The sequence below is a fragment of the Acinetobacter sp. X9 genome, assembly GCF_054889255.1.
Genome location: NZ_CM142679.1, coordinates 1,614,801 through 1,672,471, shown reverse-complemented (window position 1 = coordinate 1,672,471; position 57,671 = coordinate 1,614,801). Strand labels below are relative to the sequence as shown.

Below are 57,671 nucleotides of genomic sequence, written 5' to 3'. Positions count from 1 at the left end.
GTAGTCACCACGACGTTCTTTATTTAAAACGTCCTGATATACACGACCACTGGTAAAGTTATTAAGTTTGGTCATTTTCGCACGACGTAAGAAACGTTCGTAATAACCCAAGTCTAGATCAGTTTCGGCACCATCCTCTGTGACAAAAACTTCACCATGTTGGAAAGGGCTCATTGTCCCTGGATCGACATTAATGTAGGGATCCATTTTAACCATTGTGACTTTTAAGCCACGGGCTTCCAAAAGTGCAGCAACTGAAGCAGCAGAAATACCTTTACCTAGCGATGAAACTACACCACCAGTGACAAAAATAAAATGGGTCATTAAGTTTCTCGTACAATCAAGCCGAAATCGGCCTACAATGTTTGGCAATTTTACTGTACTCTGCCCCTATAAAGCAAAGTCAAACCGCATCAATTCAAAGATCATTAAACAACTGGCTATTCTATCAGCATTTTTAATAAAAATTTAGGTCAATCTCACATGATTTTTTCATTCTCTTTTGCTGTTATAATGCCAACTCCTCAATTAAATGTTGTTTAGGACAATGGCAAATAAAAAACTTTTAATCTGTGCTGCAATTGCAGCTGGACTATTGTTAACCGCATGTGTCAAAAAAGAAACACCTAAAGAAGAAGAGCAAGAAAAGGTTGAAACTGCTGTTTCAGAACCTACACCTGCTGAACCTGCAAAATTTGAGTCTTTAGAAAGTGTTCAAACTGAAGAAGCTCAAACTCAGGAACCAACGCAAGTTGAAGTTCATCGTGAAGAAACAGCGAATACGACAACTGAAATTCGCCGTGAAACTCGCCCTACTCAACCTGATCAAAATTCACAAACAACAGTTTCTGAGCAACCTAAAGCAGAGCCGAAACCAAAACCTGAACCTAAGCCTGAGCCAAAAGCAGAGCCAAAACCTGAAAAGGTTCAGTCAAAACCAGCCGAACCATCTCAAACTGAAGATGATGCTGTTGCTGCTGCAATTGCTGCTGCTACTCCAGCGCTTAAAAACTAAGTTCGTAAACACATATGCCCAAATTGAACCATCAATTTGGGCTTTTAAGTATTATTAAATTTAATAATCAGTTTTACTTTTTCTTCGCATTTTATCTTTAAAGTTTCCCTAGATATCAATTAGGGACAATCTACTTTTTTCACCTCAAAAAACATTGACGATAAATTTAGAGCGATGTAGTTTTTTAACAAGTTCCTTTTTGGAACTTTAATTAAAAGAAGATTGGAGCTTAGAATGAATACTGTATCAAATCGTGTCCCCGCCTCATTTCCAGTCCGTCGTATGGACTATAATTTTGAAAATGTACCTCGCTACTGGTGTAATAACGAGCCTACTTTTACACATTATTTTACGGGTTTATCTACATTGTTCCCTGAAGGTGAATCATATTTTGTTCGCTCTGTTCGAGCTTTACGCGCCAAAGCAAAGTCGAATGAAATTTTAGATCGGGAAATCAGTGCGTTTATTGGCCAAGAAGCAATGCACTCAAAAGAACATCATGCTTTTCATGTAAGTGCACAGCAATATGGTTTAGATCCTCAATCTTTAGAAAAAGTAACTGGTATCGTTTTAAAAACTATTGAAAAAGTTTTTAGTAAAAAATGGAATTTGCTTGTAACAGTAGGTCTAGAACACTACACAGCAGTACTTGTGGTTAGCATGATGCAATCCGTTAATGAATTGATGACAGACTCAACTATTCGCAATTTATGGCTATGGCATAGTATTGAAGAAACTGAACATAAAGCTGTGGCTTTTGATCTCTATCAACATTTATATGGAAGCGGCTTAAGCGCATACCTTCCTCGCATTACAGTTTTTACTTTAAGTCTATTTTTGATTACCGGTTTTTCAACAATTTATCAATTTGTTCTTATGAAACGGGATCATCAACTCTTAAATTTCAAATCTTGGCGTAAGTTCTTTAGCTTTGCGAATAAACAATATAGAACATTGATCCCTCAATTTTTTGATTATTATCGCTTTGACTTTCACCCCAACCAAACAGATGAAAAAGACCTCGTGGCTAGCACAAAAATCAAAATTGGACTAAAAGATCCTAAATTGCTTTTATCTTGATCTAATAAAATTATAAAGCCCATCTATTGAATGGGCTTTATTTAACTTATTGCAAAGTTATCGTTATTGCTTATGTTCGACCAAAAAATAATTTGATATTAATTTGGCAGCCCATGATGTACTTTTCCAACCTTCATAGAAGCCACAATGACTTCCTTTTTTTGTGGTGATTACCGCAATATTACTCATTTGCTGAATCGTTTCTTTGTAAGGTTCCAAATTTTTAATAGAACAGACAGGATCATCTTCAGCGTTAAGAATCATTAATGGTATTTTGACATTCTCAAATACATAAATTGGATTAATGGCTTGGCAATAGCTTTGATAATCTTCAAAGCCAGCCATTTCAAAATATTCTTTCTCAAACTCTTCCAGACTTGTGGTCGCCAGAACTTTTTCAATAGAAGAAAGTTGGTTCCATGTATTTTGATAAGGATGAATAAAATACTTGAATAACTTTTTGGTCATCATTTTGCTATAAAACGGATGAACATTTTTAAAGCCAATCTCTGTGTTGTAGCCTGGACACATTGCAAAAGCAGCTTTAAATGGCGTGTCAGTACCTTGCTCTCCTAAGTAGCGAACCAGCAGCCCTGTCCCAGCAGAGGAACCTACGGCGTATAAATCCGATTTAGGAAACAAATTTTGAATATGCTCAAGTTGCTCTTTAAGATCGCTTGTTGACCCAAAAAGAGAAATCTGTGGCACAGGCATAGGTAATCCAGCATGCCCACGGCGTAAGCATAGTGCTATTCTCCATCCCGTATAATGATGTATGTCTTTCACAAGTTCACGCATACTTTCAGGTGTTCCTGTAATGGTATGCATAATGACAACTGTTGGAGTATCTGGAGGAAGATCATAGCCATACCACGCGATCGCAGTTACGCCACCATCTTTCATGGTGAGCTGATCAATACGGTCATATTCAAGTTTGATAGTTTTTTTTCTAATGATATCAAAATACAAAAGATGAACGTGATTGTTGCTCAACCACGGTGTGGGCCGATATTTTTGCTTGAGCTGGGGCAATTTCTCCAGAATATCTTTTATTTTCCCATTTGGGTCATAATAGATTTTTGGCTGTTCAGCACCTAATACCGAATCGAACAATTCTGAACCGAAAGGTTTAATTTTATTTAAAGTAGATATGCCCATTTCCAATCACTACCTCTGATTATGAGTTAAATGATTGCCGCACTAATGCTGCAACCTGTTGTCCCCAAATTGCATAAATTTCCTTACTCGGATGAAAGCCATCACTTGCCATAGGCAGATTCATCGCTTGAAAATGCTCAATATCATATTGAATGAACTTAAATTGGTTTTGTGATTCTAACCACTTATCTAGTACCTGATTCATTTGTTCCGCATATTTTCCAAACAACCAAGCCAATGGATTCGGTAACGCTGGAAAATGCTGCATTGGCGGAATACCAGAAACAATAATGAGCTTTGGCTGAAAACGTGCCTGTATAGATTGAAATAATTGTTTTTGTTGTTTTATCCATGAACTTGCTGAGGTTAGTTTCGTGACATCATTAACACCAATCGACGTAACCACCACATCATAATTTTGTTGCTCTAAATGCTGTACTGCTTGAAAAACCTGCTTAGTTGTATCACCTGTTTTTGCATGCAGTTTCCAGCGTATCGAATATTGATCTTGCAACTCAGAAATAATTGCACCAGATAAAGCATCTTTTTGGGTTTCTACGCCAACACCTGCTGCGGCAGAGTCTCCTAAAATAAGTAATGATAGAGGTCTTCCCTTGCCCACGATGCCTTGTCTCTCACCACTGGCTTCTAGCAAGCGTGGCGTATTCTTACGAACCTTTGCTCCCTGTACAAACAGTACAGGAAGCAATGCTAGAGTTGAAAGCTTTAACCACATTTTATTGATCTCTATCTTACTTAGGCTATTTACTAAAATTATTGAGATTGAAACTTAGCAATTCTTATACCCATTTGTTCAGCCAATGCCGCTAAGCCACTCATTGGACGAATCATTACTTCAAAATCAATAATTTTACCTTGTTCATTAAAACGAATCATATCAATACCTTTTAATGATTTACCACTGACATTGGCACTGAACTCAAGCACTACATTTTCACCGTCTTCTGTATAGAACTCACGATGATAAGTAAAGTCTTCGAACACCTGAATCACATTGGTAAGAATGAAGAAAACAACCTGCTTGCCTTCATAAGGTTTGTAAGCAACTGGTGAGCGAAAAACCACTTCATCCGCCAGCAAGTCATTTAGATCGGATAAGTTACCAGCCTGAACCATTTCATGCCATTTTTCTAAAGACTGTTTTGTTGTTTCGAGTGTCATTGTTTTTATATCCTATAATTTAACCAAAGAAGTAACGGGCATTTCTCTTTAAAAGAAATGCCCATAAAAATTTATAGTGTCGCTGCTAATTCAGCGCCTTGGCGTATTGCACGTTTTGCATCCAGTTCACCCGCCTCTTTAGCGCCACCAATTAAATGAACATTTTTTCCATCTGTTTTTAATTGATCATACATTGCAGTAAATGACTCTTGGCCTGCACAAATCACCACATGGTCAACCTCAAGTACACTTGGTTTTCCATCTATAGTTATATGTAAGCCTTGATCGTCTACCTTGTCGTATTGCACACCAGCAAACATTTTGACCTGACGATTTTTTAGCCCTGTGCGATGAATCCAGCCTGTTGTTTTACCTAAACCAGCGCCTACAGCAGCAGTTTTACGTTGCAGTAAATAAATTTCTCGTTCAGATGCCTCAACTTTTGGTTGTTTTAAACCACCAACATGCTCATATTGAGTATCGATTCCCCATTCTTCATAGAACTTTTCTGGATTTAAACTGCCACTTTCACCTTCGTGAGTAAGATATTCAGCTGTGTCGAAACCAATACCACCTGCACCAATAATGGCAACACGTTGTCCTACTGGCACACGCTCTTTTAGAACTTGTAAATAGCTCAGCACTTTAGGATGATCAATTCCCTCAAACTGTAATTGACGAGGTGTTACACCTGTTGCAACCACAATTTCATCAAAATTTGCTTGGCTTAATTCTTCGTAAGTTGCTTGATGGTTTAACACAAGTTCAATGTTTGGTCGCAATTCAATTTGACGACTAAAGTAGCGTAAAGTTTCGTAGAACTCTTCTTTTCCAGGAACTGTTTTTGCAATATTAAACTGACCACCAATTTGATGACTTGCTTCAAAAATTTTAACTTGATGCCCGCGATCAGCTGCATATACCGCAAAACTTAAACCTGCCGGACCCGCGCCAATAACAGCAATATTCTTTTTAACCTGAGCTTCTTTAAAGATCAGCTCAGTTTCATAACATGCACGCGGGTTTACTAAACAAGTTGCAATTTTCATTGAGAAAATATGATCTAAACAAGCTTGGTTGCACCCAATACACGTATTAATTTCATCACTACGGCCTTCACTTGCTTTCAAGACAAATTCAGCATCCGCTAACATTGGTCGTGCCATAGACACCATATCAGCATGACCAGATGCCAATACATGTTCAGCTATTTCAGGCGTATTGATTCGGTTAGAAGTAATTAAAGGGATAGAGACTTCACCTTTAAGTTTTTCAGTTACCCAAGTAAATGCAGCACGAGGAACTTTGGTTGCAATTGTAGGAATACGTGCCTCATGCCAGCCAATACCTGTATTGATAATTGTTGCGCCTGCTTTTTCAATTTCTTTTGCAAGCTGAATCACTTCATCAAAACTTGAACCACCTTCAACTAAATCAAGCATAGATAGGCGATAAATGATGATAAAATTTTCACCAACTAAAGCACGCGTGCGCTTTACAATTTCAATTGGAAAGCGGATACGATTTTCGTAACTACCGCCCCATTCATCATCACGATGATTCGTTCGAGCTGCAATAAATTCATTAATTAAATAACCTTCAGACCCCATGATTTCTACGCCATCATAGCCCGCATACTGAGCAAGTTTGGCGCAGTTAGCAAAGTCATCAATGGTTTGTTGTACTTCGGCAGAACTTAAAGCTTTAGGCTTAATCGGGTTAATAGGGGCTTGAATTGCTGAAGGTGCAACGTTATTTGCCTGATAAGAATAACGACCCGTATGTAAAATCTGCATAGCAATTTTACCCCCAGCTTCATGAACAGCTTGGGTAATCACTTTATGTTTTTCAGCTTCTTCAACTGTATCTAGTTTGGTCCCATGGCTAAATACAACACCATCATCATTTGGAGAAACACCGCCAGTTACAATTAAACCCACATCACCTTTTGCACGCTCAGCATAAAACGCAGCCATGCGCTCATATCCTTGCGGTGCTTCTTCTAATCCAATGTGCATCGACCCCATAAGCACACGGTTTTTTAAAGTAGTAAAGCCTAAATCAAGTGGCTTTAATAAATGTGGATAAGCTGACATATTTTCTCCTATGGCTAGCAATAAGCTTGCTAATGCAACTTGTTGCATAAATTTATAATCAAATTTTGACTTTTATGCAACATGTTGCATAATCTCATGAGTCACACTTTACTTTTGCTTACAAACTGGATTGCCATGTCACTTCCTCATGTTTTATTGACCAGCTTGCTTGAACGTCCAAGTACAGGGTTTGAACTTGCCCGCCGCTTTGACCGCTCAATGGGCTTTTTCTGGAATGCCACTCACCAGCAAATTTATCGTGAACTCAATAACATGCTTAAAAAAGGCTGGGTTTCCACTTTAGAAAATGAAATGGATAATGGCCGAAAAAAAACCTATCAGGTCGAACAACTGGGTCGTATAGAACTAGCCTCATGGATGACGCAACAAAGTGAACCTGCACAGCTTCGTGATGATTTAATGGTTAGATTGCGTGCAGAAGCACAATTGAGCAATAATCAGATATTACCTGAACTGTTAAGGCATCTTGGTTTACATCAAGAGAAGCTCAAACTTTATCAAAGTATTTATGATAAAGATTTTAAAGACAGCGATGATCTAAATGACCGTGTGTTATACATCCACAAAATGATCTTAGAACTTGGAATTACGATGGAAAGTGAATGGATCAAATGGTTGGAACAAGTCATCCCTCAATTAAAACGCTTTGCCCAAGATAACCCATCTGGAGAATAGCCATGCCGTATTACACCATGCCCGATCGGGAAAATTTATTTGTACGCCGTGTTGGTCGTGGTGAGCCTGTTTTGGTTTTATCTGGCCTTGGCATGCAAAGTTGGCAGTGGCTACCGTTTATTTATGCAAACCGCAAAGAATATGAGTTTATTATTCCAGACTGGCGTGGTTTCGGTGGATCAAAGAATTGTGCAATTCCCGAGCAAGATGCCATTTCTAGTCATTGGCAAGATGTTGCTCATTTAATAGATCAATTAAAACTTGATAACTTTATCTTGATGGGTTATTCAATGGGCGCAACAACTGCCATGCATGGCATGAAACATGCGCAACTGGCACAGCAGTTAAAAGCCTATTTACATATTGATCAGACACCAAAAATATCAGTAGATTCGACTTGGGAATATGGTTTATTCGGTCCTCTTCACACCCAGTTCAAACAATTATTAAATGATATCTATCAATTATTAGCAAAGCATAAAAATGCCAAATACCTTTATGAGCTATCACTTCCAGATCGACAAGAACTAGTCCGTCTATGGGTAGATTTTATTGAGTTACAAAGTAGCAATCCATTTAGTCCACTAGTTTTTAAAACAGCTTTAAAACAGCCTTTTCTACAAAAATATTTATTACCTATTCAACGTTTAGATTACTTGTTTTGGTATGTTGAAAACTATCTTTATCATAATGAAGATTATCGAGAAGCAATTCAGCAGTTAGCATGTCCTACCACTTTCTTTATTGGTCGCAATTCGACACTTTATCCAGAAACTGGTCAGACACTAATTGCACATAGCGTTGAGCATGCAAAAGCAATATATTTTGAACGTTCAGGCCATACACCTTTATTAACTGAACCCAAAAAGTTTGGACATGAAATCAATACATTCCTATCCGAACTCAAACATGCTTCTTAAAAAACAAAGGGATCTATTTACAGATCCCTTTTTAAAGCCCATAAATAATTAAGCGGAATGAGCTAATTCTTTTGTCTTTAATTGCTTCGAGACATTTAATAAGAGCTGCTCTGTTTTTTCCCACCCTAAACAACCATCAGTTACTGACTGGCCATAAGTCATATCACAAGAAATCTTTTGGTTACCATCAACCAAATGACTTTCAATCATGACACCTCGAACTTGTGTTTTTAAACGTTCAGCAACGATTTGCTGTAAAACTTCTGGCTGACGCAATGGATCCTTACCGCTGTTACCATGACTACAATCAATCACCAGTGCAGGTAAATTTTGATTGTACTTTTCGCGTATCGCCTGAATTGAAGCCAAATCGTAATTTGGCCCATGATTCGCACCACGCAAGATCAAGTGAGGTAATGGATTTCCAGCACTCTGAATCACTGAAGGCAAGCCTTGTTGATTCATTCCTAAAAATTGATGTTCATTTTGCGCGGATTGAATCGCATCTAGTGCAATCTGAATAGAACCATCAGTACCATTCTTGAAACCAATACTGTATGGCATATGACTTGAGATTTCACGGTGAATCTGAGATTCGCTTGTGCGAGCACCAATTGCACCCCAAGCCAATAAATCATCAAAATAGCCAGTTGCCATTGGACTTAAAATTTCACTCGCAATTGGCAAACCCTTTTCAATAATCTGTAGGTAGAGTTCACGAGACTTTTCTAAACCAAGTTGTAAATTTGATGAACCATCTAAATTTGGATCATACATGAACCCTTTCCAACCAACTGTGGTACGTGGTTTTTCAATGTATGTACGCATCACGATAAAAATCTGATCTTTAACTTTTTCTTGTAATTTTTGCAGTTTTTCAGCGTATTCAAGTACTGCAACTGGATCATGAATTGAACAAGGCCCTGTAATTACCATTAGACGATGATCTTTGCCGTTAAGAATATTTTGAATAATTTGGCGGTGTTCGGCAATTTGACGTGCGAAAGAGTGTGCAAGCGGGTATTTCGCTTTTAACTGGATAGGTAAACTAACTGGTGTTTCTTTTGTATTGGTTTGAGTCAGTAAAGTATTTAGGGCATTCATTGGTTTTTTCCTTGGGACTGCAATCTACTCAGTCCGATCATTTATTTGAGCGTTTTGGATCTATTCGTTGGTAAAGGTAAGCAAAAGTAAAACCAATAAAAGTTGCTAAAGTACGAATAAGTCATGTTGTTCATTTTAAGTTCCTCGATTCTAAAAAGATAAAGCATAAAAAAACCTGATCGGGGTTGCCGATCAGGTATTAACTGTGATGGGCAACTTTCTCATGCCCGAATACGCTCAGGCAACTATCTAAATTGCCAAAAGTAATAATAAGCGTTAGTGTTCACAGATTGATTTAACATCTTTATCTCAAATATTAAAAAATGTTCCTTAAATCTAAAATACGCATTGTTGATGAGTTTGACAAGTCTTTTTTTTGAAAAAAACTTCTTATTTTCTCGCTTAAGATTTGATTCAATGATGCATTAACGAATCAACCCTTGAGGTTGCAAAATAATTAAACCAGCTCCACAAAGCACAATTAGACCACCTAATATATCCCATCTTGTTAATCCCACCTGATCAACAAAGCGTAGCCACATAAGCGCAGTAAAAATATAGATACCGCCATAGGCCGCATAAATGCGCCCAGAAGCTGCCGGATGTAAAGTCAACAACCATACAAAGATAGCCAGACTTAAGACCGTAGGTAGCCACAGCCAAGCCGACTTACCCTCTTTTAAAATCAGATAAGGAAAATAACAACCAAGAATTTCAGCAATTGCCGTGATAATAAATAACCCGAATACACTGAGTATTCGGGTTATAGCAAGACTATCAATTAACATAAGTTATGCTGGTTCTGCCGTATGATGATCTTCAAACACTTCAAGTTTTAAGCCGACAGCTTTGCCATCTTCTTTTTTCACCGATACAGCCACGTTACCACCATGATCTGCAAGTTCACCAAACAGAATCATTTCAGCGAGTGGTTTCTTCAAGTGTTCTTGAATGAGACGTTGCATTGGACGAGCACCCATCAAACGATCATAACCATTTGTAGCTAACCAATCTCGTGCACTTTGATCGACATCAAGAACAACTTGTTTTTCATCCAATTGTGCTTGCAATTCTGTTAAGAATTTGTCGACTACAGACTCAATCACAGTTGTTGGCAATGCTTTGAATTGAATAACGCCATCTAAACGGTTACGGAACTCTGGTGAGAAAGCACGTTTCATCGCTTCTTGGTTGTCAGAACTATGATCTTGTTCCGTAAAACCAATGCTCGCGCGAGAAATACTTTCCGCTCCAATATTCGTAGTCAGAACAATAATCACATTTCTAAAGTCTGACTTACGTCCATTATTATCCGTTAAAGCGCCATGATCCATGATTTGTAGCAATAGATTAAACACATCTGGATGTGCTTTCTCAATCTCATCAAGCAACAAGACACAATGCGGATTTTTATGAATCGCATCAGTAAGCAAACCACCTTGGTCATAACCCACATACCCTGGAGGTGCACCAATTAAGCGTGAAACTGCATGACGTTCCATATATTCAGACATATCGAAACGTACAAGCTCTACACCTAATAATTTAGCGAGCTGCTTAGTAACCTCAGTTTTACCTACACCAGTTGGGCCAGCAAAAACAAAACTACCTACTGGTTTATCTGGTGATTTTAATCCAGCACGAGATAACTTGATCGCTGAACCTAATGCAGTAATTGCTTCATCTTGACCAAACACCACACGTTTCAAATCACGCTCAAGATTTTCAAGCACTGATTTATCATCTTTAGACACAGTTTTTGGTGGAATACGAGCAATCTTAGAAACGATATCTTCGATATTCTCTACGGTAATCAAGCTATCATCAGTTTCAGCTTTCAAACGGCGTTGAGCACCTGCTTCATCAATGACATCAATTGCCTTATCTGGCAAGAAACGATCATTAATGAATTTAGCAGAAAGCTCTACAGCTGATACCAAAGCCTTATCGTCATATTGTACGTGGTGGAAATCTTCAAACTTAGTTTTCAATCCACGTAAAATATCAATCGTTTCAGCAATACTTGGCTCATTGACATCAATCTTTTGGAAACGACGAGATAACGCATGGTCTTTTTCAAAAACCTGACGATATTCTTGGAAAGTCGTTGAACCAATACAACGTAAAGTACCATTAGCTAAAGCTGGCTTAATAAGATTTGATGCATCCATTGTGCTGCCCATACTTGAGCCTGCACCAATGATCATATGAATCTCATCAATGAATAAAATCGCATTTGGATTTTTCTTCAATGCATTAAGCAATTGCTTTAAACGTTTTTCAAAGTCACCACGATATTTCGTTCCAGCAACTAATGCGCCAATGTCCAGACTATAGATTTCGGCCTGACTTAAAGGTTTAGGTGCTTTACCATTCACAATTAACCATGCCAAACCTTCAGCAATCGAGGTTTTACCCACACCTGGATCACCCACAAGCAATGGATTGTTTTTGCGACGGCGGCACAGAATTTGTGCTGTACGCTCAATTTCTTTTTCACGACCAATCAACGGGTCAGTTTTGCCTTTTTGCGCTTCAACATTTAGATTCAGCGTATAAAGCTCAAGTGGCCCTGCATTGCTTGCGCTAGTTTCACCTTCAATATCTTCAACTTCTTCTTCAACTTGTACTTCGTCTTTACGTGTCCCATGAGACAAGTATTGAGTCAATGTCAAGCGATTGATTTGATGACGTTTAAGTAAATACACAGCAAAAGAATCACGCTCTGAATACATTGCGACCAAAACATCTGCACCTTCAACAGTACGATCGCCGCCACTTGATTGCACGTGAAAAATAGCACGTTGCAAAATGCGGTCGAAACTTTCTGTTGGATGAGGAGCTTGCTCGCTATTTTCGCCAAGCTTAGGAGTATGTTGTTCTACATATTCTTCTAATTCTTTACGCAAAGAAACTATATCAGCCCCACATGCTTTTAATGCATTCACGGCTGAATCGTTGTCGAGTAGTGCTAATAATAAATGTTCAACTGTAAGAAACTCATGTCTCTTTTGACGAGCCATGCTAACAGCCAAACGTAATGATACTTCTAATTGACGACTGAGCATGTAACCCCCTTATGCTTTAGGCTCAATCTGGCAAAGTAATGGATGACCTTGCGATCGAGCGTAATTATTAACAAGGTTTGCCTTAGTTTCCGCGATGTCTCTTGGATAGACTCCGGCAATACCTTTACCTTCATAGTGTACTGTTAGCATTACTTGAGTTGCTTGGTCAAGATTCATTGCAAAGTATTGTTGTAAAATTTCAATTACAAAGTCCATTGGAGTGTAATCGTCATTCATTAATACGACTGCATATAATGGGGGACGCTTGAGTTCAGGAGGAGCTGTTTGTACAACAACCTCTCCATCATGATCTTCGTTTTGCGAATCACTTAAGCGTGGGTGGAAGTGCCAATCGACATAGCCAGACTGCTGAAAAGAAGCCTTGATATCTTTTAAGTTTGTTTGACGCTTATTTGTTCGCATAGGATGTTACTATTGTGAATTTGCTTCAGCTTGAGGAATTTCTGCCACGAAAGCAGAAGATGTTTCGACAGGTTTACCACGCTGCCAACTAAAACGTTTAATAATCGGTGTATCAGAGCCACCAGTTAAACGCACTTCAATAAATTGAGGTGTGAAACCTTTAGGCATTGTCCAACGACCTGTTAAGCGCTCAAAGTCAGTAAAGTTAAAGTTCTTCGCTTCAAGCGGTACGACTAAAACTTCAGTATCTTTGATCAATCTGATTTCAACCGATCCTAAAGCACGACGCTTACTTGGACTTACTTGAACTAAATCTAGTTGATATTCATAAGCATTTTCAGGCAACGGCTTAATGGCCAGATTTTGGATTGTTAAGCTCAAACCACCACGTTGTCTCAAAATCTCACGATAGATATTACTCATACCTTCTTGCTGAGTCTTATCGGCATTCGCTTGATTAAGTGCCTCAAACAGATCATTTGCATTGGTCACAGCCACATCACGCTCTTGCACCGCTGCATTAAGGCTTTTGTTAACTGCATCTAAGGCTGTTTTTTGCTTTTGCACCACTTCAACCAATTGCTCCGCATCTGCATCGTAACCAACAACAGTTAAACCTTGACGGTGCCCAATTGTATAGCCGAGCGCAAAACAACCACTCATTAAAATAGCAGCACCAATAAACAAAGGCTTATTGGTGTTTAAAAAATTTTTCTTTTGCAACGAACTTTCTGCTGAAGTCGTCTGTCCAGAGTTTTGCATCGTCATCTCAGTGTTCAAGATCAGAGTCAAGACACACATTTAAATCGAAATTTAAATGTGTGTGAAGCAAAAAAGAGTTTTTTATGGTAATAAACCAATCCCTTGTAAGCCTTCATCTTCATTAAAGCCAAACATCAGGTTCATATTTTGTACAGCCTGACCAGATGCACCTTTTACAAGGTTATCTTGAGCCGCCAAAATAATCAGTTTATTTGGTTGTGGTTTATATAATGCAATGCGAAGTTCATTCGCACCGCGTACACTACGTGTTTCAGGTGAACTATTTGCAGGCATAACATCTACGAATTTTTCATTAGCATAGAAGTTTTCATACAAAGCTTGTAAGTCTGTCTGCTTACCAGCTTCTGTCAAATCTACATAAATTGTACTCAGCATACCGCGAATCATAGGTACTAGATGCGGAACAAATAAGAGTCCATCAAACCCGCCCTTTTGTCCTGCAATATTTTCTAAGGCTTCTACAATTTCTGGATGGTGACGATGACCTGCAACACCATATGCTTTAAAGTTATCAGCGTTTTCACTATAAATCATGCCCAAGCTTGCTTTACGGCCAGCACCAGAAACACCAGACTTCGCATCAATAATAATATTTTTGGTTTCAATGAGTGCTTGTGCTGATTTTAATAGTGGCGCTAAACCTAATTGAACAGTCGTCGGATAGCAACCAGGGTTACCAATAACTTGAGCTTGTTTAATTTTTTCGCGGTTTAACTCAGTTAGACCATATACAGAATCTTTTAGTACATCTGGGCAAGCATGCTCCATACCATACCATTTTTCAAATTGTTCAAGATCTTGTAAACGAAAGTCTGCTGCTAAATCAATAACTTTAGTTCCAGCTGCAATTAAATCTTTGGCATGTTGCATGGCAACACCATGTGGCGTTGCAAAAAATACAACATCACACTCTTTTAATGCATCAATGTTTAAATCTGAAAATTGAAGATCTGTATGTCCACGTAAATTAGGGAACATATCTGCAACTGGTTTGCCCGCTTCTGTACGTGAAGTAAGAACTCGAACCTGCGCTTTAGGATGTCGTAATAAAATACGTAATAGTTCAACGCCTGTATAACCCGTTCCACCAACAATTCCGACAGAAATCACGTGCATTACCTCAATTTTTGAATCTATACTTGGGCAGTAGTATGACAGGATGTCCAAGCTTACAAAACCATTTCATGCTTGGTAATTTTAATTTTTTTAATTTTAGCGACAATCAGATAGCACTTACTGGACTGTCATAACCACATAAATATCAGCAAATAAATACCAGATTAATTTTTGGAGAGCTAGGATGCTTCAACAATCAAAAGAAACAAAATTACGCACGTACCTTGGCTTGAGCACATTCATTTTAAGTGTAGCCCTTACTGGTTGCGGAGGTGGAGGTAGTAGTGGAGGCAGTTCACCCACTACACCAACGCCAGTTGACCCTACACCTGAAGCAACAACTGATGTTACTTTAAAAACCCCTGTAGAAATGCGTAATATCCAGCTTAAAGTATATGACAACACCAACAACGCTGTTCTAGTGGATACTTCTATTGCGAGTTTAAATAGCTTTAATGTCAAAATTCCTACTGCAAAATTGAATCGTTTATATCGCGTAGAAATTACAACTCAAAGCTCATCTCAAGTGTTTGACCCCATTACTCCACAATACCAAAATTTGTCAGGTATTTATCATGCATTTATTACACCAAACAGTGTAAGTGGCAGAATCCAATTCATTAGCCCAAGCAGTGAAGCAGTTTATCAACGAGCTGTCATACGTTCAGGACAACTCCCTCAAGAAACGGTTGACCCAACCCGTATTGAGCAATTACATGTGGATTTAGCTTCTCAAGATGTCTACAAATCGTTAATGAATGCGTTTAAAGATGGTGACATTCCAAGTTTAAGTCCAGCTAATTCCCTTCTGAATTTAACTTTATTGCGATACTCAACTACTAAACCTAGTACATATGTAGATAGTTATCTTAGCTTTGGTTACTTACAATATTGGTCAACAATTCATGGCGGAGCAAACACCTACCAAGAACTTGTTAAAAGTTTAGCAACTGATTTAAAAGATGGCTTTTTGGATGGGAAAAAACTTCATGGGGATCAAACACCCTTCACCCCTATTTTCACACCTGCTCCAGATAATATTGATCCACTAAAAAATACGCTGTTAGATATTGCAGCTAATCAAAAAGTAACGCGCGATTACTTTGGAACCAATTTAAAAGCATCTACTTTGCAATTGGCTCAGTCTAATTCACAACAGTCTTTAGATCAGACGGGTTATGAACTTCTACAAAAAAAACAATATACAGGAATTGTTCCTACTGTAAATTCAACAACATTCATTCGCATTGACGGTGCTGGAGATTACCGTAGAGCTGTTGGGTTTACCACCACAGCGACGTGTAATGGATCAAGCTATCCATGCAAACAAGGCTTAACCAGTATCAACCTATCAGATCCAAACCTACCAGCTACAGACTATTTAGTGGGCCACTATGAAGACACCTCAACTGGATGTCAGCTTAATTTTCGCGCGAACGGTCAAATCGACTTAAGTAAAGGTTCACAAATTTATCGTGCTGCTTTAAGTGCTGATAGTACCGATAATTTATTGCAAACAGATGCTGCTAGTTCAAGTTATTTACTCAATTCAAGTTCAGCCGAACCAAATAACACGACGCAACAATACAACTTTATCCAATTATCTATTAAAGCAAATAAAATTATTAGTGCTAAAGCAGGTTTAGATAGCCGAAAAGCACCCGATAGCTTACAAACACCTCAACTAGAATGTACCTTTAGTTAAGCTGAAACATACCACCATGCAGGCAATGGATTTGATTTAAGTTGTCTGCGGTGTTTTTGAAAATATGGATCGTATTTTTCAACTTCTGCCCAAAATGCAGGACTATGGTCAAAATGTTTAGTATGCGCTAACTCATGAATAGCCACATAGCGAGCAATTTCGTGTGACATAAGTACCAGTCCTGCATGTAGCATAATATTATGCTGACTACTACAACTTCCCCACCGAGTTTTCGGGCGGCGAATTGTACACTCCCTATAAGCCAAATGAGTGTGCTCACTTAATTCTTTTAAAAGCTCTGGTAATTCTTGTTTCGCATAGGCAATAACTGCGTTTTGCAATGCCAAATATGGCTGTGTGTCTTTAATAAATAAAGAATTGTTTTCCCAGTCGAATTGAAAAACACGATGCTGCTTTTGAACAACGACTTGAAATGGCTGTTCTTTATTAAAAAAATAAATTTCTGAGGGAATATCAATGGATGCCGATTGAACGTTTTGTTGTTTATTCCACGTTTCGGTTAACCATTGTTCAGATTGCGCTAAAAAATGCTGAATTTGCTTCTTACTACAAAATAAAGGAACCGTAAGACGGATTGAAGCAGGCTCAACACGTAAGCGCAATTTTCTTGCTCTTACGTGTCGAACGATTTTAATCTCTGGCATTTTTGCAGACATTACTGTGCTGTACGCTCTTCAATACCATTATTTGTTGCAACAATTGCAATCGTTGCCGGATTTAAGGCGAAGATACCGTTAGTTACCACACCAGGAATATTGTTAATTGTTTTTTCCAGCTCAATAGCATTTAAAATATTAAGATTGAAAACATCCAAAATAACATTACCGTTATCTGTAACTACACCTTCACGATAAACCGGATCACCACCTAAACTTACCAATTTACGAGCTACAGCTGAACGCGCCATTGGAATAACTTCTACTGGTAATGGGAAATCACGTCCAAGTTGATCAACCCATTTTGAATCATCAACAATACACACAAACTTCTTAGCGATTGATGCAACGATTTTCTCACGTGTTAATGCAGCACCACCACCTTTAATCATATGCATATGACGGTCGATCTCATCTGCACCATCAACATAAGCATCTAGGCTACCTACATGGTTCATATCAACCACTTCAATACCAAGTTTTTTAAGACGATCAGCAGTTGCTTGAGAACTTGCCACAGCTGCTTCTAATTGTAATTCTGGGAGTAAATCAATTAGAAAATTTACGGTACTTCCAGTCCCAACACCCAAAATGCCACCTTTGGGTAAGTGTTTTAAAGCAGCTTTAGCAGCAGCTTGTTTCTTTTCATCTTGGGTTGCATATAGGCTCATTACATCACTCAACTATTTTTTGACATTTATGCGCCAATAAACGGCGCAAATGCACAAGGGTTTGCTACAATAATTTCCTATTTTAAACTGTTATAGGGAAGATGAACATGCTGTCTCGTGTGGTACGACAAATTTTACAAGCAACGGTTTATGATGTTGCAATTGAAACACCTCTCGAAGCAGCTCCACGAATTAGTCAAAAATTAAACAATACAATTCGTTTTAAGCGTGAAGATTTACAACCCGTTTTTTCTTTTAAATTACGCGGTGCCTATAACCGTATTAGTCAATTACCTAAAGAACAACTTGAACGCGGGGTGATTTGCGCCTCTGCTGGCAACCATGCTCAAGGCGTAGCCTTATCAGGACAAAGACTAGGAATTCCCGCTATTATTGTTATGCCAAGCACAACACCTGACATTAAAGTTCAGGCTGTTAAACGCTTAGGTGGCCAAGTTGTGTTACATGGCGATAGCTTTGATATTGCAAATAAATATGCTCAACAACGTGCAGAAGTTGAAGGTCTTGTATTTATTCCACCTTATGACGATGAACTTGTCATTGCAGGTCAAGGTACTATTGCCAATGAAATATTACGTCAATGGCGTGATGTAGAGTACGTGTTTGTTGCCGTAGGCGGTGGTGGCCTTATTTCAGGCGTAGCAGCTTACCTTGGAGAAGTTGCACCGCACGTAAAAGTTATTGGCGTTGAATATGAAGAGTCTGCTTGTTTAAAGGCAGCTTTAGAAGCAAATGAACGTGTAATTTTGCCACATGTAGGCCTATTTGCAGATGGTACAGCTGTTGCCCAAATTGGTGCTTTACCATTTGATATTATTCGTTTGCGCAAATCTGATAACTCAGGACCAATTGTTGATCCTGATATTGTGACTGTGAATACAGATGAAATCTGTGCAGCAATTAAAGACACATTTGATGAAAACCGCAGTATTGTTGAACCTTCTGGTGCAATGGCTTTAGCGGGTATCAAAAAATATATTCACGAACATAAAATCAGTAATAAAAATATGGTGTCGATTGTGTGCGGCGCCAATATGAATTTTGACCGCTTGCGTTATATTGCTGAACGTACCGAGTTAGGTGAGCAACGTGAAGCGATTTATGCAGTTACCTTATCTGAAGAAAAAGGCGCATTCTTAGGCTTCTGCCGTGCTTTACAAGGTCGCAATATTACTGAGTTTAACTACCGCGCAAACAATACAGACGAAGCGCAAGTATTCGTCGGTATTAGTTTAAAAGGTGGAGATGCAGAGCGTCATGAAATTTTGGAACAATTAAAACAACAAAACTATGTAGTTGATGATCTCTCTGACGATGAAGTTGCCAAATTACATATTCGTTATTTAATTGGTGGTCACGCAAATCTAGATGATGAAAGATTGTTTCGAGTTGAATTCCCTGAACGTCCGGGTGCGCTCTTAACCTTCTTAACTCGTTTAGGTCCAACCCACAACATTACCCTCTTCCATTACCGTAACCACGGCGCTGCTGAAGGACGAGTGTTAGTGGGCTTACAAGCAACAGATGCTAAACAAAACCCTGATGGATTGATTGAAACGCTTGAGCAGATTAATTATCCGTATGCAGAAATTACTGATAACGTCGGCTATAAACGCTTCTTAAAATAATCTTTAATTTTGATGAAGAAGCCGACAAAGTTGTCGGCTTTTTTATACAATCTTTTTATATTTCTATCATCTTTACATTGCATCTCTTTATCTTAAAGAAAATATCCTTAAAAATAATGATCTAACTCGGAAAAAAGGACCAACATGGCACAGTTCGCAGTCATTGGCTTAGGTAGTTTTGGAGCAACGGTAGCTCAAGAACTCACAAAATTAAATCATGATGTTATTGGCATTGATACGGTAAAAAAGAATGTCGAAAATCTTGCTGACGTTTTAACTCATGCCGTCATTGCTGACGCTACCGATGAACATGTGCTTGATGAATTGAATATCCAAAATTGTGACGCTGTTGTAGTCGCAATTGGTGAAGATATTGAAGCGAGTATTTTGTGTGTGTTGAACTTAAAAAATCTAGGCATTGATAAAATTTGGGTAAAAGCAAAAACCAAAGCTCATCACACCATTTTGTCACACCTTAATATCAATAAAATTATTCACCCTGAAGAAGATATGGGGGTAAGAGTTGCTCAAGCCCTGAACTACCCTATGGTAAGCCGCTATATGTCTTTAGAAGATGACCATTACATTATAAAAATTGAGATCCCAGATAAGCTTAACGGCATCAATTTATATGGCATTATGCAGCAAGCTCCTCAGGTTAAAACATTGCTCGTGAAAAGACAGCAGCAAATTTTGTTTGAGACTGAAGAAAATTTCACTTTGCAAACACATGATATTCTTATTTTAGAAGGTCATTTATCGCAGTTAAAGAAACTTTCTAATTGCTTCTTATAAGAAAACGAACTCTAGAATATGTCTATATATCCCAAGCCTCATAAAACGTTAAATTTAAGCCCTCCTTCACTTTTAGCGCTAGGGTTTTTAGGCTTTATTACTTTTGGCACTTTGTTGCTTAAATTGCCATTTGCGAATACAGGCAATGTCAGTTGGATGGATGCGCTTTTTACAGCCACCTCAGCAGTTACCATTACTGGTCTATCTGTTTTAAATATTCATGAATCTTTTACCCTCTTTGGGCAAACTATTATTTTATTACTGATCCAGTCCGGCGGTTTGGGTTTTATGACTTTTGCGATATTGGCCGCATTAAGTTTGTCACCAAAAGTTGGTCTTAAACAGCAAATGATGGCTCAAGATAGTCTCGGGCAAACAAGCCTATCAAAAGTTACTTTTGTTGCTAAAGGAGTTGTCACCTATACCCTTATTTTTGAGCTGATTGGTACAGTTATTCTTACCGCTGCTTTTACACCAATATACGGGTTTGCGCGTGGTTTATATTATGCAGTTTTTTATAGCATTTCCTCATTCAACAATGCTGGTTTTTCATTATTTTCCAATAGTTTAATGAATTTCCAAAGTAACTATATTATTTGTATAACCATTAGCATCCTTTACACCTTAGGTGGTCTTGGTTTTTTAGTGCTCATGGATATTAAGCAAAACAAAAGATGGAAAAAACTAACACCAAATAGCAAGCTTATTCTGACAACCATTGCAATTATTAACCTAGTTGCCTTTATTTTAATATGGGCTTTAGAAGCTCAAAATCCCGCGACTTTAGGGATGTTAAACTCAGGTGAACAAGCATTAAACGCTTGGTTTCAGGCAACAGTTCCACGATCTTCAGGCTTTAATACCATTGATACAGGTGCAATGACCAACAGTAGCTCCCTACTGATGATGTTACTAATGTTTATTGGTGGTGGTTCACTGAGTACAGCGGGTGGAATCAAAGTTGGCACCTTTGTCATTTTAGTGCTTAGTGTAATTTCATTTTTACGCCGTACAGATGAAATTAGAATATTTAATCACTCTGTATCTCATGAAACGACCTATAAAGCATTAGCGGTAACTGCTATTACGAGCATACTGATTTTCATTGGCTTCTTTATTCTTTTGCTTTTAGAGCCTAAAGCAGATTTTATGAATTTGCTTTTTGAGGTTGTTTCTGCCGCATGTACAGTGGGCCTCTCTCGTGGAATCACACCAGATTTACATAATGGTAGTTTATTCATTTTAAGCCTACTCATGTTTGCTGGACGACTTGGACCATTAACACTCGCCTACTTAATTGCCACTCCTAAAAAGAGTCGACTTAAACACCCTCAAGCCAACATTCAAATTGGATAATAAAAAAGCCGCTTTAAAAGCGGCTTTTTATAGTGTTTTAGTACCAATTCAAGAGCGATACACCCAAACCAGCATAAGTTGCTCGATGGTTATAATCAATCAAGCTTTCACCATAACCATTAAACAACTGGAAATGTCCACGTAACTTGCCACTGATTGGAAAAGCCCAATCAAATTGCACAGCGCCATGAGAGTCATCACCACCTTTCAATGAATGACGCAGCATTAAAGAGAAATCATTCTGTTTCCACTTATAAAACGCTGTTAAATCACCACGACCAATGTAATCTTCCATATCCGGATTATTATCATCTTTACTATCTTCTTCAAGGCGAACCCATGGACGAAGCATTAAAGCAAAATTACCACGCTCCAATCCAACATTAAAGATTACACGGTTCCAGCTACGAGATAATGGATCTGAGCGACCATTTGACTGATGGTTTAAGGTAACCCCGAGCAAACGCCCATCTAAACCAAGCAACTCATAGTTCGTTCTAAACATTAAACTTGCTTCTGGCTCATAGTTCGTTTCACGGAATGGGCGAGATTCTTCAGCATTGAACGTCTGCCAGCGTGAAGATTGTGTATACCCTACCCACAAATCACCATTATTTCCAAAAATATTTTCCCAAGCTTTGGTTTTCAAAGAAATCTGAAACTTACTTTCTGTTGATTTCAGATTCTGAGCATCCGTTACAGTATTATTTGGATTTGGACTACTCGGGAATTCATTCTTGTCACTGGTCCAAAATACAGGTAGTAAATAGACTGGCTGATAAGCACGAATATTCCAAACACCGAGTTTACTTTTTTCAGATAACTCCCAACGTTGATCTAGCAAAGAAGTAGTAGGCTCAAGTGTAGGTGCTTTACCAATCACTTTAATATTACTAACTGTCTCTACCACCTTCTCTTTAAATGTTTCTGGTTGAACAGCAGGCTGATCGATTTTTTTAACAGGCTCAGGTACTACTACAGCGGCTTGCACAACAGGTAGAGCTGCTGGTTTAAATACAGAGTCGTAACAAGCCAGACGATCGGCATTCGAAGCAAGAGCAACACATGCATCAACTGTGGCAGGGTTTGCTGGAGCTAAGGTATCAGCATATGTTACAGACGCACATAAACAGCTAAGCACGATTCCCATGCTTAGCTGTAAAGATGTGCGTTCAAATTGTTTGAACGCCATGTTCAATCTCCAATTTTTATTTTAATTAACTTGTTGAATGGTAAAACCTAATTGCTGCAATTCATCACGCTTAGCAAATGGCGCAACTACAGCTTTTACAGGAGTTTGCTCTACTAAATATTGACGAGCAACACGTTTTAAATCATCCAATGTTACATGCAACAATCTTTCGCGCAAAGTACGACGGAAAGCTGGTGTTCTCGCATGCAACAATGCATAACATGCTGTAATCGCTTCACCCGCTGGAGAGCCTGGTTTATCCATACTTGCCACTAAACCAAGAATCGCTTCTTCAAGCTGATGAGGTTGTTGCTCTGTATTTAATAACCATTGCACGCTTGCCTCAAAGTCTTTAAACGTCTCTGCTAAACGTGGGTCACGATAGCTAAAGAAACGGAATGAGCATGCATTTCCATCATAACTAGCACCGCCGCCATAAGCACCACCTTTTTCACGGATAGCGCTGTGCAAGAATCCGTTACGTAAATAAGCTGCCAATACCATTAATGGAGCCGCATCTGGATGCGATACTTCTACAGCTTGATATGCAGAAGCACAGAATTGAACATTGGCCTGAATTAACCAAGCTTCATGATTATTATCATTAGCTTGTTCTACTTGAGTTAACTCAGTTGTAGCTGTATCAACATTCAATTTATCCCAAACATTCTGGATTTCTTCAACCAAACGTTCAGATTGATGTTCTTCACACACTAGTAAGAACTGTTTAGGTGCTTGCAACAACTTACTATGAATACGTTTTAATTCTGCAATCAGCTCATCGTAAGCGGCATCATCTTGAGTAATTTTAGTAATAAGCTCACCCAGCCAGTTCAATGCACCTAAACCTGTGTTTTGATAGTCACGTTGAGCCAAGGCACTCATGTTACGAGAAGCAATCTGCATCGCATAGCTATGACCTGATCCAGAGAGACGAGATTGCCAACGTGTTTTACGTTGTTGCAGTAACTCGATAATTCGTTCTTTCTCATCAAATCGTAGATGTTCAAATGCTAATTTTAATAAATGAATTGCATCAAATTTCTGTGTCAACGATTTAGTCGTTAAAGTCAACCAAGCACTAATTTTATCTTTATCATCAACTTTACTACGTAAAGAAGCGCCCATTCCTAAACCACCACTTACAGCAGTTTGTAAGTTTTGTAGTTCAAGATAGTCATATTCGCCTGCACCTACTTCACCCATCAAAATAGAAAGCAAATTAAAGTAAGGAGACTTCACAATATCTTCAGGGATCTGAATGAGTACTTGTTGATAGTAAATTCCGTTAGTACCAGCATGGTACAAGTTCAACGGCGTATCCATACGATTACAAATAATTTCGCGTAACTGACCTTGCACGATATACAAGTCAGCAGGCACATCTTCCAAACCTACTTTTGGCAATAACTCAAGATTATCAGGAGTGTCCTGACGTTCCTCTAAAGCCTTAGTCTTAGCAATGATTTCAGCCTTATCAGCATCTGTTAGCTTTTCACCAATAGCCGCTAAACGAGCTTTTTCTGCTTCTTGTTCTTTTACAGACTTAGTTGGGTCTGGAACTAGAGTCATTTGCACACGATGTGGGTTGTCAAGCAAATGTGTTTGAATCAGATTTGATAACCACATAGGGTCTTTCAACTCTTCTTTAACCTGTGCAATTGCGCTGTCAACGTCCCAAATTTGAATTGGGTCATTATGGTGAATTGCACCACTTAAACCATTTAAAATTAGACTTAAACCATACGGTGTACCATCACCATTAATTTCACGTTGATGTAACTCGATTTGATGCAAAATTGCATCGACTAAATTACTATCAATTGGTTTAGCCGCAACATCACGCAGAATATTTAAAACACCATCTCTAAAGCTTTGAGCATGTTCAGGATTTGAACCTTGAACGCCACAGTAGAAAGTCATTTCAAAATTACTGTCATCTACGCCCATTAATGGACCTGTAGATTGAGCATAACCACAAGTTTCTAAGTAATGACGGAGTGGCGAAGCTGAATTTTCTAATAAAATCCCTTCAACTAAACGCATTCCTAAACGCAATTTAATGTCGTTTGCTTCTGGTAATAACCAAGATAGAACATGATAAGTTTTATCTTTTAAATCATCACTATCAACACCATAGTTCTCTGTTACTTCAATTGGTGCTGGTAAACGTTTTTCAGGCTTAGAGTATAAAGTTGTTCCTGCCGAAAACTTATGTAGAGCTAGTTTTTCAAATTGCTCTTGTAGTTCATATGCTGTCTGATTACCAAAGGTCATGAATACAGCATTACTTGGATGATAATGTACTTTATAAAAATCGACTAACTGCTCATACGTTAAATCAGGAATATCTTTCGGGTCACCGCCTGAGTTGTAATGGTAAGTCGTTTCAGGAAATAAATGATGGGCCAACTGATGATAAAGTTGGTCAGACGGCGCACTCATCGCACCTTTCATTTCATTAAAAACAACACCTTTATAAACAGGTTGACCATTTTCCAGTTCAATACGAATACCTTCTTGAGCAAAATCAAGTGGATTCAAATTGGCAGCAAATGCCGCATCAAGATAAACAGAAAGTAAGTTTTGAAAATCTTTTTTGTTTTGAGTAGCGAATGGATATGCTGTCCAATCTGCTGCTGTAAATGCGTTCATAAAAGTATTTAAAGAACGACGAATCATTAAAAAGAATGGATCACGTACCGGAAACTTTTCAGATCCACACAAAGCTGTATGTTCTAAAATATGTGCCGTGCCTTTAGAGTCCATAGGCTGGGTTCTAAAAGCAACAAGAAATACATTTTCATCATAATCAGTTGCCAAGTGATAATGCACCGCACCTGTGACTTTATGCTTATATTCAGACACTAAAATATCTAATGCTTCTACATGGTGCTGACGTAGCAACTGAAACGCAGGGTGAACAGTTTGAGAAATGGTTTCAGTGACATCTACAGTCATGTGATCTCCTAACATATCGGATAAGTGAATAAGTCTCATTATAGCCTGAGTCAGCTTGAGATTGGCGAACAAAAGCCAAGTAAAATACTATGTTTTTGTTGAGTATTAGTTTTCATTGGCACAGCTTTGATATCAAGCACATAGCCATGAATGTTTTATCCTAACAGAACAAAAGCTTTTAATTCTATTTATATATTAACCAATAAATAAAAAAGCCCATCAAGTTGATGAGCTTTTAGAAAAACGTTTACTTAAAAGCGATAACGAAGTGCAATTTGAGCATTCAGTGGATCGCCCATCATGTTTGAATCATTAGCATTACTATGACCTGAAACAAAGTAATCGCGATCAAACAGGTTATTTAAGTTGAGGTTCACATCGTAACGTTCACTTTGATAACCTAATGCTGCATTTACAACAGCATAGCCTGGTAAAACATTCTTGTTATCTGGCGCACTAAAACGTGATGATTCACCACGACCACCTACAGCCGCATACCAATGATCATTAATTTGATATTTTAACCATAGGTTAGCGGTGTTATTTGGCGTAAGCGCAGAACGATTGCCTGTCAGTCCAATAGCGGATTTTTCAATCTTACCATCCATATACGAATAACCAGCTAATACAGATAATTGATTAGTCAATTGGCCAGTTAATGAAAGCTCAACACCCTTGGTTTTTTGCTCACCTGCTAATACTGCTAGTGTTGAATCTGTAGGGTCTTGATTTTGAATATTTGTTTGGCTCATTTCAAACAAAGCCAAAGTTACATTCAATTGATCACTTACATCCCACTTTGCACCAACTTCAATATTTTCAGTTTTTGTTGGGCTCAAATCATCACTATTTTTATATAAAACAAATGAATCAGCCAAAGGCTGGAAAGATCGATTATAAGAAGTATAGAGTGAAATATTGCTTACTGGCTGATAAACCACCCCGATTCGTGGAGAATAAGTGTTATCAGTTCTATTTAATATTTGAGACTTCACTTTATCATTACGATCTTGCGATAAATTATCATAGCGTAGACCAACTAAAACTTTCAGCTGATCTGTAACTGTCATTAAGTCTTGTAAATAGATACCGTAGTTTTCAAAGGTATTACTATTATTATTACGTGCAGTTGTTGAGCCTGTATTAATCGGTGCCCAGTATTCTAATTTAGGGTTATACAAATCAGTTGTGGTTTTAGCACCTTGCCAAAGTATTTCATCTTTGTGCTGCTTACTATACTCCGCACCAATTAAGGTATTGTGCTTTAAGAAACCAGTATTAAATAAACTACTTAATTCTTGCTGAACATATACGCCATCTTCGTTACGTAAACGCTTATTTTGAGTCAAAGTAATTTGTGACTTATCAGCGGGATGTGAATCAACACTATATTGGCGGTCTAACGAATAGTTATAGTGACGAACTGCACCATGATATTTTAGATTATTATTAAACTCATGATCTAAACTTATGGTTTGGCTTGAAATTTCAGTATCAACATCACCCACCTCTTTACCGTTTAATGCACCATAAAAAGTTTTAGGGTTTGTTTTAACTGGTTTACCTGTAATTGGATCTGTCGGAAAACCTTGATCTGCTAAACGGTCATCATGCAAATAGTCAGCCTGAATTAAAAGCTTCGTCTTGTCTGAAATATCCCATTGTAAAGATGGAGCAACCGCTTGTCGTTTTAAAAAGGCCTGATCACGATAACCATCTGAATCTTCAACTGCGCCAGTTAAACGAACCTTAACATTCTCTGCTACTTTTTCATTCACATCGACTTCTGTACGGCGTTGTCCTGTTGTGCCGCCGATCAGACTGACTTCACGCAAAGATTGGTCCATTGGTTTTTTATTAATTTTATTAACTAAACCACCAGCCGAGCCACGTCCATATAATACAGAAGCAGGCCCTTTTAAGACTTCAATCCGCTCAACATTCGACATATCGCGAAAATACAATGCATCATCACGAATACCATCTACATAGTTATCTGTGATTGCAGAGAAACCACGAATCATGACCTGATCACGTTGTCCATCACCCACACTAAAGCTCAGACCAGCAACGTTTTGCAAGGCACCTTGCATAGAGGTCACCGTTTGCTCTCTCAAAACTTGTTTAGGCACCACATTTACGATTTGAGGAACATCTTTTAATTGCATAAGTCCTTTAGTTGCAGTTGATGCTTGTCCCACTTCTTGTTTTAAGCTTTGTTCCTTTTCAGCTTTTACTGAAATTGTTGGAAGGTTGGTTACAGCCTGTTGCTCTGCCTCTAAGGCATATACATGGCTTGTCATAACCCCAACTGATGAAATAAATAAAATAGAACGTTTCATGTAAGTTCGCTACGAAAAATTTCAGGCGAAGTTTCGATGAAATACGATATATTTGTAAATATTAGCAAGAATCATTATTAATTGATAATTTTTATTAAAAACATTATTTTGATAGCTTAATTAAACAATATTTTTCCACTAATTTTTGATTTAACTGAATTTTATTCAACAAACTACAGCAAATCCAAGCAATGGTGTAAACTTAGCAACCTGATTTTTTATTTTGTGACAACACATATGGCAACTGTAGATCTTTTTGCAATTGGTAATGCATTAATCGACCAAGAATTTAAAGTGTCTGATGATTTTCTTAGTCAACAAGGTTTGCAAAAAGGCACCATGCAGTTGTCCGATGGCGACACTCAGTCTGCTCTTTATGCAGAGTTAAAACAGCATCAAGATTACAAAGGTCAAGCAAGTGGCGGTTCTGCTGCAAATACGACTGTGGCCTTTAGTGCATTAGGTGGAAGTGCTTTTTATGGTTGCCGCGTTGGTAACGATGATTTAGGTTCAATTTATCTACAAGGTTTAAATGAAGCTGGCATTCAAACCACTCCAAAATCAATCAGTGAAGGCGTGACAGGTACCTGTATGGTACTGATTAGCCCTGACTCTGAACGTACGATGCATACTTATCTGGGTATCACCGCTGAACTCTCTCAAGATCAAATCGACTTTGAACCATTAAAAACAGCAAAATGGCTTTATATTGAAGGCTACCTTTCTACAAGTGAAACAGCGCGTAAAGCTGTAAAACAAGCCAGAGAAATTGCAAAAGCAAATGGTGTTAAGATTGCTTTATCCCTTTCAGATCCTGCGATGGTGCAATACGCTCGTGAAGGCTTAGAAGAACTTATGGATGATGGCGTAGATTTACTATTTTGTAATGAACAAGAAGCCTTAATGTATACAAATACAATAACTGTAGAAGACGCTCTTGCTCAATTACGTTTTAAAAATCATACAGTAGTCATTACACAAAGCGCTAAAGGTGCTTTGGTTTCTAATTCTACTCAACATTTCCATGTTGCAGGTCGCCACGTAGAAGCGGTTGATACCAATGGTGCAGGTGATGCATTTGCAGGCGCATTCCTTTATGCCCTAAACCATCATCAAGATTTAAACGCTGCTGCACAGTTGGCTGTCTTGATTTCTAGTGAAGTTGTTTCTCAATTTGGCCCACGTTTAGCGATCAATGATTATGCTAAACTTCTTGAAAATTTTCAGAAGGAATGTGCTTGAAATGGAAAGGATCTGTATGACGGAAGAAGTTCCTGAGCGTGAAGCTAGAGCTTTTGACACTTTACAAGGAACTACTATTTTCATTACGCAACGTGATGGCGCATTCTATGCTTATCAAAACTTATGCCCTCATTTGCAAACAGAGCTTGAATATTTAGAAAATCAATTTCTCGATCAGGACCAAGAATATATTCAATGTTCTACCCATGGTGCTTTATTTACTGTGGAAACAGGCGAATGTATTTCAGGACCATGTTTAGGTGATTTTTTAAATAAAGTTGAGATTAAAGTACATTCAGATGGCGGTATCTATATCGTAGACTGAAGCGATCAACATTAGAGTTTCTGCCATGGCTGATTTCTTTTTCAATTATTATCTTATGCCATTCCACTTAAGTGTAGTGGCTTTGATATTACTCAGCGTGGTAGAAACCATTGGTATGTATATTGGACTTCGTCCAAGTCAATTACTCAAAAAAATTGCGCCTGTTTGGCTTTCTAACTCACCGCTACTTAATGTTAAATTTTCTAAAGCCTTAATTTTCGTTTTTTTACTTATAAATTTTAGTTTTGCAGGTTATTTTTTACAGCTTTCTTTCTTTGCAATCCAGCATTATTTTATTTCACCATTTTATTTAATCGTCCCAGCCCTTGTCATCGCAATCTTTTTTACTGTATTCATGATTCACTGCCTTGACCAAGTAATTAAACCAAAGCTTACTCATACAAATTATAATCTTTTAGGACGATTAGCGACGGTTTCCAGTGGTAATGCTAGACCCGGGTTTTCTGCCCAAGCGCGAGTGCGTGATGAATTCGGCCAGCTCCACTACGTTCAAGTCGAACCAGAATACGGCGAACTCGAATTATACTCTCAGGTTATCCTTGTCAGAGTGCATAAAAGCCATTATGTAGCCAAGAAAATTTCTGTATCAAACGATCTTTTCGCCCCCGATTAAATTCTTACTACTATTATTCTATTTACTTACTGCTTTTAGCAGGCTTTATTACGCCTATATTTTATTATTTTCTTTTTAATTAATTATTTATTATTCCAACCATTTTAGTTTGAAATATAATTTATAAATATAATATACAACCATTTTGGTCGGTATTAAATTAAAACAAACCATTTTAATCAACTTAATATTTTTATTTACAAGTGTTTTAGTAGGATTTAATAATTAATTCAAACTATTTTAGTATGGTATTTATTTTGAAATATTAAGTATTTGTTTTATATAAATTAATTATTTAAATATTCATTTAAAATATATTTAATGTTTATTTTTATTATATTTTGATTAATAATAAAATTAATATCAAATGAGGTTTAATTTATGAGCCTTAATTTTAAAAATCTTAATGGTCGTTTAGTTAAAGAAATCACTATTATTCTAATAATAAAAATAGTGCTCCTCTTAACGATCAAACATATTTGGTTTGATGCTCCCACCATCCCCAAAAATTTTGACAATCAGGTCGCCGAGCATATTGCTGGCGATAACATTTCCCACATTAAGGAGACACGTTGATGATTTCTGAAAGCGTGGTTGATCTTTCGCGGTTTCAATTTGCGATGACCGCAATGTATCACTTTCTTTTCGTCCCTTTAACTCTAGGTTTGGCATTTATCCTTGCCATCATGGAAACCACTTATGTCATTTCCGGTAAAGAAATTTACAAGGATATGACTAAATTTTGGGGAAAATTATTTGGTATTAACTTTGCTTTAGGGGTAACAACTGGCTTAACCATGGAGTTCCAATTTGGAACAAACTGGGCTTATTACTCACACTATGTAGGTGATATTTTTGGTGCTCCATTAGCGATTGAAGGCCTTATGGCATTCTTTCTTGAGTCTACATTTATTGGTTTATTCTTCTTCGGATGGGATCGTTTAAGTAAGGTTCAGCATCTAGGCGTAACATGGTTAGTCGCTCTCGGGTCGAATATGTCAGCGCTTTGGATTTTAGTGGCGAATGGTTGGATGCAAAACCCTGTAGGTGCTGCATTTAACTTCGAAACGATGCGTATGGAATTAGTTGATTTCGGCGCGCTTATCTTTAACCCAGTAGCTCAGGTGAAATTCGTCCACACTGTATCTGCGGGTTATGTAACTGGTGCAATTTTTGTACTCGCCATCTCAAGCTATTATTTACTTAAAAAACGTGATCTTCCTTTCGCACGTCGTTCATTTGCAATTGCTGCCATTTTCGGTCTCGCATCTACACTTTCAGTGATTTTGTTGGGTGACGAATCTGGCTATGAGCTAGGTGATGTTCAAAAAACTAAACTCGCTGCGATCGAAGCCGAATGGGAAACTCATCCTGCCCCTGCTCCGTTTACTTTGTTTGGTGTACCAAATCATGAAGAGATGCGGACAGATTACGCAGTTAAAATTCCATATGCATTAGGTTTAATTGCAACTCGTTCAACAACCAAAGAAGTTACTGGTCTTAAAGATCTTATGCAACAGCACGAAGTCCGTATTCGCAATGGTATGCTGGCCTATGCTGAACTTGAAAAATTACGTGCAGGTGATCGTTCACCCGAGTTATTGGCCTCTTTTGAAAAAAATCAAAAAGATCTAGGTTATGGCCTACTTCTAAAGAAATATGCACCAAATGTAGTTGATGCAAGCGAGCAAAATATTAAAGCTGCTGTAAAAGATACTATTCCAAATGTTACAGCGCTATTTTTCTCTTTCCGTGCAATGGTTGCCTCTGGCTTCTTGATGCTATTACTCTTCATTTTAGCGACTTGGGCCGTAGCAAGAAGAAACGCTGAAAACAAACCTTGGCTACTTAAATATGCATTGTTTGCTCTGCCGCTTCCTTGGATTGCTGCACAAACTGGTTGGTATGTAGCTGAAGGTGGTCGTCAACCATGGTCTATTGGTGAAATCCTACCAACACATCTATCTGCTTCAAGTTTAAGTACTGGTGACGTGTGGGGTTCAATTATTGCGCTAGCAGCGTTCTACACCGCTCTTTTAATTATTGAAATGTATTTAATGATCAAATTTGCTCGTTTAGGACCAAGTTCTTTACACACTGGTAAATATCATTTTGAAAAGCAAGAGCCGAAAACAGCTGTTAATGGGGAGGCTTTATCATGATTGAATATGAATTATTGAAAGTCATTTGGTGGGTGTTAGTTGGTGTACTACTCATCGGCTTCGCACTTACCGATGGCTTCGATATGGGTTCTATGGCTCTTATGCCTTTCGTTGGAAAAACCGATAACGAGCGTCGTGCTGCAATCAATACCATTGCCCCACACTGGGATGGTAATCAAGTCTGGTTTATTACGGCGGGTGGTGCTCTATTTGCTGCATGGCCAATGGTCTACTCAGTCGCTTTCTCAGGCATGTACTGGGCACTCTTGTTAGTTCTATTTGCACTTTTCTTAAGACCAGTAGGTTTCGATTATCGCTCTAAACTTGAAAATACCAAATGGCGTAACTCTTGGGACTGGGGTCTATGCATCGGTGGTGCTGTTCCAGCGCTTGTGTTTGGTGTGGCATTCGGTAATTTATTTTTAGGTATTCCTTTTAGTTTAGATAGCACATTACGCTCTGAATATACAGGCAGCTTTTTTGCTCTTCTTAACCCCTTTGCTCTAGTTTGCGGTGTAGTAAGTTTGTCTATGCTTTGTGCACATGGAGGTGCGTGGCTCATGCTACGTACTGATGAAGCTTTAAAACAGCGCTCTGCTAAAGCTACTCAAATTATGGCAATTATCTTTTTAATTTGTTTCCTTGTAATCGGAGCATGGCTGTATTTCGGGCAAGTGCCAGGTTATAGCTATGCTGTTGCTATAGATCCAAATGCTGCGCTCAACCCTTTAGCTAAAGAGGTGATTACCAATAGCAATCCGGGTTGGATGAACAATTACAGCACCTATCCAATCACTAAAGTTGCCCCTGTTCTTGCCATATTAGGCGCAATCATTGCAATTGTTGCATCTTCAAAAGCAAAAGCAGGCCTAAGTTTTACTGGTACAAGTTTAATGATTGTAGGAGCAATTTTAACTGCTGGTTTTGCCCTATTCCCATTCCTACTTCCATCTAGTATTAATCCTAACTCTAGCTTGACAATGTGGGATGCTGTATCAAGTCACCTTACTTTAGGCGTTATGACGGTTGCTGCCTGCATTTTTGTTCCTCTTATTTTGATCTATACCAGTTGGTCTTATTACAAAATGTGGGGAGTCATCACTAACAAACATATCGAGTCAAACTCGCATAGCTTGTATTAAGGAGAAAACTATGTGGTATTTCGCATGGATCCTAGGCATTTTGATGGCATGTTTTGCGGGTGTACTCAGCGCGCTTTATATCGAACATCATCAAGATTTAGATGAGGAATAAATGATGGCAAAAGCAATGACAGCATCAAATCATCGAAAAGCTCAAGCATTTGCAATGGCCCTTTCTTTTCTGTTGGCATTGCCTCTTGCTGCAATTTTGTTGGTTTACCCTTCACTCATGCTAGATGCTAATGGGCACTACAATCATAGCCAGCTTATGCTGGTAATGATTGGTATTTCTGGTGGCTTTATTTACGGAGTGGGTTTCGTACCTAACTTCTGGTTATGGAAATGGCTATTTAGCCCGTGGGTGGCTTGGCCTCTCATGCTTTTAGGCTATTACATCTGGTTCCTAACCTAAATCAAAAAGACCTCATCTGAGGTCTTTTTTCATTTCAACCAATTTAATAGGGATCCTTGGCACCCCTACATTTGCTTCAACCGGATATGGCTGCTCATTACCCGTTTTCATATATCCACGTCTTTCATAATAAGCGATCAATTCAGAACGGACATCTAGCACATACATTACGGCGCTGGTCAGATGGGGATCTTCTTTCAATGCATATTGCTCTGCATATTCTAAAACAGATCGACCCACTCTCATATTTTGAACTTGAGGATCAGTACAAAATGTTCCAATCTCAACCTGATTATTTTCAAATGTAAGCCCAATACAAGCAATAAGCTTGGAAGCAGAAGTTTCCGCTATCAATAATGTTGAATTCCTAAGTTGTAGTTGTGCTTCTAATTGAAACTCTGTAATACGCTGTCCTTCTACCCAATCAAGTTCTGTTGTCCAACTTCTATCTTGTTGTTCTCGATAGGACTTATTAATTAAAGCTACAAGTTGTGGAATATCAGGAAATTGAGCTGAACGGAAATTTAAATTATTCATAAAATATACTTAGGCTATTTATAAAAATTCTAAAAATAAAGCCGATATTAAATCGGCTTTATTTTAAATAGCAATTAAATTAATTTGATTGTTCAGCTAACCATGCCATGAATTTTTGACGCTCAGCTTTAGAAGCTTTTTGCCAAGTTTCTACTAAACGTTGATCATTCGTTTGGGCTACGCCTGTTACAGGCATAGATGTTGGAGCTGGTACAGCCACCTGAACAGAAGTAGGTTTAGCCGATGCATACACTGCCTCAGGCTGCGATTTAGATGATTTAGTCGTAAAGTCAGTGACTTTTCCTAATAAACCCGTTGCAAACCATGGTTTTGCCTCATTGTTTGCACCAGTTTGTTGTACGATTAATTCATTATTTGCGCTGTACAAAGCCACAGTTGGTTGCTCAGCATATTTCTTTGCTTGTTCAAATTGCTTTGGTGCATCTACCATTCTGAGCTTATAAGTTTGCCCATCTTTGAGAGCCGGAGTTTGAATTGTGACTACTCCAGATTTAACAATGTCATGCTCCCCGCTTAAATGTTCAAAGTATTCTTGGTAGCGCACACTTAAGCTTGTTTCACCAGCATCGACTTTATAATTATTTTTAGATGAACGAAATAACCCAGAGTTGACTTCCTGACCATTCACCGCAAGGATTACAATTTCCTCTGGTGCTGTAATTGTAACTGCTGAAAATACCGAACCGCTGAGTAATAAACCAATTGCAGCAACACCTAATCTTAAAGTCATCTGTCTCTTTCTCTGTGTTTGATAAGCTATTAAATCATGAGCAATATGCAATATGATTGTGACTATTTTATGACAAAGCAGTTATCGACTAATTTCTTGATTTATTATTTTGAAATATGTATTTGAATTTCACAAATTTTCGTTTTATGTATTCCTCCTATTCATTCTAAAAACATAAAAAGAGCACCTAAAATAGGTGCTCTTTTTAACTTCAATTAAATTAATTGAAAGTTTTGAAACGATCAGCATCATTAATAAATGCTTTTTCACCTGCTGGTGCTTCAACCGAACCAAATACTAATTGAGCACGTAATTTCCAAGTTGCAGGAACATCAAATGCTTCAGCTGCGTCTGCATCGACAATTGGGTTATAGTGCTGTAAAGATGCACCTAAACCAAGCTCTGAAAGCGCAGTCCAAGTTGCAAATTGAGCAATTGCACTTGAGTGTTCAGACCATACTGGGAAGTTGTCTGCATATAGTTCGAATTGCTCTTGTAAGCTTTTAACAACAGCTTGGTCTTCATAAAATAAAACCGTACCAACACCAGCTACAAAGCTATCAATTTTTGCATTTGTACCAGCAAAAGCTTCTGCAGGAACAATTTTACGCAAAGCTTCACGAACTAAATTCCAGAATTTAGCATGAGATTCACCGTATAGTGTCACTACACGTGAAGATTGTGAGTTAAAAGCTGAAGGACTATGTTTAACTGCTTCACGGATAGTTTCTTCAATTTTAGTGCGATCTAATGCAACGTTTTTACCAATTGCATAAATTGTACGACGGTTTTTAATTTTATCTAAGAAAGTAGACATTTTGTTATTTCCTACCTATTGATTTGACCAAGGGTCGTTGTTTGGGAATGAGTACAGTGTATTAAAGTCATTTTTCATAATCAGCATTAAAAATATGACAGTTCGTTTTATTTTCGCAACAATAATAAAAGATATACATATAAAAAAAGCTTCACGATTTAGTGAAGCTTTTTAGGGTTACCAAGCAATTTACTTATCAGTTTCAAACAGCGCAGCAACAAAAGATTTAGCCGAGAATGGTCTTAAATCATCAATTTTTTCACCTACACCAATAAAACGAATTGGCACATGGGTGCGGCTTGCAATATTAAAGAGTACACCACCTTTAGCTGTTCCATCCAACTTGGTAATGGTAATACCCGTTAAACCTACAGCTTGATCAAACTCTTGTACTTGGTTAATCGCGTTTTGACCTGTTCCTGCATCTACTACCAACATAATTTCATGAGGTGCAGTTGCATCAATTTTCTGCATAACACGTTTAACTTTTTTGAGTTCTTCCATCAAGTTACTCTTATTATGTAAACGACCTGCCGTATCCGCAATTAATACGTCAATTCCTTTAGCACGAGCACTTTCAAAGGCATCAAAAATAACAGAAGCACTATCAGCTCCATGACCTTGAGCTACTACCGAGATATCGTTACGTTCGCCCCAGATCTGTAATTGCTCAGTTGCTGCGGCGCGGAATGTGTCACCAGCAGCCAACATCACTTTTTTACCTTCACCTTGTAAACGTTTCGCCAACTTACCAATAGTTGTAGTTTTACCTACTCCATTTACCCCAACCATCAAAATCACATAAGGTGATTTGTTAGGGTCAATATGCAATGGTTTAACACGTGGGGCTAACAAAGCAACCAACTCTTCTTGTAACGCTTTATATAAAGAGTGAGAATAGATCAAATCACCACGAGCTGTACGCTCTGTCAAATTGGTAATGATGGTTTTTGTTGCTTCAACACCAATGTCTGCAACCAATAATTGCTCTTCGACTTCTTCAAGTAACTCATCGTCAATTTCCTTTCCGCCAATCAAGATATTGACCATACCATCAGCGAAATTACGACGAGTTTTGGTTAAGCCTTCTTTCATCCGGCTAAAAAAACCAGTTTTTGGTTGTTCAACCGGTGTTTCTGTAGAAGCCACTTCGTCTTTGGCTACTTCAATATTTTCTTGTGATTTAGCAGGAGATTCAACGATGGGAACATCGATAGCAGGTAAATTAGGTAATGTGACATCGTCATCACCGATCTCAGCATCTATCAAGAATTTATTTTGCATATTCGATTGTTGCTCCATGCGGATTCCTTGAAAAGCAGCGCGTTTAAAAAGATAAAGTTTAGCATAAATTCAAAATTTTGCCTGCCACAATAGTGCTCAAAAAGCTTTGGAAACCAAGATTTAGCCTGATTACCCTATTTACTGAGTATCTTCCTGAGCAAGTGCTGGATATTGTCTAATATGAGCACCTTCAAATTGATATGCATGCATTAACTTTAAATACTCTGCTCTATGAATTTCTGATTGAGCTATTAACAGCTCAGCCATATCCTGAGTTTTAGGATAAGTAGCTTGATGAGAGAGTTGTATAATTCGTTGATATTGTTCCGGACTAATAGGCCGAAGTAATGCTAAATATGACAGCACAAAAATACAGCCAATGACAATAACCACAAATAGGTTAAAACATTGATCAACTTTTAACTCAGACTTTAATTTAAGAAAATTTTGTTTGAATATGAGCATGACCTACCTCGAATTAGTGTAGTGTAGGGTTCAATACTCATAAGCACAAGATCAAACATCCAGTAAGGCCAAGAATCGTACCTTACTGGATCATAATACTTAGCTTATTAGTGAACGAATGACGGAAAAGTATAAAATTGCTGCAATAATCACCAAGACTAAAAACATCGCAAAAATACTTAAACCTTCTTCAGCATCGGCTGGATGCAGTTCGTCTTCGTCGGCAATTTTTCTCAGTTCACCATCATAAACTTGATAAAACCAGTTTTTTTGTGCAGGTTCTAAATGCCGTGCAAAGTCAAATACCCTTTTGCGCTGAGCAAGACAATAATCCCCTAAATGGATCTCTTGATGAAAGATCGCTTCATCTAATAGTTTACGATGATAATGGGCTAGTTCTATGATTTGTTCCTCTCTAGGTGGAGTATCAAAAACAAAGCCATCGATAGTATTTGTCATATTTTATTCTCCTTGTCTTTTATTCTCATATTGATTTTACTCAAAATTATTTGTGAATAATGTTTAATCATGTATCCTAATAGTGAATTAACTGGTATGTACCAATAGTTGACAAATCCATTAATTTGTAATATTAGTTTAATAATTCTAAGTTAAATTAATTTAAAGGCAGCGGCCTTTAGAAAAAGTAATCATAATTACAATAAGGAGTTTTCTATGATTCAACGTATCTCTCATCATGATTTAGAGCATGTGTACGCAACTGCAGTAAATACAATTCACTCTCAAATGAATTTTCAGGATGCAGTTGCACAGTTAGAAGAAGTTGCTCGCGCTGGGCACGGTAAAGCCGCACTGTTCTTAGCAGAATTGTATTATCAAGGTTTCCGTGTTGAACGTGACTCACTTAAAGCGCAATATTGGCAAAAGTTAGCCACAATGCAAGCATAAAGAAACGTCACTTAGGTGGCGTTTTTTTATAGCTATAAAAAAACCAAAGTTATCAATTGATTTAAAACTTCACACACTATAAGTAAATGAACAGAATTTCATAGTTGGAATATTTGTTTACGATTTGATACCTGTTTAAACTGAAATGTCATCTGATTTTTTTATAATAAGCAAGACAAGTTAAGAACCATTAAATTCACAATGAATAGTTTAAGTAATCTACAACCGGTTTCAAGAGACTTGATGATTAAGATTTATATTTTAAGAACCATGATGTATTGCGGGGTTCTTTGGGGATTATTTCATCAAGGATGGGCAATTAAATCAGATCAGGAAGACTTTATTTTTCCTTTTTGGCTTAATGGTTTGCAGGCACATCGCTACGCACAAGAGCATTGGCCACATTACAAGCCAAGAAGAATTACACCTAAAGATTTCCATGAGTCTTTACTACCAACTTTAACTCGACTCAACGTTACTCCTGCTTTGTTTAATTCATCTCATAGAAAATTAAAGTTATCTACTCAGCAAATGCAACATTTCTTTTTCAAACATCCGAATTGGCAAGGAGCGTAAACTTTTCTTTAGGTTCTTAATCTCTATTAGAATGCTTTTTGAACGCTTGAATGTAAAACTTGTATTTGAATGACTATCCAGTCTTTGCATTTTTATAAAATCAAGCTAATTTAAAACAAAATGATAAAACACAGGACAGAAGAAATGACAATCGTTGCACAAGTAATCAAGAACAAAGCAGAGCAAGATATTTTTACAATTTCTCCAGAAGCCACTGTCCTTGAAGCAATTAAGATTATGGCGGATAAAGAAATTGGTGCGCTCGTTGTAGCTGAGGGTGAAAAAGTTGTCGGAATTTTGTCTGAACGTGACTACACACGAAAAGTAACGCTTATGGAACGTTCATCATATAGCACTACCGTTGCTGAAATTATGACATCTAAAGTGCTTACAGTAAGCCTAAACAATACAGTTGAAGAGTGCTTACAGCTTATGACAGATCGTCACTTACGCCACTTACCTGTATTAGACAATGAAAAACTAGTTGGATTTATTTCTATTGGCGACTTAGTAAAAGCTGCGATGGAAGATCAGAAAAATCTCATTGAACAATTAAAACAGTACATCTCTGGTTAATTATTTCATATAAAAAATGGGCATTTATATGCCCATTTTTTATTGATGTAAAAATTTAAAGATAGTTATTAATTAAAGCAACTAAACGCTCTAACAAGTCATCAGCCTGTGCTTGAGTCATATTAATTGGTGGTAATAAACGCACTACTGAACCAGCTGTAACATTAATAATAAGTTTATGTTGATCTCGAGCTATTGCAACGAGCTCAGCGCAGTCTTTAGGCAATTGAATACCAATCATCATACCAAAGCCACGTACTTGCACATTTTTATCTGCCAATTGCGCACGTAATTGATCAACAATATAACCACCAACAACTGCCGCGTTTTCTACAGCATTCTCTTTTTGGATTGTATCAATTACTGTATAAACCACACGAGAACCTAGCACTGTGCCACCATAAGTAGACCCATGGCTACCAGGTCCTAATAAGCCAACAGCTTTACCTTGGGTCATTACCGCGCCTACTGGAAAGCCATTACCAAGTCCTTTAGCAGTCGTCAAAACATCAGGCACAATGTTTGTATGTTGATAAGCAAAATACTTACCGGTACGGCCGTTACCTGTTTGGATTTCATCTAGCATCATTAGCCAGTTATGTTGATTACATATGGTGCGGACTTCTTCAAGATAGCTAAAGCCTTGAGGTGCTGTATTAATACCACCCTCACCTTGAATAGGTTCAATCAAAATCGCAACAATATCTGGGTGCTGCAAAGCAGCTTCTTGAATTGCTTCTACATCACCAAATGGCACACGAATAAAATCATTGGTTAAAGGAGCAAAACCATCTTGTACTTTCTTATTACCAGTAGCTGAAAGTGTTGCTAAAGTACGACCATGAAATGATTGCTCTGCCACAATTATCTTTGGGGAGCTTACACCTTGTTGAGTACCAAATTTACGAGCAATTTTAATGGCACCTTCATTTGACTCCGCACCACTGTTTGAAAAGAAGATCTCTTCCATACCCGAAACTTCAGCAAGCTTCTGAGCAGCTGCCGTTTGCCAAGGAATCTCAAATAAGTTACTCGTATGCACAAGTGTTGCAGCTTGTTCAGCAATTGCTTCTGCAATGACTGGATGCGCATGACCTAAACCACATACAGCAATACCGGTTAAAGCATCTAAATACTCTGTACCATCTTCGGTATATAGATATGCCCCTCGGCCTCGTACAAAACTGATCGCTTGGCGACCATAAGTAGCCATTAAATGTGATGGTTGATCAGGTTGTATTGGAGCTAGGGTAATATCATTCATAACGAACTCTGTCTGTATGAGGTTTTAAGAAGGGTTTATATAAGCAAAAACTGGCTCTGATGAAAAGTCTCATCACTCATTTATCTAAAATTTCGTCTGCTTTTTACTATCGCTTCGGTTTATACAATAAAATATTGAATATTCAATGCAACTTTAAGTAATCAGGTGGTTTGCAAAGCGGTGTGAACACCCCCTATAATGCTGCTAGATTAGTTGAGGATCTCTTTATGACTGAACAAGCACGTGATACTGAAGCGTTAATCCGCGATCAAATTGCGAAGCATCCCGTTTTACTTTACATGAAAGGCACTCCACAGTTTCCACAATGTGGTTTCTCTGCACGTGCTGTAGAGGCGCTCAGTCAAATTGGTCGTCCATTTGCATATGTAAATATTTTGGAAAACCCTGATATTCGTGCAACATTACCAAAAATTGCGAACTGGCCTACATTCCCGCAACTTTGGGTAAATGGCGAACTTATTGGTGGTAGCGATATCATGCTTGAAATGTTCCAAAATGGCGAATTAAAACCATTAGTTGAACAATACAGCGCAGCGCCAGAAGCGTAAATAATAAAAAAGCCAATCAATAGATTGGCTTTTTTATACTCTCAATTTTAACGATCACTTACCCCGACATAGCGAAATAAATTTTCCACACCTAAATCAGATTTTAAAATAATTAGATTTTCATAAGTTGTTGTCGTGAGAGCTTCAAAAATATTCATATTCGGATCTTCGTGCAACTCATCCACATTTTGATCCATACACTCATCAAATCGATCAGCAATAAATTCAAACCCCAAATCCATAGCAATAAATAAAGTATGTTCACATGGCTGAATATATTGTTCTTGCGCCCAGTCAATTATTGCTTGTTTGCAAAATGGACATTCAATATTCGCAGAAGCATCGTTAAGTTCGATCAATTGATAATGCATTAGATTTGAGAAGAATAGAAAATTGTAGTGTAAAAGAAATTAATTGAAAGTTCTAGAAAAGGTTAGAGACACTAAGCAAAAATGCACATTAGAATTACATTGTAATGACAATATAATTTCAAAGTCTCATTTAAAGGAAATACATTAGTGTATGTTTTAATTACAAAAAATTTAGTTTAAGAATTATCGTTGCAAAAATAATAATGTAAAATCATGGTTGTTGCAGAAATAGGATATTTTAATGCTCACTGATCTTGATGATTTTTATTGTTTTGCTCTCGTCGTTGAGCATGGTGGTTTTAGTGCCGCTGAGCGTGTAACGGATATACCAAAATCAAAACTAAGTCGTCGTGTATATAGCCTAGAAGAAAACTTAGGCGTTCGCCTGATTCAACGCAGCTCTCGTCATTTTGCTGTTACAGATATTGGGATGGATATTTATAGACATGCTCAAGTCATGATGAATGCTGCACAGGCTGCTCATGATTTGGTTGATCATTTAAGTATTCAACCTAGAGGTGTTGTAAAGGTTAGTGTTCCTGTTGATATTGCTCAAAATCAACTGCCTAAAATTTTGCCTGCTTTCTTAAAAAAATATCCAGAAATTCGTTTGCAACTTATGGTCAGCAATCGTCGAGTAGATGTCATTAATGAAGGGATTGATATTGCTTTACGTGTTCGCTCAAAACTAGATGATGATCCAAGTTTAGTTCTTAGACAGTTTGCACTTATTGAACAGAGTCTATTTGCAAGTCAAGCATATCTAAATGAATTTGGAGATATAAAAAATCCAGAACAACTTAGTGAGCATCGCATTTTAAGTTTGTCAGAAGAGCATCTTGATCAACAATTCCTTTTGCATGGTCCAGACAATCAACAAAAGAAAATCAAAGTCAGCCCTATCGTAATGGGTACAAATATCCATATGTTGGCGCAATTAGCGAGTCAAAACTGTGGAATCGCTTTACTACCAGAGAGCGCAGCAGAAGATTTTCTAAAATCTGGACAGCTTGTACAAATTTTACCGGAATGGAAAGCTCCTCACGGTATATTACATGCTGTATATCCATCACGCCGAGGGTTATTACCTGCTGTACGAGTATTTATTGATTATTTGGTAGAACATCTTTCTGAGCATTAAAATGAATTTAAAAAAAGTTCGATAATTATCGAACTTTTTTTATTTTTAAATTACAGGATAGTTTCCTACACCTTCAGGCCAAGGTGTTAAGAGTTCAAAGCCAGTGTCAGTTACAGCAACCATATGTTCCCATTGCGCAGATAACGAAAGATCTTGAGTAATAACTGTCCATCCGTCATTTAATTCTTTAACCTGTGGTCTACCCGCATTAATCATCGGTTCAATTGTAAAGACCATACCTTTTTTTAATACTAAGCCTTGGCCGCGCTGTCCATAATGTAAAACATTAGGTTGTTCATGATAAACCTTACCAATCCCATGACCACAATATTCTCGAACAATGCTATACCCTTCTCGATGAGCAACTGACTGAATAGCATAACCAATATCACCTAGTGTAGCTCCTGGCTTAACAGCATGAATCCCAGCAACCATCGCTTCATAAGTTGTATCAACAAGTTTTTTTGCTTGCGGGTTTACATCACCTACAAAATACATGCGGCTCGTATCACCAAAATAGCCATCTTTAATAATTGCGACATCAATATTAATAATATCGCCATCTTTTAAAATCTTATTCGGTGACGGAATTCCATGGCAAACTACTTCATTTACTGATGTACATATTGTTTTAGTAAAACCATGATATCCCACATTCGCAGGAATAACTTTTAGAGTATTTACAATATAGTCATTACACAGGTTATCTAAATATTCCGTAGATACACCTGGTTTAATATATGCCCCTATCATTTCTAAAACTTGTGCAGCCAAGCGTCCAGAAATTCTTAACTTTTCCAGATCTTGTTCAGTTTTTATTGTAACAGTAGAAGCTCTCATTCAATTTTATCCTCGTAGACATTGCTTTTACCACGCCTACAAAAATGTAAGTTAATTTAGAATATTCTAGAACGGATATAGGATAGGCTGGAAGCATTAAATGCCCAAATATTCAACATTCATAATAGAAATTCATACTTTTATTTTTGCATAATTTCTTTAAAAAGTCAGAGGCAAAAAATGATTTCCTAATTTCTTTCAATGGTTTTTCAAATACATACCTTAACCAGTTGATATTTTTAATATCTACTAAAGGTTTTTATGCTCTGAAAAAAATCTTTTTCACATAAAATACCGCTTGATCATGATCTCTTTTGCTCTAAAATTCCTTCTTTTTTATTAATTTTAATTTATGCAACATCTCCGTACTGGAGATATTATTGCCCTAGGTTTTATGACCTTTGCTCTTTTTATTGGGGCTGGCAATATTATCTTTCCTCCCATTGTCGCTCAACAAGCCGGTGATCATGTATGGCTAGCCGCTATAGGCTTTTTGATTACTGCAGTTGGTCTACCTGTAATTACCATCATGGCACTCTCTCGTATGCAGGGTTCCATTGAAATTATTAGCTCTCCTCTCGGTCGAGTAGCAAGTCTGATTTTAACCGTTGTTTGTTATTTATCAGTAGGCCCTTTATTTGCTACTCCACGTACAGCTACTGTTTCTTATGAAATTGGTTTTTCATCTTATTTTGGAACATCAAGTAGTAGCCTTTTAATTTACAGCGCAATTTATTTTTCATTTGTAACTGTAGTTTCACTTTATCCAAACAAGTTATTAGATACTGTTGGCCATGTGCTTGCTCCGCTAAAAATTATTGCTTTAGCAATTTTAGGTATTGCAGCAGTTATGATCCCAGCGGGTTACGTCCCTGCTCCAATCAACCATTACGTTGAATCTCCAGTTTCGGAAGGTTTCGTAAACGGTTATCTCACTATGGATACTTTAGGCGCATTAGTATTCGGTATCGTAATTATTCAAGCGATTTATTCGCGTGGTGTTACCGATAAAAAATTAGTCACTAAGTATGCGATTATTGCCAGTCTTATTTCTGGTGCAGGTCTAACTTTAGTCTATTTAAGCTTATTCAAATTAGGTGTAGGTAGTCATGAAGTAGCACCAAATGCAGCAAATGGTGCAGTAATTTTACATGCATATGTTCAACATGCTTTTGGCAATATGGGTTCATTATTCTTAACTGGACTAATTTTTCTAGCATGTATGGTAACAGCGATTGGCTTAACTTGTGCTTGCGGTGAGTATTTTGCTCAGTTAACTAAATTGCCTTACAAACTTTTAGTATTCATTTTAGTTGGTTTCTCTTTCATCATTTCTAATCTTGGATTAACCAAACTTATTGCTGTATCAGTACCTGTTTTAAGTGCAATTTATCCACCAGCAATTGTTGTGATTATGCTGAGCTTCTTTTGGAAATTTTGGCACAAACCTTCTTTTATTGTCGGTTCGGTAACAAGTATTGCTTTAATTTTCGGTATTATTGACGGTATTAAAGTTGCTGGTTTTGGAGATTATTTACCTGAATTTCTTCAACATTTACCTTTAAATGAACAAAACTTAGCTTGGTTGATCCCATCTTTAGTTGTTCTAGCAATTACCGTAATTATCGACAAAGTTAAATTTAAAAACATTTAATTTAGTGTCTTTTTTGAAATCGAGTTTTACCCAAACATGATTTTATATATTGAATAAAATGCTGAGTTTACCCAACCGGCATTTTATTTCCACACTACTTTCAATGACAAATCAACTATAGATATAATCAGTTTTTACTGTAAAATTACACTAAAATAATTTTTAGCTTACTAGGAAAGAAGAGCAACAATGAAAAGTAAATATTACCTAACACAAGCAGATGCAGAGTTTTTAATGGAAGAAGCTCAAAAATATGCAATTGAACACAACTTTAAAGTCAGTATTGCTATTGTTGATGAAACAAGTTCTCTACTGATGATGAAACGTTTAGATGGTGCTTCACCTTTATCCTCACATTTATGTTTAGAAAAAGCAAAATGCTCTTCGATATCAGGTAGACCTTCAAAATTCTATGAAGAACTTCTACAAAGTGGACGCTTAGGTTTTTTAAGTATGCCTAGTGCTCAAGGAATGTTGGAAGGTGGAAAACCGATTATTTATGACGGGCAAATTTTAGGGGCGATTGGCGTTTCTGGTGTCCAATCTTTTGAAGATGCAGAAATTGCTCAACATGCGATTGATACATTTTTAAAAAAACAAAACAGCTAACCTGAAATGATAGAAAAGAGAAATTATTACACTTTTCATTTAAATATTTTCTCTTTTCTAAAAAAGTAAGTATTTTATACAAAAATATTTAATATTTACTTTTTTAATACCTTAACCTTTTATAAACATAGAGTTTTTTATAAAACTGTTCAAAAAATTTTCTATTCACTATTGAATTGAATTAAAAATAGAAGTACAACATTAAACTTATTCTTGACTAAAACATTCGGTTTTAGCGCAACCACAAGGAGGGATGGAGATGTTATCATTACATTTCAACAAACAAGTCTTCATTAACACTCTGAACAGCAAAGATTCAGTTGTTTATGGAGTAACACCGCTTGCTCTTATGCTGACTTTACTGTTTCAAGGTATGATTAAAGGAAATCTGAAGCCCGAATACTTTATGTATGCGATGGTCGTTTCTTTCATATTTTGTGTGTGGGCCTTTGTCGATCATAAGATGCGAAAACTAGCTAAAAGACGTCTTAGTCAACAAAACTCGAATACTTAAAAAATGGATGAGTAATCATCCATTTTTATACACCTAAAAATAAAAAAATTGTTCCGATAACTAAAATAGCTGTAGCTACTAATTCAGTCACAATTAATCCCACCATCATTAAAGTCATCATCCATGAAGGTAAGCTAAAATGACCTAGCTTGTGAGGACGTTTGAATTGATTTGTTGTGTCCTGTAAATAGCCATGTATGATATAAACCAGAATTGAAAAACTAAAAAATAGAATATTTGCGAATACACACCATAAAGTAATATTTTCATTTAAAACAGTAAAATAACTTAATACAGCTAGAATTAGGCTAGCAGCTGCATATAACAAACTACTTCGATGAGCGATATCCACATAATAATGAGCACGACTTAATTCTGAACGGCGTATTTGCCAATATTTCCATACCCCGGTTAACATCCCTATCCATAAAAATATGCCACTAAACACAATTGCGAGCTGTACAGCTTTCGGTAAATCCATCTTTTTTCCAATTATTTGTTTTATTCAAATTTAATGAGCTATATAACATAAATATTGACTTTATAGTCACCTTTTAACCAAGTTTCATTTCGGAACTCGTGTAAATTAAAGATATCAATAAACCAATCACTACGAAATATTATGGATAACACTTTTGAATCATTTTGGATGACCTGTAAAGATGGTTATCAACTTGCTGCACATTTTTATCCAGCTCAATCCCCAAAATCAGTAAATCCCGTGTTGATCTGTCCTGCAACAGGTATTACTAAAAACTTCTATCACTCTTTTGCTACATGGTTAAGCGAACAAGGATATGACGTATTAAGCTTTGATTTCCGTGGAATTGGAGGCTCCTTACACGGGTCTTTGAAGCAAAGTACAGCAAGTATTAATGATTGGGGAGTTCTCGATATTCCTTGCGCAATTGATACGTTATTAGAAAAAACTAAAGCAGAACAAGTTACCCTTCTGGGCCACAGTGCTGGTGGTCAGTTATTAGGAATTGTTCCTAATTTTCATAAAGTAGCAAAAGTTATCGCGGTCGCAGGTTCCACTGGCCATGTAAAAGGTCTTAAAGGTAAAACCAAGTTTTTAGCACCGGTAATGTTCAATGTCATCTTTCCAATTTCTAGTGCTTTTAAAGGTTATGGTGCTACTCAATTTATTGGAATGGGAGAAAACTTACCTAAAAAAGTCGCCCAACAGTGGCGAGAATTTTGCAGCCATCCAGGCTATGTGAAAAATGCTATAGGTAAAACAGTCCATCATGATTTTCATAGTGAAATTATCTGCCCTATTACTTCAATTTGGGCAAGTGACGATGAAATTGCAACCGAGCGTAACGTTGAAGATTTATTAAAACTTTATCCTAATGCACCTACAAAAATGCTAGAGCTAAATCCCATGAAACTTGGGCATAAATCAATTGGGCACATGCTAATGTTTAAAAAATCACATCAAAACTTATGGTCACTCCTAGAACAGGAAATCCAACACTAATCTATTGATCTTTTACTTTTGCCTCTATACCCGTAATCCGGTATAGAGGTTTTTTTTAATATTAATACCCACTTCTTTTATAAAGTTAGTTTATTAACCTAATAATTATCATAAGAAATCAAAATATATTAACCACCTATTCCTTTGTATTAAAAACAAGCATTATTTACGTAAATACGTCGATATAGCTTTAAAGTTCTGCTATCGTTATTTATACGAAGCTGTTGTTTAAAAACGGTTAAACTAACCTATTTTTAATACAAACAGCTTCTTTTTTTCTGTTTAGCTAAACCAAAGAAATTGTTCAAGGATAAGTATGCTAGCACTAGAGCCTCGACATATTCATATGAATCAACATGCTGTTGATAAAAAGCATGCATTACAGTGTCTAGTAGATATATTGGTAAAAGATGGGTTAGTTACACCTGACTACATTACAGGACTCATCAATCGGGAACAACAAAGTGCCACCTATTTAGGTCAAGGCATTGCTATTCCCCACGGCACACCCCAATCGCGCGAATTTATTCTAGAAACAGGTATCCGTTTAGCTCATTTTCCAGAAGGAATTATATGGGATGGTGAAAACAGAATTTATTTAGCTGTTGTTATTGCAGCAAAATCTGATGAACATTTACAAGTTCTACAAATATTAACTCGAGCTTTAATGCATGATGTAAGTGAACAGGTAAAAAATGCTAAACAACCTGAACAAATTATTGAAATCTTACAAGCTCAACCATTATCTTTAACTTTACATGAGAATTTAATTCAAACTGAAATTGAATCTCAAGATATTGAAGATTTATTTTGGTCTGCATCTCAGATTTTAAAAAAACACAATTTCGTAAAGTGCGGTTTTCTAAGTTCACTTGACCCTGATCAAGTTATTCAACTACAAGATCAGATCTGGTCTATTTCAAGTAGTAAGTTTGTTCAACAACCAGCGATCAGCATTGTAAAACCTCGCCATGCTTTAGAGCTAAACGAAAAAAAATTAAACACGCTAGTGTGTATAGCTGCCAACGAGCAATTAGATAGCCAAAGATTTAATCGACTGATTGATATTCTATTTAATCCAGAGCAAGTTGCACAATTAGACCAAACACAAGCACCAAATGAAATTGCTAAAATCATTGGTGCAGATGTTATTCCAGATTGGCCTCATCGTTCTGTTGTACTCGCTAATGCACATGGATTACATGCTCGACCAGCAACTCATTTAGTGAACTTAACCAAAAGTTTTCAAGGTGATATTCAGGTCGCAGTAGATGACGGAAATTTTGTTTCTGCTAAAAGTTTGACGCGCCTCTTGGCTTTAGGTTGTAAACGTGGCCAAACTTTACGTTTCATTGCCGAACCAGAAACCGATGCTGTTGAAGCTTTAGATAAAGTTATTTTGGCAGTGCAACAAGGCTTAGGTGAAGAAGTTGAACCTATACAATCTTCAGACATCAAAATAGAGCAATCTAGTAAAATCCCAAGCCATTCAAAACCACTTAGCACAAATACAGGAATTGCTGCTTCAAGCGGTTTAGCTTTCGGACCTGTACATGTAATTAAGCCAAAGGTTTACCAATATGAACGTATGGGTTTAAGTGTCAAAGTAGAGAAAGAAAAACTTGATATTGCGCTTCATGCTGTTAAAAACAATATTCACCAAGTTATTGCAAAATCTGAAGTGGCTGAGATTAAGCAAATCTTCCAAGCACATTTGGAAATGCTTGACGACCCAGATCTGATTAATGGTGTTTATCAAAAGATTAACTTAAATCTTTCAGCCCCTGCTGCATGGCATGAACATATTGAAGCAGCAGCCAAAGAGCAAGCAGCTTTACCAGATCGATTACTAGCTGAACGTGCTACAGATTTACGTGATATTGGTGATCGCGTTTTGGCTCAACTTTGCGGTGAGGTCATCATCGAAGAACCTAAAGAACCTTATATTTTGATCATGTACGATGTGGGCCCAAGTGATGTAGCCCGACTTAATAAAGATCGAGTAGCGGGTATTTTGACAGCTGTAGGTGGTGCAAGCGCTCATAGTGCTATTGTTGCTCGTGCTTTGGGTATTCCTGCAATTGTTGGTGCTGGTGATCAAGTACTAGATATTGAGCAAAAAAGTTCTCTTTTAATTAATGGAGATACTGGAGCTTTTATCTTAAATCCCAATGCTCAACAAATCGAACAAGCAAAACAAGAACGAGAGCTTCAGAAAAAAATTCGTGAAGAAGCTGAACGTCACAGCCAAGAACCTGCGATTACTCTAGATCAACATCAAATCGAAATTGCTGCCAATTTAGGAAAAGTTCAAGCAACAGCCCATGCGGTAGAATGTGGAGCTGAAGCAATTGGCCTACTCAGGACTGAGCTTGTTTTTATGGCGCATAGTAGTGCTCCGAGTGAAGCTACCCAAGAAGCAGATTATCGTATTGTTTTAGATGCTCTAGCGGGCCGCCCTCTCGTAGTACGTACGCTAGATGTAGGTGGTGACAAACCGCTTCCTTATCTTCCAATTGCTGAAGAAGAAAATCCATTTTTAGGTCTAAGAGGTATCCGTTTAACGCTAAGACAGCCAGAGCTGTTGCGTCAACAACTTATTGCTTTGCTTAAAGCTGCAGATGATCGTCCTTTACGAATCATGTTTCCAATGATTGGCCGTGTGGAAGAATGGCGTGCTGCAAAAGCTATTCTTGATGAAGTTAAAGCTGTACATCCATGCGCTAACTTACAAGTTGGTATTATGATAGAAGTTCCTTCTGCTGCTTTACTTGCACCTATTCTCGCGCAAGAAGTAGACTTTTTCAGTATCGGAACAAATGACTTAACTCAATATACATTAGCCATTGACCGTGGACACCCTATTCTATCGGCTGAAGCTGATGGACTACACCCAAGTATTTTGCAATTGATCGATCAAACTGTAAAAGCTGCACATAAGCATGGCAAATGGGTTGGTATATGCGGTGAACTCGCAGCCGATCCAAAAGCTGTACCCATTCTAATGGGCTTAGGGGTGGATGAGCTTAGTATGTCACCGAATAGTATTCCTTTGGTTAAAGCCCAAATTCGTACACTTAACTACAGCCAAGCTCAAGTGCTTGCAAAGCGTGCACTTGAATGTGATAGCGCTACTGCTGTACGTCAGTTATCCGAACAAGAAATGTAAAAATTAGGAATGGTAATGGCTAAAGTTTTAACAATTACTTTAAATCCTGCAATTGATGTGACTATACAACTCAATGAGTTACAGATAGGTGAAGTAAACCGCCAACAATCTGTAGAAATACATGCGGCAGGCAAAGGTTTAAATATTGCACAAGTTTTAAAAGATTTAGGGCATGAAATTGTTGTTTCTGGTTTTCTAGGAGCAACAAACAGACAGATTTTCGATGACCATTTTAAAGAAGCTCAATTTCAGTCTGAATTTATTTATATTGAAGGTGAAACTCGCCAAAATATAAAAATTGCTGAACATTCAGGACGTATGACGGATTTAAATGGAAAAGGTTTTTTCGTATCTGAACTAGATAAGAAGCACCTCTTCCAAAAAATTGAAATGATTTTGCCTCTGGTAGATGTGGTTGCTATTGCTGGAAGCATTCCGCAGGGATTTAGTGTTGATGAGTTAAAACAACTTATTAAACTCATTCAAGCGCAAGGGAAAAAAGTTGCACTAGATACAAGTGGTAAAGCGTTGGTTGCTGCCATTGAATGTCAGCCATGGATGATTAAACCAAATACAGATGAGTTAGTAGAAAGTTATCAGCTTCCTGCTACAACCTATGCTGAACAAAAAAAGCTTTTTGAAAACCTAGCCAAAATTGAACATGTCGTTATTTCGATGGGTGAAGACGGTGTAAACTGGTTACATGACACTCACCCACTTCACGCCACAGCACCTAAAGTAATAGTTAAAAGTACAGTTGGTGCGGGTGACTCTCTTTTAGCAGGTATGATTCATGGCTTATTGAGTGGCTTCTCTGCTGAAGAAACATTAAAAACTGCTACAGCAATTGCAAGTCACGCTGTAACACAAGTAGGCTTTCGTATTCCTAATGCTGAAAAGCTAAACCAATTAAAAGCCCAAACAACAATCAATTCATTGAGTGAATCTGATGCCAACTGCTAAACGTTTATTATTTGTTATTAATAGTCCGCAACAGCAAGTCAATGCTTTGATTTTAGCTCGTAAGCTTGCACAAGTCGCGTTCCAACAGGGTTATCAAAATAGCATTATTTCACTTGATGAATTCGAAGTGAATGAAAGCTTTGACCAAGTTATCGTTGTTGGACAACGCCCGAAAAATCTTAATATTTTTGGTACGCACCCTTTATCTTTTATTAATATTGAAGAGATCAAAAGTGATGCTCAGTCAGCTCTTCAAACTGCTTTAGATCATTTTAAGTCTGCTCAAGACTGGCAAAATGATAATAGCTTATCAGCATCTACAGCTAAAAAATTTGTTGCGATCACTGCATGTCCTACGGGTGTTGCGCATACTTTTATGGCCGCCGAAGCTTTACAGCAAGGTGCAGAAAGACACGGTTATGATATTGAAGTAGAAACTCAAGGTTCCGTTGGCGCAAAAAATATCTTATCACCTCAAGCTATTGCTGATGCAGACATCGTTATTCTTGCGACTGACATTGAAGTTAATACAGACCGTTTTGTAGGTAAACGTGTTTATAGATGTAGTACAGGTTTTGCTCTAAAGCAAACAGATAAAGCTTTCGCCGAGGCAATCAGTAATGCGCAATTTTTAGAACAAGGTAAGCAACAAACATCTACAGAAAATAAAGATAAAGCCGAAAAAGTTGGCGTATATAAACATCTCTTAACAGGTGTCTCTTATATGTTACCTATGGTGGTGGCAGGAGGTCTTTTAATTGCCCTCTCTTTATGCTTTGGTCTCAATGCTGCTGAGCAAGCAGGCAGCTTACCAGCCATATTAAAACAAATTGGGGCCGCAGCATTTATGCTTATGGTTCCAATGTTATCTGGTTATATTGCCTACTCGATTGCTGATCGCCCTGGCCTCGCACCTGGTTTAATTGGCGGCTTACTTGCTTCTCAGTTACAAGCAGGTTTTTTAGGAGGTATTGTCTCAGGTTTTCTTGCAGGTTATATCGCACTATTTATCGCTAAAAAACTTAAACTTCCAACTAGTTTAGAAGCACTTAAACCCATTCTAATTATTCCGTTATTAGGCACATTATTTGTTGGTCTAATTATGTTTTATGTGGTTGGACAGCCAGTAGCACATATTTTTGAGCTAATGAAAGATTTCTTAAATAACATGGGTACAACAAATGCTGTGTTAATGGGAATTATATTAGCAAGCATGATGTGTATTGATTTAGGTGGACCAATCAATAAAGCAGCCTACGCTTTTACTGTTGGACTGCTGACAACAAATACTTATATGCCTATGGCAGCCACGATGGCAGGCGGCATGGTCCCTGCTATTGGTATGGCTATTGCAACTTTCATTGCTAGGAATAAATTTAGTACTGGAGAGAAAGATGCCGGAAAAGCAGCTTTCGTATTAGGTTTATGTTTTATTTCTGAAGGTGCTATTCCCTTTGCAGCTAAAGACCCAATGCGTGTTATTCCAACTTCCATTTTAGGTGGAGCTGTGACTGGAGCACTCGTTGCCCTATTCCATTGTGAGTTGGTTACTCCTCACGGCGGTGTATTTGTTCTTTTAATTCCCAATGCGATTAATCATGCTTGGTTATATCTTGCTGCAATTGCTACTGGTAGTATCGTTACAGGGATAAGCTATGCGATTGTTAAGAAAAAAATAGAAGAAAAAGCTGTGACCACTGCATAATTAAAAAGGGAGAATATAAATTCTCCCTTTTTTATAAATTATATGTGCCTGATCTCATAAAAATTTAAACTGAGAGTTTTTAATATTTAATTCTCTTTCTCTGAGACTTAAATCATTTAATCTGAATAGCTCTTGCCATAATCTTTGTGGGCACTTCTTCTGCGAGTATTACGGTTAGATTGGCTCTTTTGAGATTTAATGGATAAAATTTATTAAAATTATAATTTATAGACAAAAACACCTCTATTTCAAAAGCTTATGATTTCAAATAATATTTGAAATTTATTAATAAAAATCAGTTACTTAATATATAAATCTAATTTTATTTTACTAAATAATAGATGTTTCATGTTAAATGTATGGTAAATTTCGGCAACACAAAAACAATACAAGTGATTGATAAAAATAAATATTTTTTATTTAAATATCTTAATTTTTCATAGTTATGACTTTAGAGACAAAAACTTTCTCGTTCAATGCCACGTTCAAATCATAATTTTTTTTCTACGATGCCCTTGCAAGTAATATCGTTCAATTAACGATCAAGCAAGCTTAGATGCAATCTTACATATCCACTCAAAGAGTTTCAGGTACGGCTTTGTTAAACAGTTTTTACCTTTAATAATCTTTGATTATAGCTGAAGAGTATTTAAAGTTCGTAAAGTTATAGGAACGCTTTATAAAGTTAAGGACAATTAAACCATGTCATTGTTAAATGAAGCTATATAACTTTTGCTCATCAAGTAAAGTCCTGCTATAACTTGCTTGATGAAACTATATTTTTCAACTATTAAAGATAGTTCACCAGGAATGCGATCCACCAAGGTATGGGGAAAAGTCAATGACAAAGAAGTATGCGCGTTTTTTACCTACAACAGAATCTTTTACTCTTGAAGATTTTCCATATTATTGGATTACTCAAGTACATGCTCAATATGTACAAAACATTGATAATGCTTTAAAAAAATATGGTTTAGATAACTCACGTCGACGCATCATGTTGGCTTTAAGCAGCAAGCCCCATGCGAGTGTTTCTGAACTCTCAGATATGATTATTTCAAAAATGTCGACTACCACAAAAATTGTTTATCGTTTAAAAGATGAAGGTTTGGTTGAAACTTACTCTTGCCAAACTGATGGTCGTATTACTCGTGTAGTACTTACAGAAAAAGGGACCGAAATGATCAACAAGATCAATGATCTAACAAGTGTAGTACTTGAGCAGTCTTTTGAAGGTATTACTCCCTTACAGTTAGAAAAAATGATGGAAAGTTTAAAATTACTTTTAAAGAACCTTTCTCGCTAAGATGAAATAAGAATCTATTTATACCCAATAGTTAAGCTCTCATTATGAGAGCTTAACTATTTTAATGTCTCTACTTCAATATTGAGAGAAATAGCATCCCACATAAAATAATCAATTAACCTTCTATCTGTTGACTTGAGCTCTTAACTCCAGTAGAAATTCTCTTTCAATAACTGAATAGCAAATTTCGGAAAATGGCTAAAAGAAAATACAAAAGTGACAAATTTCAGGTACGTCGTATTAACCGTAGCTGGTGGGTACTTGAAAAAGACCTTGAATCAAACTGCTATTTAAAACATGAGCAAGTGGCAACAAAAACCTTAGCAAACAACTATGCTGATGATTATATCGAACAGTACTATATGAATCTGTACATACAACAACAGTTGAACAAGCCAGAAACTGTATAAAAAGCCATTTTGGCTTTTTTTATTTTTATAATTAAAATCTATAAAAATAAAAAAAGCCTACATCTTGGGGAAAATGTAGGCTATAAAATGCACAAAAAGGAAATATATATCCTTTTTGACAAAAAGAATTTTACGATAATACAAGCTATTATTTTATATTACTTTTGTAAACTTAATAGCGATTATTGTATTTAATTAACCTCTTTTGAAAGCTTCTTTGTTTATATTACGAATAAAATTTTTTTTATCAAATTCTTTATTTTTTATCTTTACTCCTTCTACTTTCTTAGTTTTATTTTTAATATGACAAATATATATGCATAATTATAAGCTGCTGTTTTAATAAGTTTTTTACAAAAATAAGCATAAATATTTTTTTAAAGAAAGATAAATAAAAATTAATAAATAACAAAAACATAAATTAAATCTTTAGTATATATTAGTTTTAATAACTCAATTTTAGTTCAAAAAAAATACACATAAAATTTATTATTTGCTGTTTTGCTTACTACAGAAAGATTACAATAATGGCTAATAAATAGATTAATCAACACAATCTTTCTAGGCATGTTATGACTTCAATGTCGAACAACACCCAAAAGCATTTTATTGTTGAGCAAATTCCACTCCCAACTTGGGTAAGTGATGAAAATGGCTTGATATTATATTGCAATATAGAGTGTACAGAATATTGGTTGGATACTTTTTCTCCATTGCCAGCGCAATGGCTAGATTTTATTTATCCTACCGATTTAGATGAAGTCAAAAACAGATGGCTCGAAGCAATTCGCCTACAAAAAAGAATCGAATTAAAATGTCGACTTTTACGAGCTGGAAATCAATATAGATGGTGCAAACTATCGATTCAAGCATCTAAGTACCGCAGCTCCTCACAAACTAACGAATGGTATGTTAGCTTTTTAGATATAGATCACGATATTCAAGAACAACAAAACTTGCAAAAGAACATTGAAATACAAAATCAGATGTTAGATATCAGTGTAGATTGCATTAAAGTTTTAAATGTAGACGGCACACTTTCTCATATGAACAAATCAGGATGCCTCGCTTTAGGTATACCTGTTGATGAAACAGAATTTGGAATGAAATGGCTCGAACTATTACCACCGCACATTCGTAAACGCGGTCGAGTCGCTTTGAAAAAAGCTCTTCAAGGTAAAGTTGCTAGATTTGCAGGAATGAGCTGTTTACCAGATCAGGATCCTGAGTATTGGGATAATATGCTTACCCCGATTCATCGGGAAAATGGTGAAATTGGACAAATCCTTTGTGTCTCACGTAATGTTACTCAACAACATTTGGCAGAAAACCAGCTTAGGAATATGAGTGAGAGAGATGAACTGACCGGATTATATAATCGGCGTTCATTTAAATTTCAACTTAAGCGTACTCTCTCATATTCAAAAGATACTCAAACAAGTGTAGGGTTACTTTTAATTGACCTCGACCACTTTAAACATATTAATGATACTTTAGGGCATAGCGCGGGCGATCATCTATTAAAAGTTCTCTCCAAACGCTTTAGTCATTGTGTAGATGATGAAAAGTGCTTTGTCGCGCGGTTAGGCGGAGACGAGTTTGCGGTTATTATTAATAATCTCAATTCTGAAAATGATGTCCGAGAGTTAGCAGCCATTTTACTTCAACAGTTAAATCAGCCGATTACCTATTTAGGAAATGTCTTAAATGGTGGGATGAGCATTGGCTGCGCAATTTACCCGCAAGATGCCGTAGACCAGTCAGGTTTGCTCAGTTGTGCCGATATGGCATTGCATGATTTAAAAGCACGTGGTCGTGGTGGTATTCGCATGTATGATCCATGCATGATGCA

General features: G+C 37.2%; 57 protein-coding genes (2 of these 57 cut by a window edge). 31 read left to right on the top strand and 26 right to left on the bottom strand.

Annotated features, from left to right (window positions below; genetic code table 11):
- Positions 1 to 324, bottom strand: partial view of a CTP synthase gene (locus tag ACYU0V_RS07955; protein WP_002121060.1) — the 5' end (the start) only. Its footprint begins 1,314 nt before the window's first position; the window shows 324 of its 1,638 coding nt (coding positions 1-324); it begins with the start codon at positions 322 to 324; the stop codon falls past the left edge of the window.
- Between the two features lie 223 nt (positions 325 to 547).
- Between ACYU0V_RS07955 and ACYU0V_RS07950 the strand changes: the two genes are divergently transcribed.
- Both ACYU0V_RS07950 and ACYU0V_RS07945 read left to right on the top strand, forming a co-directional pair.
- Positions 548 to 1,015 (top strand): internalin, encoded by a 468-nt coding sequence (locus ACYU0V_RS07950; RefSeq protein WP_086265557.1) that lies wholly within the window; start codon positions 548 to 550, stop codon positions 1,013 to 1,015.
- A 234-nt stretch (positions 1,016 to 1,249) separates the two neighbouring features.
- Positions 1,250 to 2,095, top strand: a complete 846-nt coding sequence (locus tag ACYU0V_RS07945) for a metal-dependent hydrolase (protein ID WP_025468387.1) — start codon at positions 1,250 to 1,252, stop codon at positions 2,093 to 2,095.
- Between the two features lie 63 nt (positions 2,096 to 2,158).
- Here ACYU0V_RS07945 and ACYU0V_RS07940 read toward each other — a convergent pair whose 3' ends face one another.
- The 4 genes from ACYU0V_RS07940 to ACYU0V_RS07925 all read right to left on the bottom strand — a co-directional run bounded on the left by ACYU0V_RS07940 (position 2,159) and on the right by ACYU0V_RS07925 (position 6,531).
- On the bottom strand, positions 2,159 to 3,253 hold the full coding sequence (locus ACYU0V_RS07940) for a YheT family hydrolase (RefSeq protein ID WP_461849678.1): 1,095 nt from the start codon (positions 3,251 to 3,253) through the stop codon (positions 2,159 to 2,161).
- 19 nt (positions 3,254 to 3,272) lie between these two features.
- Positions 3,273 to 3,989 (bottom strand): SGNH/GDSL hydrolase family protein, encoded by a 717-nt coding sequence (locus tag ACYU0V_RS07935; protein ID WP_461849676.1) that lies wholly within the window; start codon positions 3,987 to 3,989, stop codon positions 3,273 to 3,275.
- A 38-nt stretch (positions 3,990 to 4,027) separates the two neighbouring features.
- On the bottom strand, positions 4,028 to 4,435 hold the full coding sequence (locus ACYU0V_RS07930) for a nuclear transport factor 2 family protein (RefSeq protein WP_461849675.1): 408 nt from the start codon (positions 4,433 to 4,435) through the stop codon (positions 4,028 to 4,030).
- Between the two features lie 71 nt (positions 4,436 to 4,506).
- Positions 4,507 to 6,531, bottom strand: coding sequence for an oxidoreductase (locus ACYU0V_RS07925; protein ID WP_461849673.1), 2,025 nt, complete (start codon positions 6,529 to 6,531; stop codon positions 4,507 to 4,509).
- Positions 6,532 to 6,666: 135 nt separating this feature from the next.
- Between ACYU0V_RS07925 and ACYU0V_RS07920 the strand changes: the two genes are divergently transcribed.
- Positions 6,667 to 7,227 (top strand): PadR family transcriptional regulator, encoded by a 561-nt coding sequence (locus tag ACYU0V_RS07920; protein ID WP_005069032.1) that lies wholly within the window; start codon positions 6,667 to 6,669, stop codon positions 7,225 to 7,227.
- Between the two features lie 2 nt (positions 7,228 to 7,229).
- Positions 7,230 to 8,147, top strand: coding sequence for an alpha/beta fold hydrolase (locus ACYU0V_RS07915; protein WP_161282287.1), 918 nt, complete (start codon positions 7,230 to 7,232; stop codon positions 8,145 to 8,147).
- Positions 8,148 to 8,195: 48 nt separating this feature from the next.
- On the opposite strand, the gene ACYU0V_RS07910 is transcribed toward ACYU0V_RS07915, so the two are convergent.
- The 6 genes from ACYU0V_RS07910 to argC form a co-directional block, all read right to left on the bottom strand.
- Positions 8,196 to 9,251, bottom strand: coding sequence for a 3-deoxy-7-phosphoheptulonate synthase (locus ACYU0V_RS07910; RefSeq protein WP_461849671.1), 1,056 nt, complete (start codon positions 9,249 to 9,251; stop codon positions 8,196 to 8,198).
- Between the two features lie 425 nt (positions 9,252 to 9,676).
- A complete protein-coding gene (locus ACYU0V_RS07905) occupies positions 9,677 to 10,039 on the bottom strand; it encodes a YnfA family protein (RefSeq protein WP_005069026.1) in 363 nt (120 codons plus the stop codon).
- Between the two features lie 3 nt (positions 10,040 to 10,042).
- Positions 10,043 to 12,319 carry an ATP-dependent Clp protease ATP-binding subunit ClpA gene (gene clpA / locus ACYU0V_RS07900; protein ID WP_032036333.1) on the bottom strand — a complete coding sequence of 759 codons (2,277 nt, stop codon included), beginning with the start codon at positions 12,317 to 12,319 and terminating at the stop codon, positions 10,043 to 10,045.
- Positions 12,320 to 12,328: 9 nt separating this feature from the next.
- On the bottom strand, positions 12,329 to 12,742 hold the full coding sequence (clpS, locus tag ACYU0V_RS07895) for an ATP-dependent Clp protease adapter ClpS (protein ID WP_002121129.1): 414 nt from the start codon (positions 12,740 to 12,742) through the stop codon (positions 12,329 to 12,331).
- 9 nt (positions 12,743 to 12,751) lie between these two features.
- A complete protein-coding gene (locus tag ACYU0V_RS07890; protein WP_080759683.1) occupies positions 12,752 to 13,510 on the bottom strand; it encodes a DUF6776 family protein in 759 nt (252 codons plus the stop codon).
- A gap of 75 nt (positions 13,511 to 13,585) precedes the next feature.
- A complete protein-coding gene (argC, locus tag ACYU0V_RS07885; RefSeq protein ID WP_016805956.1) occupies positions 13,586 to 14,641 on the bottom strand; it encodes an N-acetyl-gamma-glutamyl-phosphate reductase in 1,056 nt (351 codons plus the stop codon).
- Positions 14,642 to 14,825: 184 nt separating this feature from the next.
- Here argC and ACYU0V_RS07880 point away from each other — a divergent pair, with 184 nt between their 5' ends.
- Complete coding sequence (locus tag ACYU0V_RS07880; RefSeq protein WP_064784790.1) at positions 14,826 to 16,346, top strand: hypothetical protein; 1,521 nt, start codon at positions 14,826 to 14,828, stop codon at positions 16,344 to 16,346.
- Here the strand turns inward: ACYU0V_RS07880 and ACYU0V_RS07875 are convergent.
- Entirely contained in the window at positions 16,343 to 17,023 is a 681-nt protein-coding gene (locus ACYU0V_RS07875; protein ID WP_002120938.1) for a YgjP family zinc-dependent metalloprotease, read from the bottom strand. The genes ACYU0V_RS07880 and ACYU0V_RS07875 overlap by 4 nt on opposite strands.
- Complete coding sequence (gene rpiA / locus ACYU0V_RS07870; protein ID WP_002046900.1) at positions 17,023 to 17,694, bottom strand: ribose-5-phosphate isomerase RpiA; 672 nt, start codon at positions 17,692 to 17,694, stop codon at positions 17,023 to 17,025. The genes ACYU0V_RS07875 and rpiA overlap by 1 nt, the downstream gene beginning before the upstream one ends.
- Before the next feature lie 101 nt (positions 17,695 to 17,795).
- On the opposite strand from rpiA, the gene ilvA reads away from it, so the two are divergent.
- From ilvA to ACYU0V_RS07855, 3 genes are all read left to right on the top strand, one after another.
- Complete coding sequence (ilvA, locus tag ACYU0V_RS07865) at positions 17,796 to 19,343, top strand: threonine ammonia-lyase, biosynthetic (RefSeq protein ID WP_170814121.1); 1,548 nt, start codon at positions 17,796 to 17,798, stop codon at positions 19,341 to 19,343.
- A gap of 144 nt (positions 19,344 to 19,487) precedes the next feature.
- Complete coding sequence (locus ACYU0V_RS07860) at positions 19,488 to 20,138, top strand: potassium channel family protein (protein WP_005069007.1); 651 nt, start codon at positions 19,488 to 19,490, stop codon at positions 20,136 to 20,138.
- Between the two features lie 18 nt (positions 20,139 to 20,156).
- The gene (locus tag ACYU0V_RS07855) at positions 20,157 to 21,494 is read left to right on the top strand and encodes a TrkH family potassium uptake protein (protein WP_461849666.1); all 1,338 of its coding nucleotides are present in this window, start codon (positions 20,157 to 20,159) and stop codon (positions 21,492 to 21,494) included.
- 37 nt (positions 21,495 to 21,531) lie between these two features.
- Here ACYU0V_RS07855 and ACYU0V_RS07850 read toward each other — a convergent pair whose 3' ends face one another.
- The 3 genes from ACYU0V_RS07850 to ACYU0V_RS07840 form a co-directional block, all read right to left on the bottom strand.
- Entirely contained in the window at positions 21,532 to 22,686 is a 1,155-nt protein-coding gene (locus ACYU0V_RS07850; RefSeq protein ID WP_461849664.1) for a phospholipase A, read from the bottom strand.
- Between the two features lie 21 nt (positions 22,687 to 22,707).
- Positions 22,708 to 25,647, bottom strand: a complete 2,940-nt coding sequence (locus ACYU0V_RS07845) for an insulinase family protein (RefSeq protein WP_461849662.1) — start codon at positions 25,645 to 25,647, stop codon at positions 22,708 to 22,710.
- A gap of 251 nt (positions 25,648 to 25,898) precedes the next feature.
- On the bottom strand, positions 25,899 to 27,989 hold the full coding sequence (locus ACYU0V_RS07840; protein WP_461849661.1) for a TonB-dependent receptor: 2,091 nt from the start codon (positions 27,987 to 27,989) through the stop codon (positions 25,899 to 25,901).
- Positions 27,990 to 28,226: 237 nt separating this feature from the next.
- On the opposite strand from ACYU0V_RS07840, the gene ACYU0V_RS07835 reads away from it, so the two are divergent.
- From ACYU0V_RS07835 to ACYU0V_RS07800, 8 genes are all read left to right on the top strand, one after another.
- The gene (locus tag ACYU0V_RS07835; RefSeq protein ID WP_002121123.1) at positions 28,227 to 29,231 is read left to right on the top strand and encodes an adenosine kinase; all 1,005 of its coding nucleotides are present in this window, start codon (positions 28,227 to 28,229) and stop codon (positions 29,229 to 29,231) included.
- A gap of 16 nt (positions 29,232 to 29,247) precedes the next feature.
- Positions 29,248 to 29,556 (top strand): Rieske (2Fe-2S) protein, encoded by a 309-nt coding sequence (locus ACYU0V_RS07830; RefSeq protein ID WP_002121079.1) that lies wholly within the window; start codon positions 29,248 to 29,250, stop codon positions 29,554 to 29,556.
- A 25-nt stretch (positions 29,557 to 29,581) separates the two neighbouring features.
- Complete coding sequence (locus ACYU0V_RS07825; RefSeq protein ID WP_002121106.1) at positions 29,582 to 30,190, top strand: OB-fold-containig protein; 609 nt, start codon at positions 29,582 to 29,584, stop codon at positions 30,188 to 30,190.
- A gap of 381 nt (positions 30,191 to 30,571) precedes the next feature.
- Positions 30,572 to 30,766 (top strand): cytochrome oxidase putative small subunit CydP, encoded by a 195-nt coding sequence (gene cydP, locus ACYU0V_RS07820; RefSeq protein ID WP_005073962.1) that lies wholly within the window; start codon positions 30,572 to 30,574, stop codon positions 30,764 to 30,766.
- Positions 30,766 to 32,352, top strand: coding sequence for a cytochrome ubiquinol oxidase subunit I (locus ACYU0V_RS07815; protein WP_262519688.1), 1,587 nt, complete (start codon positions 30,766 to 30,768; stop codon positions 32,350 to 32,352). The genes cydP and ACYU0V_RS07815 overlap by 1 nt, the downstream gene beginning before the upstream one ends.
- On the top strand, positions 32,349 to 33,494 hold the full coding sequence (cydB, locus tag ACYU0V_RS07810; RefSeq protein WP_170248742.1) for a cytochrome d ubiquinol oxidase subunit II: 1,146 nt from the start codon (positions 32,349 to 32,351) through the stop codon (positions 33,492 to 33,494). Before ACYU0V_RS07815 ends, cydB begins: the two co-directional genes overlap by 4 nt.
- Positions 33,495 to 33,504: 10 nt before the next feature.
- Positions 33,505 to 33,606 carry a cytochrome bd-I oxidase subunit CydX gene (cydX, locus tag ACYU0V_RS07805; protein WP_002120988.1) on the top strand — a complete coding sequence of 34 codons (102 nt, stop codon included), beginning with the start codon at positions 33,505 to 33,507 and terminating at the stop codon, positions 33,604 to 33,606.
- Positions 33,607 to 33,906: a cyd operon YbgE family protein gene (locus ACYU0V_RS07800; protein ID WP_004791954.1), complete on the top strand. Its 300-nt coding sequence runs from the start codon at positions 33,607 to 33,609 to the stop codon at positions 33,904 to 33,906. It abuts the gene before it with no gap.
- Positions 33,907 to 33,918: 12 nt separating this feature from the next.
- Here the strand turns inward: ACYU0V_RS07800 and ACYU0V_RS07795 are convergent, their stop codons facing one another.
- The 6 genes from ACYU0V_RS07795 to ACYU0V_RS07770 all read right to left on the bottom strand — a co-directional run bounded on the left by ACYU0V_RS07795 (position 33,919) and on the right by ACYU0V_RS07770 (position 38,219).
- Entirely contained in the window at positions 33,919 to 34,443 is a 525-nt protein-coding gene (locus ACYU0V_RS07795; protein WP_461849656.1) for a GNAT family N-acetyltransferase, read from the bottom strand.
- 79 nt (positions 34,444 to 34,522) lie between these two features.
- Positions 34,523 to 35,194, bottom strand: a complete 672-nt coding sequence (locus tag ACYU0V_RS07790) for a YccT family protein (RefSeq protein ID WP_017480982.1) — start codon at positions 35,192 to 35,194, stop codon at positions 34,523 to 34,525.
- Positions 35,195 to 35,414: 220 nt separating this feature from the next.
- Positions 35,415 to 36,011, bottom strand: coding sequence for a nitroreductase family protein (locus ACYU0V_RS07785; protein ID WP_002121011.1), 597 nt, complete (start codon positions 36,009 to 36,011; stop codon positions 35,415 to 35,417).
- 189 nt (positions 36,012 to 36,200) lie between these two features.
- Positions 36,201 to 37,313 carry a signal recognition particle-docking protein FtsY gene (ftsY, locus tag ACYU0V_RS07780; RefSeq protein ID WP_461849654.1) on the bottom strand — a complete coding sequence of 371 codons (1,113 nt, stop codon included), beginning with the start codon at positions 37,311 to 37,313 and terminating at the stop codon, positions 36,201 to 36,203.
- 120 nt (positions 37,314 to 37,433) lie between these two features.
- Positions 37,434 to 37,760, bottom strand: a complete 327-nt coding sequence (locus ACYU0V_RS07775) for a hypothetical protein (RefSeq protein WP_002120920.1) — start codon at positions 37,758 to 37,760, stop codon at positions 37,434 to 37,436.
- 99 nt (positions 37,761 to 37,859) lie between these two features.
- On the bottom strand, positions 37,860 to 38,219 hold the full coding sequence (locus ACYU0V_RS07770) for a hypothetical protein (protein WP_002120892.1): 360 nt from the start codon (positions 38,217 to 38,219) through the stop codon (positions 37,860 to 37,862).
- A 216-nt stretch (positions 38,220 to 38,435) separates the two neighbouring features.
- On the opposite strand from ACYU0V_RS07770, the gene ACYU0V_RS07765 reads away from it, so the two are divergent.
- The 3 genes from ACYU0V_RS07765 (at position 38,436) to ACYU0V_RS07755 (ending at position 39,821) form a co-directional block, all read left to right on the top strand.
- Entirely contained in the window at positions 38,436 to 38,669 is a 234-nt protein-coding gene (locus ACYU0V_RS07765) for an SEL1-like repeat protein (protein ID WP_002121063.1), read from the top strand.
- A gap of 201 nt (positions 38,670 to 38,870) precedes the next feature.
- A complete protein-coding gene (locus ACYU0V_RS07760; protein WP_461849651.1) occupies positions 38,871 to 39,245 on the top strand; it encodes a DUF2750 domain-containing protein in 375 nt (124 codons plus the stop codon).
- A gap of 144 nt (positions 39,246 to 39,389) precedes the next feature.
- On the top strand, positions 39,390 to 39,821 hold the full coding sequence (locus ACYU0V_RS07755) for a CBS domain-containing protein (protein ID WP_461849649.1): 432 nt from the start codon (positions 39,390 to 39,392) through the stop codon (positions 39,819 to 39,821).
- Between the two features lie 55 nt (positions 39,822 to 39,876).
- Here ACYU0V_RS07755 and ACYU0V_RS07750 read toward each other — a convergent pair whose 3' ends face one another.
- Complete coding sequence (locus tag ACYU0V_RS07750) at positions 39,877 to 41,085, bottom strand: aspartate aminotransferase family protein (protein WP_002121101.1); 1,209 nt, start codon at positions 41,083 to 41,085, stop codon at positions 39,877 to 39,879.
- A 227-nt stretch (positions 41,086 to 41,312) separates the two neighbouring features.
- On the opposite strand from ACYU0V_RS07750, the gene grxD reads away from it, so the two are divergent.
- The gene (grxD, locus tag ACYU0V_RS07745) at positions 41,313 to 41,654 is read left to right on the top strand and encodes a Grx4 family monothiol glutaredoxin (RefSeq protein ID WP_002120913.1); all 342 of its coding nucleotides are present in this window, start codon (positions 41,313 to 41,315) and stop codon (positions 41,652 to 41,654) included.
- A gap of 47 nt (positions 41,655 to 41,701) precedes the next feature.
- Here grxD and ACYU0V_RS07740 read toward each other — a convergent pair whose 3' ends face one another.
- Positions 41,702 to 42,025, bottom strand: coding sequence for a hypothetical protein (locus ACYU0V_RS07740; RefSeq protein WP_461849647.1), 324 nt, complete (start codon positions 42,023 to 42,025; stop codon positions 41,702 to 41,704).
- 241 nt (positions 42,026 to 42,266) lie between these two features.
- On the opposite strand from ACYU0V_RS07740, the gene ACYU0V_RS07735 reads away from it, so the two are divergent.
- On the top strand, positions 42,267 to 43,166 hold the full coding sequence (locus tag ACYU0V_RS07735; RefSeq protein ID WP_002120927.1) for a LysR family transcriptional regulator: 900 nt from the start codon (positions 42,267 to 42,269) through the stop codon (positions 43,164 to 43,166).
- 45 nt (positions 43,167 to 43,211) lie between these two features.
- On the opposite strand, the gene map is transcribed toward ACYU0V_RS07735, so the two are convergent.
- On the bottom strand, positions 43,212 to 44,006 hold the full coding sequence (gene map, locus ACYU0V_RS07730; protein ID WP_002121088.1) for a type I methionyl aminopeptidase: 795 nt from the start codon (positions 44,004 to 44,006) through the stop codon (positions 43,212 to 43,214).
- A 352-nt stretch (positions 44,007 to 44,358) separates the two neighbouring features.
- On the opposite strand from map, the gene brnQ reads away from it, so the two are divergent.
- The 3 genes from brnQ to ACYU0V_RS07715 all read left to right on the top strand — a co-directional run bounded on the left by brnQ (position 44,359) and on the right by ACYU0V_RS07715 (position 46,783).
- Positions 44,359 to 45,660, top strand: coding sequence for a branched-chain amino acid transport system II carrier protein (brnQ, locus tag ACYU0V_RS07725; RefSeq protein WP_032006454.1), 1,302 nt, complete (start codon positions 44,359 to 44,361; stop codon positions 45,658 to 45,660).
- Between the two features lie 189 nt (positions 45,661 to 45,849).
- A complete protein-coding gene (locus tag ACYU0V_RS07720) occupies positions 45,850 to 46,269 on the top strand; it encodes a GlcG/HbpS family heme-binding protein (RefSeq protein ID WP_046813672.1) in 420 nt (139 codons plus the stop codon).
- A 259-nt stretch (positions 46,270 to 46,528) separates the two neighbouring features.
- Complete coding sequence (locus ACYU0V_RS07715) at positions 46,529 to 46,783, top strand: hypothetical protein (RefSeq protein ID WP_005068965.1); 255 nt, start codon at positions 46,529 to 46,531, stop codon at positions 46,781 to 46,783.
- Between the two features lie 25 nt (positions 46,784 to 46,808).
- Here ACYU0V_RS07715 and ACYU0V_RS07710 read toward each other — a convergent pair whose 3' ends face one another.
- On the bottom strand, positions 46,809 to 47,264 hold the full coding sequence (locus tag ACYU0V_RS07710) for a hypothetical protein (RefSeq protein WP_461849646.1): 456 nt from the start codon (positions 47,262 to 47,264) through the stop codon (positions 46,809 to 46,811).
- 141 nt (positions 47,265 to 47,405) lie between these two features.
- On the opposite strand from ACYU0V_RS07710, the gene ACYU0V_RS07705 reads away from it, so the two are divergent.
- The 7 genes from ACYU0V_RS07705 to ACYU0V_RS07675 form a co-directional block, all read left to right on the top strand.
- Positions 47,406 to 48,266 (top strand): alpha/beta hydrolase family protein, encoded by an 861-nt coding sequence (locus ACYU0V_RS07705; RefSeq protein WP_025464285.1) that lies wholly within the window; start codon positions 47,406 to 47,408, stop codon positions 48,264 to 48,266.
- A gap of 316 nt (positions 48,267 to 48,582) precedes the next feature.
- Positions 48,583 to 51,435 (top strand): phosphoenolpyruvate--protein phosphotransferase, encoded by a 2,853-nt coding sequence (ptsP, locus tag ACYU0V_RS07700; RefSeq protein ID WP_461849644.1) that lies wholly within the window; start codon positions 48,583 to 48,585, stop codon positions 51,433 to 51,435.
- Positions 51,436 to 51,450: 15 nt separating this feature from the next.
- Entirely contained in the window at positions 51,451 to 52,398 is a 948-nt protein-coding gene (gene pfkB, locus ACYU0V_RS07695) for a 1-phosphofructokinase (RefSeq protein ID WP_461849643.1), read from the top strand.
- A complete protein-coding gene (locus tag ACYU0V_RS07690) occupies positions 52,385 to 54,103 on the top strand; it encodes a fructose-specific PTS transporter subunit EIIC (RefSeq protein ID WP_461849641.1) in 1,719 nt (572 codons plus the stop codon). The genes pfkB and ACYU0V_RS07690 overlap by 14 nt, the downstream gene beginning before the upstream one ends.
- Before the next feature lie 841 nt (positions 54,104 to 54,944).
- Positions 54,945 to 55,409, top strand: coding sequence for a MarR family winged helix-turn-helix transcriptional regulator (locus ACYU0V_RS07685; RefSeq protein ID WP_002121027.1), 465 nt, complete (start codon positions 54,945 to 54,947; stop codon positions 55,407 to 55,409).
- 194 nt (positions 55,410 to 55,603) lie between these two features.
- Positions 55,604 to 55,819, top strand: a complete 216-nt coding sequence (locus ACYU0V_RS07680; RefSeq protein ID WP_002120955.1) for a hypothetical protein — start codon at positions 55,604 to 55,606, stop codon at positions 55,817 to 55,819.
- Positions 55,820 to 56,391: 572 nt separating this feature from the next.
- Positions 56,392 to 57,671, top strand: the 5' portion of a protein-coding gene (locus tag ACYU0V_RS07675) for a putative bifunctional diguanylate cyclase/phosphodiesterase (RefSeq protein ID WP_461849639.1). The gene runs 811 nt beyond the window's last position; 1,280 of the gene's 2,091 nt are visible here — the first part of the coding sequence; its start codon is at positions 56,392 to 56,394; its stop codon lies off the right edge, out of view.

Bases quoted from the DNA above. Each gene is read 5' to 3' on its own strand.
- ACYU0V_RS07705 (WP_025464285.1), top strand. From the start codon at position 47,406: ATGGATAACACTTTTGAATCATTTTGGATGACCTGTAAAGATGGTTAT.
- ACYU0V_RS07765 (WP_002121063.1), top strand. From the start codon at position 38,436: ATGATTCAACGTATCTCTCATCATGATTTAGAGCATGTGTACGCAACT.
- brnQ (WP_032006454.1), top strand. From the start codon at position 44,359: ATGCAACATCTCCGTACTGGAGATATTATTGCCCTAGGTTTTATGACC.
- pfkB (WP_461849643.1), top strand. From the start codon at position 51,451: ATGGCTAAAGTTTTAACAATTACTTTAAATCCTGCAATTGATGTGACT.
- ACYU0V_RS07830 (WP_002121079.1), top strand. From the start codon at position 29,248: ATGACGGAAGAAGTTCCTGAGCGTGAAGCTAGAGCTTTTGACACTTTA.
- ACYU0V_RS07935 (WP_461849676.1), bottom strand. From the start codon at position 3,989: ATGTGGTTAAAGCTTTCAACTCTAGCATTGCTTCCTGTACTGTTTGTA.
- ACYU0V_RS07850 (WP_461849664.1), bottom strand. From the start codon at position 22,686: ATGGCGTTCAAACAATTTGAACGCACATCTTTACAGCTAAGCATGGGA.
- ACYU0V_RS07770 (WP_002120892.1), bottom strand. From the start codon at position 38,219: ATGACAAATACTATCGATGGCTTTGTTTTTGATACTCCACCTAGAGAG.
- ACYU0V_RS07840 (WP_461849661.1), bottom strand. From the start codon at position 27,989: ATGAAACGTTCTATTTTATTTATTTCATCAGTTGGGGTTATGACAAGC.
- ACYU0V_RS07905 (WP_005069026.1), bottom strand. From the start codon at position 10,039: ATGTTAATTGATAGTCTTGCTATAACCCGAATACTCAGTGTATTCGGG.
- ACYU0V_RS07920 (WP_005069032.1), top strand. From the start codon at position 6,667: ATGTCACTTCCTCATGTTTTATTGACCAGCTTGCTTGAACGTCCAAGT.
- ACYU0V_RS07835 (WP_002121123.1), top strand. From the start codon at position 28,227: ATGGCAACTGTAGATCTTTTTGCAATTGGTAATGCATTAATCGACCAA.
- ACYU0V_RS07925 (WP_461849673.1), bottom strand. From the start codon at position 6,531: ATGTCAGCTTATCCACATTTATTAAAGCCACTTGATTTAGGCTTTACT.
- ACYU0V_RS07890 (WP_080759683.1), bottom strand. From the start codon at position 13,510: ATGACGATGCAAAACTCTGGACAGACGACTTCAGCAGAAAGTTCGTTG.
- ACYU0V_RS07785 (WP_002121011.1), bottom strand. From the start codon at position 36,011: ATGTCTACTTTCTTAGATAAAATTAAAAACCGTCGTACAATTTATGCA.
- ACYU0V_RS07755 (WP_461849649.1), top strand. From the start codon at position 39,390: ATGACAATCGTTGCACAAGTAATCAAGAACAAAGCAGAGCAAGATATT.
- ACYU0V_RS07945 (WP_025468387.1), top strand. From the start codon at position 1,250: ATGAATACTGTATCAAATCGTGTCCCCGCCTCATTTCCAGTCCGTCGT.
- clpA (WP_032036333.1), bottom strand. From the start codon at position 12,319: ATGCTCAGTCGTCAATTAGAAGTATCATTACGTTTGGCTGTTAGCATG.
- ACYU0V_RS07860 (WP_005069007.1), top strand. From the start codon at position 19,488: ATGGCACAGTTCGCAGTCATTGGCTTAGGTAGTTTTGGAGCAACGGTA.
- ACYU0V_RS07825 (WP_002121106.1), top strand. From the start codon at position 29,582: ATGGCTGATTTCTTTTTCAATTATTATCTTATGCCATTCCACTTAAGT.
- ACYU0V_RS07930 (WP_461849675.1), bottom strand. From the start codon at position 4,435: ATGACACTCGAAACAACAAAACAGTCTTTAGAAAAATGGCATGAAATG.
- map (WP_002121088.1), bottom strand. From the start codon at position 44,006: ATGAGAGCTTCTACTGTTACAATAAAAACTGAACAAGATCTGGAAAAG.
- ACYU0V_RS07760 (WP_461849651.1), top strand. From the start codon at position 38,871: ATGAATAGTTTAAGTAATCTACAACCGGTTTCAAGAGACTTGATGATT.
- grxD (WP_002120913.1), top strand. From the start codon at position 41,313: ATGACTGAACAAGCACGTGATACTGAAGCGTTAATCCGCGATCAAATT.
- ACYU0V_RS07910 (WP_461849671.1), bottom strand. From the start codon at position 9,251: ATGAATGCCCTAAATACTTTACTGACTCAAACCAATACAAAAGAAACA.
- ACYU0V_RS07720 (WP_046813672.1), top strand. From the start codon at position 45,850: ATGAAAAGTAAATATTACCTAACACAAGCAGATGCAGAGTTTTTAATG.
- ACYU0V_RS07680 (WP_002120955.1), top strand. From the start codon at position 55,604: ATGGCTAAAAGAAAATACAAAAGTGACAAATTTCAGGTACGTCGTATT.
- ACYU0V_RS07790 (WP_017480982.1), bottom strand. From the start codon at position 35,194: ATGACTTTAAGATTAGGTGTTGCTGCAATTGGTTTATTACTCAGCGGT.
- cydB (WP_170248742.1), top strand. From the start codon at position 32,349: ATGATTGAATATGAATTATTGAAAGTCATTTGGTGGGTGTTAGTTGGT.
- ACYU0V_RS07875 (WP_002120938.1), bottom strand. From the start codon at position 17,023: ATGTCTGCAAAAATGCCAGAGATTAAAATCGTTCGACACGTAAGAGCA.
- ACYU0V_RS07775 (WP_002120920.1), bottom strand. From the start codon at position 37,760: ATGCTCATATTCAAACAAAATTTTCTTAAATTAAAGTCTGAGTTAAAA.
- rpiA (WP_002046900.1), bottom strand. From the start codon at position 17,694: ATGAGCCTATATGCAACCCAAGATGAAAAGAAACAAGCTGCTGCTAAA.
- ACYU0V_RS07940 (WP_461849678.1), bottom strand. From the start codon at position 3,253: ATGGGCATATCTACTTTAAATAAAATTAAACCTTTCGGTTCAGAATTG.
- ACYU0V_RS07800 (WP_004791954.1), top strand. From the start codon at position 33,607: ATGATGGCAAAAGCAATGACAGCATCAAATCATCGAAAAGCTCAAGCA.
- cydP (WP_005073962.1), top strand. From the start codon at position 30,572: ATGAGCCTTAATTTTAAAAATCTTAATGGTCGTTTAGTTAAAGAAATC.
- ACYU0V_RS07880 (WP_064784790.1), top strand. From the start codon at position 14,826: ATGCTTCAACAATCAAAAGAAACAAAATTACGCACGTACCTTGGCTTG.
- ilvA (WP_170814121.1), top strand. From the start codon at position 17,796: ATGAACATGCTGTCTCGTGTGGTACGACAAATTTTACAAGCAACGGTT.
- ACYU0V_RS07750 (WP_002121101.1), bottom strand. From the start codon at position 41,085: ATGAATGATATTACCCTAGCTCCAATACAACCTGATCAACCATCACAT.
- ACYU0V_RS07740 (WP_461849647.1), bottom strand. From the start codon at position 42,025: ATGCATTATCAATTGATCGAACTTAACGATGCTTCTGCGAATATTGAA.
- ACYU0V_RS07950 (WP_086265557.1), top strand. From the start codon at position 548: ATGGCAAATAAAAAACTTTTAATCTGTGCTGCAATTGCAGCTGGACTA.
- ACYU0V_RS07690 (WP_461849641.1), top strand. From the start codon at position 52,385: ATGCCAACTGCTAAACGTTTATTATTTGTTATTAATAGTCCGCAACAG.
- clpS (WP_002121129.1), bottom strand. From the start codon at position 12,742: ATGCGAACAAATAAGCGTCAAACAAACTTAAAAGATATCAAGGCTTCT.
- ACYU0V_RS07795 (WP_461849656.1), bottom strand. From the start codon at position 34,443: ATGAATAATTTAAATTTCCGTTCAGCTCAATTTCCTGATATTCCACAA.
- ptsP (WP_461849644.1), top strand. From the start codon at position 48,583: ATGCTAGCACTAGAGCCTCGACATATTCATATGAATCAACATGCTGTT.
- ACYU0V_RS07815 (WP_262519688.1), top strand. From the start codon at position 30,766: ATGATTTCTGAAAGCGTGGTTGATCTTTCGCGGTTTCAATTTGCGATG.
- ftsY (WP_461849654.1), bottom strand. From the start codon at position 37,313: ATGGAGCAACAATCGAATATGCAAAATAAATTCTTGATAGATGCTGAG.
- ACYU0V_RS07715 (WP_005068965.1), top strand. From the start codon at position 46,529: ATGTTATCATTACATTTCAACAAACAAGTCTTCATTAACACTCTGAAC.
- ACYU0V_RS07710 (WP_461849646.1), bottom strand. From the start codon at position 47,264: ATGGATTTACCGAAAGCTGTACAGCTCGCAATTGTGTTTAGTGGCATA.
- ACYU0V_RS07855 (WP_461849666.1), top strand. From the start codon at position 20,157: ATGTCTATATATCCCAAGCCTCATAAAACGTTAAATTTAAGCCCTCCT.
- argC (WP_016805956.1), bottom strand. From the start codon at position 14,641: ATGCACGTGATTTCTGTCGGAATTGTTGGTGGAACGGGTTATACAGGC.
- ACYU0V_RS07845 (WP_461849662.1), bottom strand. From the start codon at position 25,647: ATGACTGTAGATGTCACTGAAACCATTTCTCAAACTGTTCACCCTGCG.
- ACYU0V_RS07735 (WP_002120927.1), top strand. From the start codon at position 42,267: ATGCTCACTGATCTTGATGATTTTTATTGTTTTGCTCTCGTCGTTGAG.
- ACYU0V_RS07915 (WP_161282287.1), top strand. From the start codon at position 7,230: ATGCCGTATTACACCATGCCCGATCGGGAAAATTTATTTGTACGCCGT.
- cydX (WP_002120988.1), top strand. From the start codon at position 33,505: ATGTGGTATTTCGCATGGATCCTAGGCATTTTGATGGCATGTTTTGCG.
- ACYU0V_RS07685 (WP_002121027.1), top strand. From the start codon at position 54,945: ATGACAAAGAAGTATGCGCGTTTTTTACCTACAACAGAATCTTTTACT.